The organism is Pseudoalteromonas sp. CO342X (genome assembly GCF_004208915.1).
GTDB lineage: Bacteria > Pseudomonadota > Gammaproteobacteria > Enterobacterales > Alteromonadaceae > Pseudoalteromonas > Pseudoalteromonas maricaloris.
In genome coordinates this window covers 230,687-288,357 of sequence record NZ_SGPH01000013.1, presented here as the reverse complement: position 1 = coordinate 288,357, position 57,671 = coordinate 230,687, and the positions used below count along the sequence as shown (strand labels likewise).

Genomic DNA, 57,671 nt, shown 5'->3' with positions numbered 1-57,671 from the left:
CCAAACCTAACACCATTGAAAAGTGGCGAAATGATGTGCCTGAGCACTTTCGTTTCACCTTTAAAATTCCTAAGCGCTTTTCCCATGAAATGGCGCTGCAAAACTGTCAGCAAGGCATAAGCCATTGGTTGCAGCTATTTGAACCTATTTTCGACAAACTGGGGATGGTGATGCTACAGCTGCCTAAAGCATGCGGTCCAGAACATTTGCCAAAAATAATCGACTTTTGTTCATTATTACCTAAAGAGCTGCAACTAGGCATCGAGGTACGTCATTTAGGGTTTTTCGACAAGTCGGATAACGAACGACGTTTTAACCAATTTTTAATGGCAAATAGTTACAACCGCATCATGATGGACACACGACCTTTATTCAGCGAACCTGCAAACACCCAAGCGATCATTGATGCTCAACAAAAAAAGCCGAGAGTGCCATTACATGTGATAGCAACTAGTAACTCACCAATGATACGTTATGTTGGTTGTTCAGACTTAGAAGCCAATCGCGCCTTTTACCGCCCTTGGCTCGCCAAGATAAATCACTGGTTGGATGAAGGGAAAACACCCTATGTGTTTTTCCATACCGCGGATAATTATGATGCCCCCATACTAGCCAAGCAATTTATAAATGACCTACAAAGGAAGGACATCACATTGGGTTTATTCCCCGCTGAACAACAACCTCAACAAAATAGTTTTTTGTGAACTTTCACAATAGCTTGCAACCAAGTGTAAAATATACTAGCTTGTTCAGTGAATAGAAACACATACAAGCAACCCTGCTTATTTACAAAAAGGAAATTATAAATGATAAAATTAAACAAAAAGAAATTAAAAGCGCTTTCAGAAAACAAGCAAACATTACCTAACAACGCTACTCGAAAAATTGCTGGTGGAATATCTGGTGATCATGTTTGTTGTTTTTCAGAAGGCTGTCAAGACCAAATTGCTGTTGTACCTGCTGGTAACTAACTCATTGCGTAATAATGCCTTCTAAAAGTGGTGCAAGCGTGTCTCTTGCGCCACTTTTAACACTCAATACGTACATTTTTCAGTTAGCTATTTAGCACGACTTGGCTCAAATTCTTCGTAGTGAGGTAAGCTCGCATCGAGACCTTCCAAATTCGCTTTTCTGGTAACAAAGTTGTGAGGCATAGGTCGAACGACGATATCCGAGTCTGATATACCTAATCGTAATCTGAATTTGTCTGGTAAGTCGTCATTGGAACTAAACAGAGGTGATGCACAGTGCGCACAAAAATCACGTTTACGTCCAATTTAAAATACTTCATGTTTTCAGCCTCTTTTACCAAGTTCAATTCATAGGTATTTACAAATCCATTAGTCGCATATGCAGTAACGATAGGCTTACGACACAATGAACAGTGACAGTGGATAATATCGTTAATTTTACCGATAATTTGCAGCTCAACTTGGCCACATAAACAACCTGCCTGATACATCAAGCTCTTCTTGAAACTATTCGTGTTTGTTTTTTAATACATTATACTGCTCGACATGATTTGTTCTAGAAGTAACCACATGGGATTTCACTCGCTATTTTGTTCATTACCCAGACACCATTCAATCGTAAGTTGAACAACTTATTACCTCGGGGCAAATTAAATCGTACTCGAACGTAAGTATCCTCTCGGCCATCAATTACAAAACAAAAAAGCCTTATATGAGTTTCACCAATCAGCTAAAGCAAGCGCTTTAAGCGCTACTGGAAGTACTGGTTGTACATGAGCTTGCACATTTCCAAGAAAAGGATGTGCGACATTCCTAACAACCGACTTTTCAGCTAAATGTTGTCAACTTATGTATAACGATTGTGGGTCAACATCACTAACTGTTTAGCTCATAAGAAATAAAATCATGAACTTTCGTTTGTGTCTGAAATAAAAATAAAGATTAAATTTTTTGACCTTATACTCAACAATAAGATAACGCTATCGAGAGCTCAGCGATTAGCTGTTGTCACTATCAGAATAAAAATAAGTAAGGTACAATTTTCTTTATTCATCTTTCTAAGCTTAAAAACACAAAGAATGCCATCTTCAAAAGTAAAATTAGCTCCGTTAAAGTATCTATCGTCATACTCACTTGAAGTGCAAGATCAAGTCAGAACGATGATTGAGCAAGATACACTAGGTCAATTTTTACTTAAGAAGCACCCCAAAGTGCATGATATTAAAAACGATAAATTGCTTCGTGAATATGTCATAAATTTAAAGAACACTCACTTACGGAAGTCCTCTCCATTAAGTAAAGTTATTTACGATAAAAAAATCCATGCTGTAAATAACGCTCTGGGCTTGCATACATTTATTTCAAGAGTTCAGGGAAATAAGTTAAAGAGTAAAAATGAAATACGAATTAGTGATATTTTCAAAACAGCACCTGAGGTGTTTTTAGAGATGATTGTTGTTCATGAGTTAGCCCACATCAGAATAAAGCAACACGATAAGGCATTTTATCAATTGTGCCAGCATATGCTCCCTAACTACCATCAGCTAGAGTTTGAAATGCGTGTATACCTAACTCAACTAGAATTAAAAGGTCAAATTTACAAATAAAAATCAAATTTTGATATTTATTTGAATGAGTGTGATTACCAAGAACTAGATAAGTTTGACTGTCGCAAACTGAGGGTTATAACTACATAACGCTTATTACCTGAGCCGAATTTACGCCCAATTTAGCTCAATTTATAAACGTGATGGCTCACTTTAAAACTCTCATCCTTCATAAAGAATGCGCTACCAAACTCGACTCATCGAAAAGTTAAATAGCGGAGTACTCGATAGCTATTACTGAATCTCACTCTAGTACAACTGTTTAGCAAGCAGCCTTGATTCAAGCATATGGAGCCCCACTATCATCAACTTGAGCTAGAGTTACGGCTATTTATGCTGATGTGTGAAACGGAAGGCAACACCAATTACACTTAACTGAAGGGTAATTGGTGTTTTGAGAAATTAGCGTTTACAGCTTGGTGCAAAACCACCCGTACGCGCTTTGTTAGCGGTTGCTTGGGCCGTTGTCATGTTTGCTTGTAATTGCTTAATTCGATTTTCAGGCGCAGGGTGCGTCGACATAAATTCTGGTGGACGCTGTTCGCTCATTTTCGCCATATTTTGCCAAAGCGCAACCGAGCCTTCTGGATTAAAGCCAGCCTTAGCCATTAGGTCTAAGCCGATAACATCCGCTTCGCTTTCATGAGAGCGGCTAAATGGCAATGCCACACCATACTGCGCACCAAGACCTAATCCCTGCATAATGGCATTGCGATATTCGATATTATTCATTTCAAGCACCGCCGCACCTGCTTGCAGGCCAAACTGCAACACACTGTTTTGCGATACGCGCTCATTAGCGTGTTCAGCAATAACGTGCCCTACTTCATGACCCATCACCGCAGCAAGTTGATCTTGGTTTTCTGCAACTTTGAGAATCCCCGTATGAACCCCGATTTTACCGCCGGGTAGCGCAAATGCATTGGCAGAGTCATCTTCAAAGACCACGACTTCCCATTGCTGGTTTGCGTAGTTTGTTGGGAGTTGTGCTATCAAGGCATTTGCAATACACTTAACATAGCGATTGGTTTTAGCATCAGTATCGACTTTTTGCTCTTGCTTCATTTGTTCAAAGCTTGCAACACCCATTTGGTCCATTTGCTGCTCGGAATAGAGTGCTAACTGAGTGCGTCCGGTAGGCGATGTTTTGCAGCCAGCAAGCGTTGCTGCCACAGCTATCGCGAGAACCAGTTTTTTCATAACTTGTTCCTTTTCTTATTTTATAACTTAAGTTTCTCTAAGTTTACCGCAATTTCGTCACTTAACGAGACTAACTTAGTACAATATAAAAAATTTTTCATGAACTTCTGCTGATCAAAGCGCCGTCTTTTCGTTGCTCTACTCTAGTGCACCGAGTTCCATCTCCATATAAAGCGTCTCTGATTGGTGTATTTATTCTGCTTAACATTAATAAGGTAACAATACCAACCTATGAAGTCATCAACACTCCCAGCAATACTCTTGCCATTACTGGCTAGTATTGTCGCGATAACGCCTTTGGCTATCGACTTGTATCTCCCCGCGATGCTTGCGATTGCAGACAGCTTGAATAGCCCACTTGAGCAAGTACAGGTTTCTCTTAGTAGCTATTTAGCAGGTTATGCTGTCGGCATGATGGTGTTTGGCCCCCTTGCAGATAGATTCTCAAGACAGACGTTAGCTATTTGGGGCTTGGTCGGCTTTACCGCATCGTCAATTGGGCTTGCGCTAACGAATGACATCGATATGTTTTGCTTCTTACGGGTCGTTCAAGCATTTTGTGGTGCCGCAGCAACAGTCGTTGTACCAGGCGTGATCCGCTATTATTACAAAGAGCATACAGCCAAAGGGATGTCTTATGTTTCAATGATCATGATGATCGCGCCACTAATTGCTCCCTCACTTGGTGCGCTGATCTTGTTGTACTTTGATTGGCACGCCATTTTTTGGTTTTTAGCGGTTTATGCTGTACTCGTTATCATCGCATTACAGTTTTTCTGTATTGCAATTCCGACCAAAGCCGATGTACCGCTTAGCTTATCGTTTTTCTTAAAAAGCTATCGTATTGTGTTAACACAAAAGAAGGCCCGCTACGATATTCTTTCTTCGATGCTGGCATCATTCGCATTCTTTTGTTTTTTAACCTCAGTTTCATTTATTTATCTTGAGTATTATGGCGTGTCGGAGCAGCTGTTTGGAGTGTTATTCGCCATGAATGTGATTGCATTGATGCTCGGTAACTTTGCCAACACGCGTTTAGTGCCAAGGCTTGGTTCTAGGAGAATGCTCAATATCGGTCTTGCGATTGGTGTCGTCTGCTCCACGATCTTAGTCATACTCAGTAGCCAATCAGTCTCGGTTTGGGTGCTAGCTTCTGCCATTGCACCTTTGATGATGAGTTTGGGGATCATTGCCAGCAACGCTGATGCACTGATATTACTGAGTTTTGAACATCAAACCGGTACCGCTACCGCGGTGATAGGCACGCTACGATTTGGTAGTGGCGCTTTGGTCGGCCCTTTACTTGCACTCGCGGTTCCTGAGTCACCTTTGCCATTCTCAAGCTTTATGTTCGCTGCCATTGTGCTGACTATCGTCTGCCAATTGTTAAACAGGCGTTTTGAGAAAAGTGTCAACGCTACAGAAATCAAAGAATAATACACAAAAAGCCCCGACTTGCGGGGCTTGTCTCTAAAATCGTTATTAGATCATCTTAATTTAGTTCTTTATCTTTCCAGAACTTAGTGCCTTTTACTGTTGCTTGCAGTGCCAAGCCACTTTCAGTAAAGGTGTACACTGTAACATCGCCATAATAGGCTTCGCCTTCTACCGATGCACCTTTTTTAGCCGCTTTCGCCGCAGCATCTGCATTTCCGCCAAACGTCCAGCCTGAGGTCACAAACTTATTCATTGCTTCAGGAGTATGGAATACCATCACAATACGATAATCTTTTACACCTATACCAAGGCCTACACCACCTTCAGCCATATTCATATAAGTGTTACTTCCTACCGTATTATCATGTACGACACCGTAACCTGTTCCAGCTGCAACAAATAGCAGATTAATATTGGCATTAGAAAAAACAGCATAGCCAGGCGCTGCCGCAATTTGCGAACGCGTATCTGGCTTTTTGCTGTAAAGCTGAGTAAGTACATCGTTTTTCATATCTAGGATGGCACGTTGCTTTTCAACCTTGTCACCATCGCCCATTGAAGCACATGCACTAAGCATGACGGCCAAAAAGCCAGCCATTAAATGTTTAACGTTTACCATAGGTTTTTCCTTTCCTGCATTAATTGAAAATAACACTACCTATCATAGACGCTTAGTTTGAATGCTGGATTAATTTAGAGGTATGTTTCGAGTCTTGCCAAACCAGCGGCAAAGTTGCGCTTACCCGTACCTAAACGGAAGTGGCACTCACTCTCCAATAGAAATAACTTTGCGGGTAACAATAGCGTGTTCGAGGTCTCTGCAAATTGACGTGACCACTTTTCAGGATCCTTTACTGAATTAATCTTCAGCAATGACAACACACCGCCATGCGGCTCAACCCAAGTTACTTTTTGCGAGTATAAACTGACAAATTCACGCATCAATTGGACGTTGTTTGCAATGATTTTCGCATTATACGCTAAGATAGTTTCACTATGCAGTAATGCGGTCGTCGCCAATAAATCATCCACTTTACTGCCACAAATGCTTAAGTAGCTTTTACCAGCCAACAGCGCATCCGCTAGTGCTTTCGAACCGCAAATTGCCCACCCTACTCGGACGCCAGGCAAGCCCATGCTTTTGGATAATACACCTAACGTAATCGACCGCGGATAAGCCGAAAAGCGCCCACTTACTGCGCAGTCATCGCCATGGCTCTGTGCTGATACTTCATCACTTAAAATGTAAGCACCACACTGCTCTGCCAGTTGTTGTATTTGTCCAACTTCTTTGTCAGTCAAGCCTGTGCCCGTTGGATTATGAGGGGCATTGACGATAATGAGTTTGGTTTTTGCCGTCACTGCGTTTTTGAGTCTTTCTATATCAAACTGCCAGTTGTCCTCTTCTCGCAATGGCACCGTGTTGACGATAGCGCCAAACTGTTTGGGGAGTTTTGCAAGCGATGGGTAACTTGGTGTGCAGACCACCACCTCATCTTGTGGGTCTAGTAATTGCGCCATCGTAGTGAAAATAGCTTCTTGAGCACCGCTAAACGTCACGATTTGATTAAGATCCACACATGCAGTCGTCGGCAGATGATAAGCTTTAATCGCCGCTTTTAGCCCTTCACTACCAGCAATCGGATTATAACCCAGTGCAATATCTGGCATTTTGCCGCCACCAAGCTCAATAAGTTCACCAAGCGTGATGCCTTGAGCACAGGAATCACTCAAGTTGATATCGATGGGAGCAGCCAAGCTTTGACTAAACTTAATGTGATCGGGTAATACTAATTCCATTCTTTAACCTAAAAAATCATGCCAGCACTTTGGCTGGCATGGGTATCAACGACTATTTAAGACGCCATAGCGTAAGTTGGCATCGCTCTAGTTCAACTTTACGTGCGTTTTTGCTTGTGGCGGACATTACTTCATCTTCAGCCAACAGTTCAAAATCTCGTCCCAGTAAAATTTCTAAACCATCACGGCCCGTGACATTCTCACCACTGACCTTATAACCGCCCAACCAGTTTTGTGCTTGGGTTAGCGCCTTGTCCCACTGATAGGCTGAGCTTATCGCAAGGATCCCACCTGCATTCAAGCGCGATTTAATTTGGTTTAAAAAGGTTTTTGGTGAATATAAGTATTCCACAACACGGTGACACAAGATTAAGTCATACTCGGCGAATTGTGGTTTAAGGTTATGCCCATCCCCTTGGCAAAAATGAATACGCTCACTGAGTTCATTAAATCCCAATTGCGAGGTAGACACTTCGTGGAAGTCCACAATTTCACCTTCAATCTCGGTAGCAAAGCGTACTGGCGTGCCTTCTTTTAAGGCCAACGCGTGTTGAATATTGCGCGCAGTAAAATCAATGCCATCTACTTGAGCAAAGTGTTTGGCTAATTCAAAACTTGCACGACCGACCGAGCAACCCAAGTCCAGCGCTTTATTTGTATTACCTTGATAATGCACCATTAGCTGTGAAACAACACTTTGTAATGGGTTGCCAAAATGCATAACAGGCTTGCCGTAGTGGCTATGTAGCGCATTGGCGACGTCCGCATCCATTTCACACAAGTTGACCTTTTGCACTGGCACTTGTGGGCTCTCACTTTCGATGTATCTGAATCCGGCATGTTGGAAGAAGTGGCGTCTAAAGGCATAACGAGAATCTCGCACGGCTTCGTTGCCTGTAGAAATCCAAGAACCACCTTTTATCAGATTGTGTTTACCGTCAAAAGTGGGGGTCGAGAAATCATCGTATAATGGATGCACTTTAAAGCCGCTATATGCGTCGATCGGACTTTCCGTCCATTGCCAAACATTGCCGATGATGTCGAATAAACCTTCAGTTTCAAAACGGTTAACCGGACAGCTTGAAGCACATACCTCAAGGTTAATGTTTCCCGGCGCTTCACTCCATGTTGGCAAGTCAACATCGAGCTTATCGCGTAGTACTTGCCACTCTGCTTCTGTTGGTAAGCGTACAAAGTGCTCACTTTGCTCAGACTTCCAATTACAAAAAGCCTTAGCTTCAAGGTAATTAACCTCAACTGGCCAATTGAGTGGTAACGGGATTTCTTCGGCTAAGTTTCGTTGCCAAAAGCCTGTGTCTTTTTTTACCCAAAAGCGCGGCATGGTTGATTTAGTTGAAGCCAGCCAAGCTTGACCTTCAGCCGTCCAAAACTCAGGCTGCTTGTAGCCACCAGCTTCGACAAAGGTTAAAAACTCTTGGTTTGAGACCACATATTTACTGGCCTTGAATGGCGCCACTTTGACGTCTTGTACACCATATTCGTTATCCCAACCGTAGGTTTGATTCGACTCAGGTTTGCCAAGCCGAACATCACAACCGCTTACTGGGATTAGGTTGTTGTCAGGTGCATCACCGTACTCATCACACGCTTCCCAACCAGGTTGTAAAGCCAAGTCAGCCAGCGGCAGCATCCGCATAATTACAGAAGAGGTTTCTAAATGGATACGTTCGTGTTCAATACCCATCAAGACAACCCATGCAAGGCTATCTTGAGTGATTGGTAGAGTAATATCCATCTCGTCGATTAACCCGTTAATAAGTGCATTCACTTGCTGGCGATAAGCACGCACTTCTGGCACTGTTGGCCAATCGTAATTATTGCTATCAAGGTCGTCCCAAGACATTTCATCTACGCCAACTGCACAGGTAGATTCAATATGTGGATTAACGCGTTGAGTGATGTATTTCCCTAACATCAACTTATTAACGTAAAAACAAGCGGTATGACCGAAATAGAAAATGAGAGGATGCCGTAACCGCTCAGCCTTCACAAAATAGGCGTCGTCATTGTTGATATTGCTAAATAATGATTCGTACTGCTGCCAGCTATTGTTGAAGTATGCTTTGATCTCAGCGCGCTTTTTCTCTACATCGCCACCCGAAAGCCAGATTGGCTTTAATGTATTTGGTCTTTCCATACAATTATCTTCTTTAAACTTGCTACTTCGATACATACACCATTTCAATGCATGCAGCTTTTAAACTTTGCTCACTTTGCCACTTAATACCAATGGCATCTTGCTGTATACGTTTGATAATCTAGCTTAGACCACTGATATCAACTTTTTATGACCTTAACTTATTCACATTTAATTTTCACTGCCGACAGGGCGATTTTCGGAAAAAACTTCACTTGGCACATCTGGCATATGTGATAAAAATAAAAAGAGCGCAACTTAGGTCACGCTCTTTTGGCAGCGGGGCTGCATCACAATGAAATTTACGCGACAGCTGGCTCTATAGACTCAGCCGAGCTGGACTCCAATGTCAAAAACACCAACACCATGATATTGGCGATAAACCACAAGTCTTTAATCACAAATTGTCCCAAACCACCAAGCAAACTCATGTCGCTAAACGCACCGGCTGCGGTAAACAAAAAGCTTTGTGTCATAACAAATACCGCAAAACACCCAAGGCTTGCAACACCAATCAAGACTCGCTGTTTGAACCAAATGCCAATGCCGAGCAAGCCTGCCATCAAAATGTCATAGACGCCTATCACGTTTGAGGCTTCTTGCACAGTAAACAACTCATACATCCAAGACATAAACGGTGAAGTTTCCACTAGCGGCACGATTGCCTTTGCCTCAAGTTCAAGAAATTTCATTCCACCAATCCAGACTAAAACCAATGCCACGGGGAAATAGTTCGCCCACACTAGCGCTCGCGTATTGATATGATGACGGCAGTAGAGAAATAGTGCGATGGGTACTAACGCAAAATACTTGATGACCCCTTGACCAGAACCAATAACGGGAAAGCCGCCATGGGCTGCTATCCAGCGATTTTCGGCAAACAACGTCAACAAAGTAAATAAACTAATGATGGCGATTAAGGCAAGCGGCCACGCCGCAGGAATAATCTTACATTGCTGTAAAATGACTAGACCCGCGGCAACCATTAACGCAAAGCCAAATACAATACCAAGTGTGGCAACAGGCACCCACTCTGTTAACCCGTAAAAGCTAAAGGTGCCTGAAATAGTACTTGGCCCAGCGCCAAACAAAAATGAAATGCCAAGCAGTAATAAGCTCACTGCTAACACGCCTGAAATAGAATAATCGATAGTTCTGAACGACATATCTAACCTCTTAATATGCTATTGTCTATAAGACCCGAGGTTTGAGAAAGTTCATTCAGTGTTTGTGAAGTTTATACCCATTGCAAGCTGTGTTGAGTCGTTAGGTCGACAGCACAGTTCAACGCCAGTGCGCCGCAAAGTCAATGAGTCGCGTTAATATTGGGCTTTGAAATTTATCTTTACGCGTCACCAGCCAAAACTGCCTCGGTGCGGCTTTTAAACCTGAAAGCGCCTGAATTCGTTGCTGTGCTATGGCATGTTCAGCGGAGTATTTTGAGATACACGCTACACCGAGCCCTGCCGCAACACCATTTATAATCGCCTCGGTGGAATTTAACTCAAACGCGGTTCGCCACGACGTAAGCTGCGCTGCAATATTCGCTAAGAAAAATTCTCGACTGCCGGAGCCTTGTTCCCGCAACAACCAACGAGATTGACTTTGTATCAGCGTTTGAAAGTCAGTTATCGCACAGTCCATTGCACTCACGATACACATTTCATCTTCAAACCAAGGCATGATGTCTAAATCTTCGCCTATCACTCGACCTTCAACAAAACCAATATCTAATTCGTAATCACGAAGCATGGCACACACCTTCGCCGTATTGGTGATAAACAACTGCTGCTGCGTATGCCCTGTTTGCTGCTGAAAAGCCGCTAACATGGGAGGCAACAAATGATTGCCTAAGGTATCGCTGGCACCAATTTTAATTTCGCCATATAGCCTCTCGCTTTCTTTAAATAAGGACTCTAAGAAGCGACATCTATCAAGCACTTGATGCGCATGCGGTAGTAATAACTCTCCGGCAGGATTTATCATTAATCGATTATTTACACGATCGAATAATGGTTGTTCGAGGTGACGCTCCAACTCCGCTAGTGCCATGCTAACAGCTGCCTTAGTTAAACATAGCTTATCCGCTGCGGCCGTGATCGAACGCTCTTGCACGATTACCGTAAATACATTGAGTTGCTTAAGGGTTATCATTGACGTTAAGAATTACTGAACACTAATTTAAATATATTCAGATATTCTTAATTAAAGCGCAAGCGTATTATCCCTTCACCGAACAATTATTGTGAAATTACGCATGGCTACTCTTCTTTCTTATGGTAAAAAACTCACCGCCAATATCCCCACTCCTATGTCTGGTCTTGCTCTTGGGCTAGCTAGTTTAGGCTGGTGTATCAGTAACCTCTTTCCCGCATTTTTTGTGTTAAAACCTTTAAGTGCACTGCTGGCTGGCTTTATTTTATTGCTGTTAGTGCTTAAGTTTATTCATCAACCAGCTCTATTAAGAGCAGATCTCGCGCATCCAGTGGTTGGGAGTGTATTACCAACCAGCGCCATGACAATCATGGTGATTTCTCATAGCATCGCGGCCTATTCTCACCTTATTGCAACTGTGGTTTGGCTACTCGCCATTGCAGTTCATCTGGGTTTGCTAGCCAGCTTTGTGTATTTTCGCAGCCGCAATTTTGAGCTTAACCAGCTAGTGCCGAGTTGGTTTATTCCCCCTGTGGGGTTTGTCGTTGCCGATGTCACCTTTAACGGCATGGCAGCGTTGCAGCCTTTGGCGATGGGGCTTTGGTACTTGGGAGTGATATTTTATCTGCTGCTGCTACCGTTCATGATTTACCGTTTGTGTAGAGGCAGTGCCATACCACAGCAAACCCAGCCCACAATTGCAGTCATGGCAGCGCCTGCGAGTCTATGTTTAGCAGGATATTTAAGTGTCCACCCAATGCCAGCGGCTGGCGTGGTGTTTGCCCTACTGAGCATTGCTATTATTATGACCCTAGCAATATACCTTGCTTTTATTCAGCTTCTACGGCTGCCATTTAGTCCCGCTTTTGCAGCATATACCTTTCCATTAGTCATCGGCGTCACCGCCATTAGTAAGGTCGTCACTTGGCCCGGCAGCGAACACTTAAGCTTAGGCTGGTTAAGTGTGTTGCAGTACCTAGTTTGGTTTGAACTTGTTGTTGCGATCGCTGTAATTAGCCATGTTTGTATTCACTATACGCGATTCTTACTAAAAATAAGCACCGCCAATTCAGAGAGTTAAAGCTAATATTGCAATAATCTAAACACACACTATTTACTTAGCATGCTAACTAATCTAGAATACTTAGCATGCTAAGTAAATATATCTTAAGTTATGTCGTCACTTCCATTTCATGAAACGCTCGATCTTAGTCTCTGTGGCAAGTTAGGCCGAGTCCATAGAATTTGCCGTCAAGCCGTAACCCAAGCTGTGGAGCCACTCGGTTTTACCCAGCCTCGCTGGACCGCCATGATGCATATTCATCATTTGGGTGAAGGTTGCACACAACACCAATTGGCGTGCAGTTTAGATATCGAAATGCCGAGCCTGACTCGCACGATGAAACAGTTAGAAGAAAATAACGTGATAGAGCGCCGCATTGATAAGCAAGACAAACGCTGTCGTAAAATCTACTTTACCGAACACGGGCAAGCCCAGTTAGCGCAGCTAAAGATGCGGATCAGTGAAGTGAAGGCACTTTTATATCATGGGCTTAGCGATGACGAGCTCAATGCTATTGCACATGCTTTGGTCAAACTTGAGCACAATGCTCAGCAATGTTGTGACAATATTTCTGAAAGTGGGGGTACCAGTGAGTAAACTTAGTCCAGATCAGCAATTTTCCCGCTACGTAAAGGTTTCAATCGCCCTTTTTGCACTCTGCTTTAGCTATTTTATCTTTGCTGATCTCTATATACCAATGACGCCTCAGGCACGTGTGTATCATCAAGTAACCAAAGTGACGCCTAAAGTCAGTGGTGAAGTGCTTGCAGTAAATGTCAGCAATAACCAAAGAGTTCAGCAAGGCCAACTAATACTTACTATCGATGAAGCGCCGTATCGTTTAGCATTAGCTAAGGCTGAGCTCGCTTTGGCAGAGGTTAATCAGCAGAACAAACAATTAGACGCACAGGTAGTTGCCCAGCAAGCACAAATAGAGGCTGCTGTAGCCAAGTATGATGAGCAACAGCGACTTTATAAACGCAGCCAATCTTTGCTGTCACAACACGCAATTTCAACGCAGGAATCAGATCAAATTCAAGCAAATTTTGCGACGGCTAAGTCACAGCTTAGTGCACTGAGAGCTAATCTACATGCGCTTGAAGTAAAACGTGGTGCAACCGACGAACAGAATATTGCACTAATGCAAGCACGAAATGCCGTAGAGCAGGCTAAATTGCAACTCAGCTATACCGAAGTCCGCGCGCCCCATGATGGCATCATTAGTAACTTACAGATCACCACGGGAACCTATGCTCGAACGGGTGTGAGTCTAACCAGTTTGGTTTCGGACAATGTTGACTTAGCTGCGGATTTCAGAGAAAAATCGCTTTACCACGTCAAACTCGGCGAACAAGCGCTAGTGAGCTTTGATGCGTTACCGGGCAAAGTCTATCCCGCCGTGATCCATGAATTTTCTGCTGGCGTCAGTGATGGACAGCTCAATGCCGACGGCCAATTGGCTGCCGTTGAGACCTCCAACCGCTGGGTGCGAGATGCGCAACGTCAACGCGTTCATTTAGCATTTGATGAGCCATTACCTTTACTAGCAAGTGGTGCCAGAGCGACTGTTCAAGTTCTGCCTGAAAGCTCTCTGCTTGCAACCCTTGCACAAGCGCAAATCAAATTCGTCAGTCTACTTCACTACGTTTATTGATATGAAAGTTGCACTAAACGCCAATGACCTAAGACAGATGCTGCGTATTGCAACTGGGAGTACGCTAGGCTTTGCACTAAGCAAACTGCTCAACTGGCCGTACGGTATCTTTTTTACCGTATATCCCATGCTGCTACTTGGGTTAGTACCAATGTTAAACGCACACATAGTGCGCCAGTTTATCTTAAGTGGGTTGGTCTGTGCCTTTTCGGTATTGGTGCTACAAGGGCTATTTGGCTTCCACCCTGCGTTAATGTCCTTACTCACCTTTGCCTTATTTGCCTTTTTGTTTTTGCAAATGAGCAAAGGCGTTAACTTCTTATTTGGTGCAATGAGTGTGGTGGGACTATCAATCCAACTTCATTTTGCCAGTTATGCTTCAACCAGTGGTGGCTTATATTCACTCATAGCCAGTAACTCTCTGGCTATTATCATTAGTATCGCAACCGCATATGTAATGCATTGGTTATTTCCGGATGTTACTGTGCGTCAATTACCGCCGCGGCCAGCGAAAGACGCGGCAAGTATTCGCCATGAAGTCTTACTGTGCGCCACCGTAGCCACACTCTCATTTATGATATTCCAAATCCTAGATTTACAAGATTCCGTTTCCGCCCAAGCGGCATCAATATTAATCCTCTTTCCACTGAGTTGGAAAGCGGCGGGCACAGCGGGCTGGCAACGTGCAGTTGGCACGCTGATAGGTTGTAACTTGGCGTTAGCAGCGCAAATCCTACTGCAAACCTATAGCCAAATTTTACTTTTTCCAATTTTGATTTTATGGATCTTAGTCTTCATTTTTAGTCGCTACCACTTGTTAAGTGGTGGTGCTCCTGGGATTGGCTTTGGTATTATTACCACTTTTGGGATCTTGTTTGGTCAATCTCTCGCACCAAATCAAGATTTAATCTACAGCGCACTGTATCGCTTCAGTTCAGTGAGCGTTGCAATTACGGTAAGTCTCTGTGCAATCTACCTTATTCATCGCCTACTTAACCACTTTAGTGCAACGCGCCACCATACCTACGCCTGAATAAAAGGAATCCACTTGAAGCTTGGAAAACGCTTACAGACTTTGCATGATGTTGTTACTGAAGACTATCAACATATTTGGGACTGCTGCTGCGATCATGGCCAGCTTGGTGCACAATTTTTAGATTCGAGCCAAGCGCACATACACTTTGTTGATGTAGTCCCAGCGCTTATCGCGAAAGTAAAATTGGATCTCGCGCGCTTCTTTCCAGAAGCTGAAACGCGCTATAGCCTTTACACCCAAGACGTTGCGAAGCTCCCTCTTGCACAATACTCAGGCAGGCAGTTAGTGATCATCGCAGGTGTTGGCGGCGACTTAACCGCAGAACTGATGACAAGTCTTTGCTGCAATTTGCGTGACGAGGTCGATTTCTTGCTTTGCCCAGTTCATCATCATTATACCTTGAGGCAAACCTTGCAATCTTTGCCACTTAAGCTGACCTATGAATCACTGGTTGAAGAAAATCGACGTATTTACGAAGTGCTCTATCTCACTTCAGGTAAGACTGGCACTGCCATAACCCCATTGGGCGAAGCGATTTGGCAACAAGGCACGCTGTCCAAACGCTATTTAGAGAAAACGCTGGATCATTATGCACGAGTTGCCAAAGGCAAACCCGAAGCGCAAGCCATTTTATCGGCTTATCAACACCTTACACTATAAAACACAGCGCACTCAGCCAAACTAGCTGAGTGCCATAACTTAATCGCTGATAGAGCCCACTATTACGTTTTTGCTTGTAAGCATTGGCAAGCTGATAGCTAAAACCGATACAAACAAGTACACAAACGGTAGAAAACCAAGCAAATAGCGAGTTTAACGGGCTTACAAACCAAACCAATAAAGGTGCAATGAGTAAGCTTAATAGCATTACCATGCCCGCGAAAGAATGAATGTTACACGCTCGACTTGGCGAAGTTGTGTATGGATCGGGATCCATAGGAAAGAAACCAGCAACAGCGGTTGCTAGACCATGACAAACAATCAAACCGCCAATAACACCTAACGCCCAGCTCCCTTCGGGTACCAAGATGATATAAAAACCAAAACAACAAAATAAAAAGGCTAAGGGGTAATTATTAACTGCAGGAGACAATCGCTCTGTTGGGCTGCCACTGGCGCCTAACTCACTACAAAATTGATTTTTGTGACTATAATTTGGGTAACGCTTGGCAACGCCATACACCCCTACCAGCATCCATATACTTGCTAGTATGCCAAAATAACTCACCAACTCTTGCAACATTACGCCTATCCTTAATGCGCTAAATTTATGTCTACACACTTTATACTAATTTAGGAACATACGAAACCAAGCAGCTGCATTCAATTTAGTGTATTTTCCAGCGCTCCAAAATAGCGTGTTGTTGACCACTTTGACTTAATTCCGCTAGTGCGTGCTGCAAGCGGTTCGCAAGCTCATTGGGAAACTCTGCATTCACCGCCAGAGCCAACTCACTTGGGAAATGCTTAAGAAGTAACTTATGCTCAATTGCTTTTGGGTCCAGCTTAAGGGCGTTTAGCTCTTTCTCGAGTGTTAGTGTGTTGGTTAGTACAAAATCAATCCGGCCCTTAAACAATAAATTCCAAAGACTTTGGTAGTTTGACACTAATACCAACTCATAGCCTTCAGAAAAGCCAGCTTGTTTGAGAAAAGTTTCACTATAATAACCGCGTATGGTTCCGGTACGATAGCGCTTTGCAGCGTCAAGATCGTTTATTGGCGTTTGAGATTGTTTCAGGCCAATAAGTGATGCGGACGTATGGCACATAGTACCCAAAAAGCGGAAATAGACTTCTCGAGTTGGTGTTTTTAGCCAAGATAACAGCACCACATTAGGTTTAGTTTCTAATTCGTGTAACACACGTGCCATCGGCATTATTTCAATTTTAGCAGTAACATTTGCTTTACCTGCTACCGCTTGAGCAAGCTCAACCAGGCCACCATCCACTTCTCCTTGGCCATTAATAAAATGATAGGGAGGCAAATCTTCCGCAACAAAATGCACCGTTTCTTGCGGCGAAGCAATTATTTTGGTTGATGCAAGTAGCGCTATAAGGAATAAAATTTTCCGGATCATTTTATCTCAATAAATTAAATAATCATTCGGTCAGTGTGCCCGTATTTGCATTGCAATTCAATCCGCAGCAATGGCTATATTACTTCGGAAAGTATTTCATTTGATAGTCCAGTACATCATGTAGTAATGGTTTTACCTCGCCATGGGCACAGTTAGCTACTTATGACCTGCGTTTACCGCTGCCAGACCTTGCCAATCTTCTAAATCTTGTTCTGGCTTTTCAGCACGAAATTGTTGATACAATACGATACCTTGCTCATCTTCTAAAATATCGACTTGTACACCCTTACTTTCAAGTAGCGGCTCATTACCTGAAGCATTCGTGATATCCCCCACCACGACTCGCTGAAAACCACGCATGTAGAGTAATGTTGCGCATACGTCACAAGGACTTAGGCTGGTATACAAAGTGGTTTTACTAAAATCAATCCGTCCCGCATCTCGAATTGCCGAGGTTTCACCATGGTTATATGGGTGACTCTCTTGTACTAACGTATTATGTCCTTTACCTACAATTTGATTGGTCTCGTTATCAACAATAACCGCACCAATTGGGCAACCGCCCTCTTCATAACCCTTTTTTGCCAGCAAAACAGCAATGCGCATAAAGTCTTTATCGCAAAGCTTACGCGTAAAGTTGCTATCGAGTAATACGCCAAGACTCTTGGTTGGCATATGTGCAATAGCATTGAGCGCTTCGCTATTTACTTGGGTTTCTGCGTTGAGTAATACAGTCATTTTTTTTATTCCTTGTTGCTTTTATCGGATCCGAGCCTAACGCTATAATTTGGCGCAATTATGAACTACCCAATCACATAACTTATCTAACCAAGGTTTTGCCGCATCTAGCGGCCAACCGCAATTGATCCGCAGATGATCTTGATACAACTCACGACTTGTAAATAAGCTGCCTTGGCGAATCTCAATCCCAAGTTCAGCGAGCCGTAAAGCGAGTGCATCACAGTCAATATTAGGCAGTTTCAGCCATAATGCCATTCCGCCCTGAGGGGAAGATATTTTACAGCCCTTTGGTAAACGCGATTTCAAATAGCTTTGGTAAGCGAAGCAGTGTGCCGCTAAGGTACGATTAAGCGTCCGTAAATGGCGCTGGTAATGTCCTGTCTCAATAAAGCGTGATACCGCCATTTGTAAACATTGGTTTGGCATGCCGTGAAATGCCTGCATGAGCGCGGCCACTTGGCTTTGATAACGCCCAGCTTCACACCATCCAACTTGCAAGCCCGGCGCTAGCGTCTTAGACACTGAGCTACACCAAATTACATATCCGGCTTTATCCCACGCTTTTATCGGTAAAGGCATTGTTTGATTATGGCTCAGCTCCCCAAAGACGTCGTCTTCGATAATCGCCACTTGATACCGCACAGCAAAATCCGCAAGCCACGCTTTTTGTTGCACAGATAGACTGTGTCCCGTTGGATTTTGATGGTTTGCCGTAAGCAAACACGCAGATACCCTTTGCGTTGTCACTACCTGTTCCAAGGCTTCTAGGTCGAGTCCTTCGGGCGTCGTTGGGATCTCAATCACCTTGAGCTGTAGCGTTGCAAGCAGTTGCAATAAACCTTGATAACAAGGTGATGGCACCACCACACAATCCCCCGCTTTTGTAACAGCCTGCAGTCCCGCCATCACGGCTTGTATACAACCGCCCGTCACCACGAGATTATCAGGATTCAGCGCCAACCCCTTTTGTTTAAAGTGCTTGGTTAGATTCTCTCTAAGCGACATCAGTCCCATCGCATTGGGATAATGAAAATGGTGATACTGAGGAGAGTCGAACGCTTGCTTTATAAACTTAGTCAGGCGATTTATGGGCATCAACTCGGGCGCTACTTGCACCGTCGATAACATCGTATTGAGCCCCATGACAGAGGGTCTTAGCGCACTTTTGGGAGATTTTACTTCACTCGTAAACGTGGCAAAGTCAATGTCACTATTTTTCGCTTTCGGTTTACAAATATAAAAACCAGACTTCTCTTGAGAAGCTAAAAAGCCATTATCCTGTAATTCCTCATAGGTTCTAATTGCAGTACTCATGCTCACGCCATGCTGCTTGGCAAAGATCCTAAGTGAAGTCATTTTTTCACCGCATTGACGCTCACCAGCATTTATCTCTGCAATCACCTGCTCACTTAATGTAATAAACTTCCTCGCCATCTGTATCCTTAATAACCAAGAATTCTGTATCTGTACTGCATTTTTATCGAAGTTACACTGTAATTCCAGTATTCGATCACAAATAGGATTGACACATGACGATGACACACAACCAATGGCAAGCATTACCCCAATTGCTCACTGAGTTTTCTAAACTTACCGAGGCATTTATACAGTCTAGCAATAGCCGTCCCGTCGCAGGTCGAGATATTGCTCCGCCCGACCTAACACTCACAGAATCAGGGATTGAATTTGAATCACTGATAGAGATTTTTAGTAAACAAGTAGTGCCAAACTTAAGTACCAGCATTGGGCCTAGGTATTGGGGATTTGTCACTGGCGGCGCAACACCTGTTGCCACCTTTGCCGATTGGCTAGTGTCAACCTATGACCAAAATGTCTCAAAGGGCGATGGCTCCATTGCGACCAGTATAGAGCGGCAGGCCATTCGCTGGCTAACCGAATTATTCGACCTACCTGCAAGCTTTGATGGTCTTTTTACTACAGGAGCGACAGCAGCAAATTACTTAGGTGCAGTCATAGCACGCCAGTTTGCAGGGCATCAACAAGGGATCAATGTGGCAGAAGATGGAGCCTTCGGTTTGGAAGTTGAGGTTTTTTGCGCGACGCCCCACGCGAGTATGATTAAGGCGCTTGGTCTTGCAGGCCTTGGTCGCAACCAAATCACGAGAGTCGCAACGCAAGTAGGCAATGAGGCTACGGATATTGCAGCGCTTGAGTCAGCGCTTGCAACAAGTAACGCCAAAGGAAAGGTTGTCATCGCCAGTGCCGCCACGGTTACCGGCACTAATTTTGACGATTTAATGCAGATCCGCCGTCTATGCGATAAACACCAAGCTTGGCTGCATGTTGATGCTGCATTTGGCATTTTCGACCGTTTGGTTTCTGGCTCAGAAGGTCGCACTAAGGGGCTAGAGTTCGCCGATAGTATTACCTTGGATGCACACAAGTGGCTCAATGTGCCATACGATTGTGGGATCTTTCTCACTCGTCATTTGCACTACTTGGTTGAAAGCTGCGACGTTCCAGCTCCTTACTTAGTCACATCAAAAGCCGACCCCGACTTTTTTTCGATGGGTGTAGAAAACTCTCGTCGATTTAGGGCACTGCCCGTTTGGATGTCATTACTTGCCTATGGTAAAGACGGGATCCGTCAATGGGTAGGCAAAAATATTGCTCAAACTAAACAACTTGCAGACTGGTTTGCTGATTCTCCAGACTATGAATTAGTCTACTACGGAGAGCTGAACGTGGTGCTTTTCAAGCCAAGTGGCAAAGACGACGCAGCCACAACCGCCCTTCTTCATGCCATTAATGCGGACGGCCGTATATTTGTCAGCCCAGGGAGTTGGCAAGGGCAGAAGGTGATCCGTGCTGCGCTCAGTAATTGGCAAACGGAGCAAGTCGATTTAGACATAGCAAAAAGCGCATTAACCGAATTAGCTAAGGCGCTTTAAGATTATAATATTTGAAGTTAGCTAACGCTGTGATTAGGAGTAATACTTTGCGCCAATTTGCGACTGTATTCCTCAAAATCGATATTGCTTTGCTCACCAAGTCCAGCCACCGCATGAGAAATAAACTGCGGTGGTACAAATAGATAAGTACGTTTTTTAAATTTCCAATGACGAACGATGTGCTTGGGCTGATGCTTGTCTTCATCTAACCCAGCCAACGAAAATAAGTCTTGCCAGTCACTCTCGGTATCGCCGGTCGACTGGGCAATACTTTGTGGTTCGATACTAAGCAAAATTGCCGACGTTTGTGGCACGCCCATCAACAGCTCACCAATAAAAAAGATGCTACCACTGCGGCAAAGCTGCTGCTGCGCTTCCGTCATCTCAGATTGCTCTGCCATCTTCGCCCTTTGATATTGCATACCATTAAACATGGACTTGGCAAAAGGCAGCTGCTTTTCAGAAAACTCTCGATTTAAGACATGCTGAAACAGCGCTTTGCCGAGCGCATTACCTACGCCATCGTGACTAAAAGTGCCTTCTTCCACATTGGTTTCAATGAAAAGCCCTGACTCTACCAAAATATTTTTCACAGCTTGGTAGTTAAATATTGAAAACGGCTTCCCCGTCACCGGATTTGTTGTCGACGTCACCGCTTTTGTCATTGCGGCAAAAAACACACTAATATCAACGAATGCACTTTTTAAGTCAGTGTCAAAGCTCTGAATGCTATCCGCCGTGGCACACAACATGATATTACCCGTTTCATTAAACACATAATGTTTAGTAATTGGGGTATACATTGGCTGTGACTGCGGTTTTGACGGTTTATCTTGCTTGCTAAACCAAGTTGAGAACATTGTTTACTCCCAACATTAACTGTCCTTTTTAGTCGTTTTACTGGCTGCAGTGGCTTGCGGCGGTACGGCTATGACACTTCGCATTGATTCAATTAGATTATTAAATTCAGGGTCTGACATCGCCTCATTGAGCGATGCCGCTTGCTTAACAAATGCAGGTGGTACAAATAAGTATACTGATTTGCACAGACTTAACTGCACATCTGTATGCCCGCCTTGTAAGCAAGGACCCGCTTGCCAAATGGCTTTTACATCATTGGCATCGGCTGAGATGATAATGGGCGCAATAGAAATTGCACCAAGTAAATATTCGCAGACAAAAATGATGGTGCCGACCTTTTTGTCTTGATTGTCAGAACTTGCACTGATACTTACCGAGGCTTGCCCCATACCAGCGATCATATCCATCAATGATTTACCTATGGAGGCTAAATTACCACTGAGCCCTAGTAAAGTCTGGATCAATTGGCTTGATAAAGTGATGCCACTTTGCTTACTTTCAAATTGAATATTGCTATCTGTCACTTTGACAAACAATCCTGAGCTTGACACTAATTTATTGAGTGCATCGTAGTCGTACAGACTTGTCCCAGCTTCTGCCATCGCTTTTGTGAGTGCGGCAAAAAATACGCTGACTTCACCAAACGCATTTTCAGCTTCTTGCGGCAATACGCTTCCACCTGCGGTACTGTTTAGTGTACTTGCGATAAATAAGTTGCCGGTGGCATTCACTACAAATTGTTTAGTCGCTGGCACTTCATTGCTGTTTGTCGTCGTTAAATTAGCGGCCCTGGTTTGTGCATTGCTCACTACAGTGCCTGGTTGAGGTGTTGGCATACTCGTTCCTTAGATCTTGATCTAGCAGATATTCTTCTTATGTCGATTTAGTGTAGTCGCATTTTAAATTACTTAAAATTTACTTTTATGATTTTTTATAACCCAACCCATGTCATAAAAACAGCACTAAAATAAACTGGTGGGCGTACCCTGATGATGTAACAACTGCCACTTACCATTTTGCTCAACCCATAAAGATGACCGATAGGCATGCTCTGAAAGCGTGCCATCAGTCTTCCTCCATGCAGAGCGATAAGTAAGAAGCAAAGCGTCACTATTCATATAAGCACAGTGAAACTGCTCTGCTACCACCTCCCCATCTGGCCATTCTTCTTCATTCATTAAGCATAGGATCTGGCTCAAGTTATATTGGCTTCCAGAGCGTCCAACCTCAATAAATTGAGGGTGAAGGAATTCCCGACACAACGCCATATTATGCCTATTTTCTTTGCGATGAAGCGCACACTCCTTCGCGATGACTTGCTCAATAATTGACGTTGAACACATCAGAGCAGGCTAAGGCTGTTTATCAAATACGATGACGCCCTCTGGGATAGTATACCAGTCTTGCTTTTCACTAACCCATGCATGGGCCGTCGGTTGAATAAGGCGAGTATCGTCCAAATTACTTGGTTTGAGTTTAATTGAATTCGGCTCTGCTGGATTAAAGTGGTAAATGCGATTGCCGCAAGTCGGGCAAAACTTAGCTCCGCTAACGTTACCGCTGTCAGCTGGGCGCCGCCATTCCTTCATCAGACCCGAAAATTCAATATCGTCTTTATCAACAATGGCAGTAATGCTAAATGCGCTGGTTGACAGTTTTTGGCAAGCCTTACAGTGACAGGCGACCACCATTTTAGGTGCTGCTTTTAACGTGTAGCTTACTTCACCACATTGGCACGAGCCATTAATTGGAAATGTCATAAAATATCCTTGCTTAAGTTCGATCTAACCTCATTGGAATAAATCTAATACCGTTTTTCTGTGCTTCTTGCCCTGTCGCCTGAAAACCTAGTGCAGTATAAAAAGATGCTGCATTGAGCGATGAACACAATGAGACTTGAGCTGCGGTTGTACTCGCTAGCACAGTATCTAATAGTCGCCGACCAATCCCTTTACCTTGGGCTGACTTGGCAACAAATAAATGGGTGAGATAGTTACCATCTCTTAATAAAGCAAATCCAATCAGCTCACCGTTTAACAACGCCTTGGCACCGACAAAATTGGCGTTGCGCATCACCTGAGTCACTTCAGGTAATATTTCGTTTAAATAAGTATCTTTTCCAAGCTGCGAAAAATGGGGTAAGACGTCAGCCTCTGAAACTTCGCGCATTAACCTTTCAATGGCATTTGCATCCTCGCCCTGAATAGCATTGATGGTAATCTTCACTTATGACCTTTTGATTTATTGCGTGCTTACATTTCTGGCAAACGTTATCCCAAAAAAGAAATGCATTGCAGCTAGGCTAAATATTAACTTACTTAAACTGGCATCGAAAAACCAAATACCAATAGCAAATACGGGATGCATAGCAACCATTACCCACCAGCACACTCGGCCAATTTTGTAGAGTGGGTAGCCATGCTTGTTTTGAAAATTTAATAATCCAAATGCCCAAGGCAACAAAGTCCAGACGAGTGACATACAAAGCAATAGCGTTACAACAACCTTGATTAATACTTCCCCGAGCATCTATAACCCCTCAAGTGAGGTACGCAAAACCTCTTGAGGTTTAATATTGAGTTCATCACGTCCAAACGCAAAACTATCTCGCTTATAGCGGGGGAAAATATGCAGGTGATAGTGGCTCAATTCGTTAAAGTGCCCGTTGTTTTGCACCAACGTAATCCCATCTGGGGAAAATTTACGCTCAATTCGCACATAAAGGTCACGCGCAACGCCGTGGATTTCAGCCAGTATGGATTCTGGGACCTGAAGAAGCGTTTCATAAGGGGATTTGGGGCAAATTAAGATATGGCCAAAATTTATGGGGTCATGATCGGCAAACGCAATCACCTGCTCTGATTCATATACGATAACCGCTTCTATATTCCGAGCAACTATCTGTTCTACAATCGTCATCAGCTACCTCTCCTTAACCTGATTACATAGAGTAATGTACCTGAGCAACCCTCTTCCTGCCAGTGATATATTCTATTTTTTCCTTTCTTAAGTGAATAATTTTCAAGCCTAAATTCACTCACAACCCATTTAAACCAGTTACATTATTCAATGAATAACCCTACAAGGAATACAACATGTTAAAAACGTTAGTTACGGTGGCTTTATTAGCTTCTGGAAGCGTAGCCAGTGCCGCAAATCACGCAGCGACCCATCATGCGATTCATTATGAAGGACACGTCAGTAAAAACTATGCCGATGGCAGTGTGAGTTTTAATTGGCCGGGTAGCCAGCTGCATACTAAGTTCACTGGCCGTGCCTTTCATATCGAGTTGATGGGCTACGGCGATCAATTCGATGTACTGATCGATGGCAAATTCACAAAAAAGCTAAAGACCAACGCCAATGGAGTCGCTGAGACCTTCACACTATTTGAGAGCGCAAAGGCAGAAACCGTCACAATTGAACTCGTTAAACGCTGGGAGCACTACGAACACAATACCCAGATCCTAAGTGTTGATGTGGACGGAAAATTAGACTCAATCCAGCAGCCACTGCCCCATATCTTATTTATTGGCGATTCAATTAGCGCAGGCTTTGGCAGTGAGTCCACCCAAAGACAGTGTGAATGGAGTGAAATTCTTGATTTAAGTAACGCCCGTAAAGCATTTCCATATATGAGCGCGCAGCAGTTGGGTGCCAGTTTCACCCAAGTTTCATACTCAGGTTTAGGCCTAATTCGAAATTGGGGCGGCAATCAGCCACATCATACGCTGCGTAGTTACTATGACAAAATGTCAGCAGTATTTACCGACAATACTGACTTTGAAGATAAGTTTCCACAGCTTATCGTCATTGAAGTAGGCACCAATGACTTTAGTACCGATCCAACCCCTGCCGAGCCTTGGCAAACTATTGATGAAGTCAAAACGCAGTGGGTAGAAACAATGGTCGTTTTCACCAAGCAGCTGCGTGCAAGATATCCTGCGGTTCCCATTATTTATATGCCGCGTCCGGCATATCCATATAACTTTATTATTCCAGCAACTCGAGATGCAATTGCAAGGCTTAATCAGCAAGATATCAGTAAGCTATACAGCCATACATTCGACTCACCATTAGAAGGCTGTGTGTGGCATCCAACCGCTTCGGAACATCAAGACATTGCTGAGAAACTCGTTACCTTTATCAAGCAGCAAACACTTCTCTAAGTAAATTTTCGGCGTTATTCAGTGAGATTAAGCTCGATGTACTGAATAACACGCAAACCATTTACAAACTTTCACATTGTTTTTTATACAAAAATTCACAACAAAAAAATCAATTCACCCACTTTAAAAACAAATTAATGAGAACGATTTTTATTTGTAAAAATAATATTCGTTGAGACTTATACTTTTATCAATATGCAAAGCCGTTACTTTGAACGACCTACATTAATTTTACTTTTCACAACAAAAATCACCAAGGATAACCTTTTGGCAATAACTCCCCTCTTTTCAAGCACACAAAAACATGATTAAGATCGTTACGTTATAACATTTTTAAAAATAATCATTTGTATCGAATAAATGATGGTTCTTTTCACATTCGTTTTTGCAGTTGGAATAACAAAATGACAAGGTCACTCCTGACAGTTAGCGTGCTTAGTAGCTTATATTCTTCACTTAGTGTTGCCGAACAATCCATTGAAACAATCGATGTGCATGGCACTCGCGCGCCTCTTTACAGCACGAGAGACGTGAACGCTTCGGCATTGGGGATGAAAGATCCGCAGCTTCTTCCTATTTCCATTCAATCATTTTCTGAAGAACTGATCAGCAATCAAAGAGTAAAAACGCTAGGCGAAGTCCTTGCCAACGATGCTTCTGTTCAAAATACCTCAATTGGTACGGTTTTCGACTTTGTGAGTCTGCGTGGCTTTCAACTCGATTGGACTAACGGTCTAAGACGCGACGGTTTAGCGCTTGCCCCCTACCAAGATGTACCGCTAGAGAATATTCAGCGCATTGATATCGTTAAAGGCCCGTCAAGTCTCGTATCAGGCTTTAACAACCCCGGCGGTACCATCAACTATGTGACAAAGCGCCCTACCATGGACGCCTTTTTGGATGTCACAACAGAAGTACGTAGCCGTGGAGGAAAGTATTTACACATCGACCTCGGTGGGCCAATTTCCGAAGAGCAAACGCTCGGCTATCGTATTAATGCCGCAGCAGAGAAAAACGGTGACTTTACCGGTGGTGATGACTTAGAGCGCTATTTCTTTAGTGCAGCACTGGATTGGCAAGTCTCAGACCGCCTATTTATCCGATTAGACGGCGATTACCAAGATAAAAGCACTGTATCACAGCCTTTGATAGGACTTGCCAGCGACCCCAATGACCCTGACCGTAAAATCTTACCGCCCTATGTCGACACCAGTGATGTATTGCTCGGACAACCTTGGGCAAAGTATGAAACTGAGTCATATAACCTTGCCGCACGTGCTGATTTTTGGTTGAACGACAACTGGCAATGGGTAAACCAAGCTGCACTTTCTGGTAATGATAGGTTTACCGTTTTTCCTGATATCTACTCAGTTGATACACAAGGTAATGTGCTGTCTTCCGCTATCCACATTACTCCAGACGAAACGTATGACACACTCTCCGCACATAGTTTTATCAGCGGTCAGCTTACCACCGCAGCAATTGAACATGAGCTAGTTATCGGCGTCAGTATTCGTGACTATGAGTCTAAGGATGGGCGTTGGTTTGAGTTAACCAACCCCGTTGCCAATATTTTCAATCCAATTCATAGCAGTAAACCGCAGTTCCCTGATTATCCAGAACCAACCAAAACTGAAGCCTCTGAAAGCGCATTATTTATCACAGATACCTTGCACTTTAACGATGTATTTTATGCCACCTTAGGGCTGCGTCATATTCAATACAAAAAAGAGCAAACTCTACCTGGCCAAACTAAAACCACGCTAGACGACCGAACTTTTAATACTCCCATCATAGGTCTTAACTACAACCCAAGCGATCAGCTCGCGTTTTATGCCAGTTACTCAGAAGGTGCGGGGGAAGGCGGCGTTGCAGTCATCGGCAGCGGTGCAATAAACGAGGGCGAATCACTCGGCCCACAAGAAAGCGAACAAATTGAAGCTGGCATAAAATACCAAACGGACACCATGAACTACTCGATAGCCGTCTTCGAAATAGAAAAGATGTTGGAGTACCACAATCACATTACTAACTATTTCGTGCAAGACGGTGTCCAGTCACATAAAGGTATTGAGCTCAATGCTAGTGGTTCCTTGGCTCACGGCCTTGCAACCGTAGCATCTATCACCTTGATGGACCCCAGCTTAGATAAGCTTGACGGCGAGCCCGCACTTAATGGCAACACGCCAGCCAATGTGCCTGAATTTCAAGCTAATCTCTATGTCGACTATCAGCTGCCATTTTGGGAGGCGTTAAGCATCAATGCGGGTATTTTCCATGTTGGTGAGCGCGAACAAAACGTCAATAACACGCTAAAGCTACCAGCCTACACGCGCTTCGACTTGGGCGCTAAATACCACTTTACTGACATTAACACCACGCTACGACTCAAGGCCGAAAACCTGTTCGACAAAGAATATTGGCTATCTGGCGGTGCCAAAGGCATAGATTGGGGAGTCGCTCCCGGTCGTGGCCGCACCTTTATCGCCTCATTAAGCGTGAGCTTTTAAGGATAATTTATGACTACACCTGTTATTCAAATCAATAACCTGCAAAAGCGCTTTGGTGAATACCAAGCGTTACAGGGATTAAACTTGAGCGTACATCAAGGTGAAATTCTAGCGCTGCTAGGCCCAAATGGTGCAGGTAAAACCACCACGATTAATTGCTTACTGGGCTTTTTACAACCGGATGCCGGAGAAATCACCATCGCAGGAATTAATCCACAGCATGACGTAGTAACGGCAAGGCAGCAACTGGCTTATATTCCTGAACAAGTCGCGCTCTATCCGCGACTTAGCGGACTTGAGAATCTCGCGTATTTCAGCAAAATGGCCAGCATAGAAAAGACCGACGAGGCCTTTCGCACACTGCTCAGTGAAGTAAAACTGCCAAGTCACGCTGTAGACAAACCCGTTGCAACCTATTCAAAAGGGATGCGACAAAAAGTGGGCATAGCTATTGCCCTTGCTAAGCAAGCCAAGGCATTGATCTTAGATGAGCCCACATCAGGTCTTGATCCTTCAGCCAGCCATGAATTTAGCCAGCTCATTCAGTCACTAGCAAAGCAAGGCGTCGCGATTTTAATGGCGACCCACGACTTATACCGTGCTCAAGAAGATGCCCATCGCGTGGCAATTATCAATCAAGGGCAATTAGTCGATACCTTAGTCTATGAACAACTGCAAGAAGTCCAACTTGAATCCGTTTACCTCAAACATATCAAGGTGGGTGTCTGATGTTTCAAACGACATTAAAAAAGGAATGGCTCGATACCAAGCGGCAGGGACAAGCGCTTTGGCTTGGAGGCATTGCAGTATTGCTGCTCTTGCTTGCCTGCTTGACCGGTTTTAAAAGCCACCAAAGCTATCAACAAGCCGTCACGGAAGTGTCTCAATCAGAGCAATTACGCTGGTTAAATCAAGGCGAAAAAGGCCCTCACTCCGCCGCCCACTACGGTATTTACGTGGTCAAACCCACTACCCCACTGGCCGCACTCGACGGGGGATTACAAGCATACCAAGGGAATGTGTTGAGGCTTGAGGCTCATATTCGCAACGATAGCATGTTTCGAAGTGCGCAAGATAACTTGCCGATGTCACGTTTTGGTAGCTTATCACCCGCCTTTGTGCTGCAAGTCTTGCTGCCGCTGTTGATTATATTAATTGGCTACCCACTACTTGCCAGAGAGCGTGAGCAAGGCACCTTAAAACAACTGCTCGCATCGGGCGCAAGCCCAGCTAAGTTGTTTATTGCCAAATGTGCGCTGCTTTTTGCTATTTCTTGCTTATTTTTGTTACCTGTTACGCTTTTTTTACTTTATAGCCAAGTAACAAGCACAGAACCTCATACACTCAGAAATGGGTTATTTTTACTATTTTATTTGGTTTACCTATTGCTTTGGTCGTTACTCACCACCACGCTTTCAAGTTTACTGCCAACGGCTAGGCGCGCATTGATCTCGCTATTAACCATTTGGGCCTTTACAACGCTTTTACTGCCAAAACTGGCGATGAATATCGCGACCACCATTCATCCTCAAGGTTCAGGTCAAGCGTTTCAAGCTAAGCTTGAAAGTGAGGTTTATACCGAAGCACGAGTTGAAGCAATCGCAAAGTTCAAACAGCAAACATTGACTCAATATGGTGTTAGCAATGTGGAAGACTTGCCCTTTGACTATGCTGGAGCACAACTCCAATTTGGTGAACAATACGCTGATAAAATCTTTGACCGCTTATTTTCAGCGCGTTTAGCTCAACTAGAAGCGCAATCACAAAGCTATCAACTTGCAGGGATGTTAACGCCGTTTATCGCGATACAAACGCTGTCAATGGCCACCGCCGCCAGTGACTTTGCCCACCAACAAACATTTGAGAATGCGGCAGAGCAGCACCGCCGTATGATGCAAGAAGTGCTTAACTTTAATCAAAGAGATCACGGTCACAAGGCGGGCGGCCATTACACTGCAGGCGAGGAATTATGGCAACAGATCCCAAAGTTCGCATTCCAATACCCCAATTTTATTCGTTACCTGCCTCACTACGTTATCAGCCTGTTTAGCCTGAGCTTTTGGCTAATGGCTCTGGTGTTATTGAGTTTCTTCGCGATTAAAAAGCTGCGCTTGGAGGAGCAAAGATGAAACGTTTAATGTTAGCTACTGAGTTTAAAAACCTCTGGCGAGAAAAACTCGTGCTCGCGCTGTTCTTGACCACCAGCGTGCTTGCACTAGTGGCATTTTTTAACGCCCATTACTTTGCTAAAAAACAGCATGACGTGGTGCTTGCCGCGCAGCAAATGCAGCAACAAGCCATCCAAGATGCCAAAGCTGGATTACCCGAAAGACTCGCCAGTACAGCAGACTATAAGTGGTGGGAAGACCCGTACGACCTGCGCGGACAGGCTTTTTACTTGATGCAAAATTACGCCACCAAAGCCCCGCTTGCAACGTCGCCAATAGCAACAGGGCAAGCCGACGTATTACCTTACTATTTTAAGATGCTAATCAAAGAGAAACAGCACATCGTTCATCAATATGACTATGTTCACCCGCTTTCTCTGCTGTTAGGCCAGTTCGATTTAAGTTTTGTGATTGTCTACTTATTGCCATTGCTCATTATAGGCATTTGCTTTAATGCGTTAGCGAGTGAACGCCAAGGTGGACAGCTAAGACTACTGATCCTTCAAGGAGGCAGTGCAACCCGCCTTCTGACCTATCAATTATTGCTGCGAAGCGCGTTAATTGTGCTGCCATTTTTAAGTATTAGTAGCCTGCTTTTAATAACAATACGAGAGCAGCTAGGGGTGATTGAACTGCTGAGTTATAACCTTATCGCACTATGTTATTCTGGATTTTGGATTGCCTTAACCGCTTGGGTAAATAGCAGAGCTAAAAGTGCGGCAAATAACGCAGCTACCTTGGTCACCTGTTGGCTTGCCTTGGTGATTGTGGTTCCAGCTTTGGTCAATACCAGCATCGCATTACTCGACCCAACCCCTTCACGAATTCACTATATAGATAGCCTGCGTGCCGCCAGCGACGATGCCCAAAAAGCGAGTGAAAAGACCTTAGCTCAGTATTTTCAAGATCATCCAGAGCTTGCAAAAAATGGCAGTGGTGCCAGCGATTACGCCACCAAAAAAATTGCTACGATTAATTCTGTAGAACGCGCAATGGCAGCCCAAGATGTACGATTTTTAACGGCGCAACAAGCACAGCAACATAACGCGCAAAAGCTACAATATCTCTCCCCCGCACTCATCGTACAAACACTGTTGGTTGATTTAGCGGGCAATGGTCTAGCACGTCATCACGCCTTTATGGAAGAAGTTGAAGCTCATCATCAAGCACTACAAGGTTTCTTTGCCAGCAAAATTGCCAAAGCCAATCAAAGAGGCGATTTTGCACCTTGTGAGGGTTGTAGCGCAAAGCCAACGCTCACGGATCTTGCGGATATTCCTCAATTTAGCAATGACTTTGCCACACCTGTGAACAACTACACGCCATTAATCTGGTTGCTGCTACTAGCCGTTGGCCTGCTCCTTATAGCAAAACGCCACGTCAACAAGTTAGACAGTGCAAATAACAAAGAGGTGTTAGTCGTATGAGTGACGCCTTCACTGCAAAATTGCATCCGCAAACACAAATCCTGCTAACGGAGCACCAAGCCAAGTTATTTGAATGGGCAGCGGCATTGGGAGCACCGCTACATTTAGTGTTTCCTCAGCGTTTTGCGGAAAATATCGAAACCCTGCAAGCCAGCTTTATAACGCTCGGGCTTGAGCATGAGATTTATTTTGCCAAAAAAGCCAACAAAGCCCAATGCTTTACTCAAGTCGCGTCTAATCACGATATAGGGATAGACGTGGCTAGTGTGCAAGAGTTTGAACTTGCCCTAAGCGGTGGTATTCAAGGTGTAAAAATTGGTGTATCTGGTCCGCATAAATCAGATGCCTTGCTTAGCTTAGCACTTGTACATCAAGCGCTTATCGCCATTGACTCAAGTGCTGAGTTAAGCTCGGTCATTACACTGGCCCGCCAGCGAAAGCGCCCTGCGCGGGTGCTACTGCGCTTACAAACACAACCAACTACAGCCTCACGCTTTGGCAGTCCACTGTGCCAGCTTACGCCATTGTTGGCCCAGTGCCGAGAATACGAGGAGTGGGTAAGCTTAGAAGGATTTAGCTGCCACTTAAGCGGGTACTGCCCACAAGCACGTGGCGAGAGCATCCATACTTTAATCGATGCGATAGATGAGGCTAGGCAAATAGGACTGTCGCCATCAAAAGTGAATATTGGCGGCGGCCTGCCTGTCTCCTATCTACAAAATGAGCAGTGGCAACAAGCCTTGGACTTTGAATGCTTTTTTGCAGGTAAAACCTTTGCAGGGTTTTATCCCTACCATAATGAGCAAAGCCCTGCGGACACCTTACACGCTATTTTGGCAGTGAAGAACGCACATGGGCAAACCGCATTAGCGGCATTACGCCAAAGGAGCCTAACACTGATGCTCGAGCCTGGCCGGGCACTGCTCGATGAGGCTGGCATTAGCTTGTTTAAAGTGCAAGGGACAAAGCCATACCTAGGCACATCTGACTGCCATATCGCTACACTTTCGGGCTCAAGCTTATCGCTGTCAGAACAGTGGTTTGAAAGCGAATACTTGCCGAGCCCGCTGTTACTCACTGCACATTCAAACCGCAAGCAAGGAGCGTATCGCGTGGCCTTTGGCGGAGCAACCTGCCTAGATAGCGACATGCTAAGCTGGCGGTTTATTCCCTTGTCGCAACTACCACAACGCGATGACCTAATGATTTACCTCAACACCGCAGGATATCAAATGGATTCAAATGAATCCGAGTTTCACTCTATGCCATTGCCACGAAAAATCGCCGTAACGTGGGAGAACAATACACTTTCTTGGCAGCTACTTAGCTAAAAGTTACCCAACAACACAACGTAAAGGAGCCTATTTATGAACATAAATGCGCAGCATTCGCTCGCCTCGACATTACACCTAACCCCTTATTTAAGGGTATCGCAAAGCATTGGTAATACCCCGCTAATGCAGTTTTTAAGTCTACCAAACGGTGGCAAACTGTATCTTAAGCTTGAGCAGTTTAACCCCACCGGTAGCGCTAAGATCCGAATGGCGAAGTCTATGTTAGATGAAGCAGAAGCCAGCGGACAACTGAAGCCGGGGGGCTGGGTCGTTGAGTCAACCTCCGGCAATACCGGCGTTGGTCTTGCGCTGCTTGCAGCTGAGCGTGGCTATCGCTTTACCGCTCTTGTGGATAACCATGCGGCAAAAGAGAAAATCAGCAATATGAAAGCTTTTGGCGCGGAAGTGATCTGTGTTAGCGAAGCCGGAGACGACAGCTTATCGACTGATATTCGCGATGCGATGGCCGCAAAGCTGGCACAAGAACAAGGCGCATTTTGGACCGCCCAGCACAATAATTTTGCCAATAGTCGCGGTTATACAGGACTTGCGCAAGAGGTCTTTTATGAACTTGGTGAACACATTACCCACCTTGTCGGTGCGGTTGGCACAGGTGGGTCGCTATGCGGCACAACAAGGGCTCTGCGGGATTTAGGTTGTCATCAACTTACAACGATTGGGGTTGAACCTGTGGGTTCTGTGATCTTCGGTGGACCTGGACTGAATTATCATCAGTCAGGAACGGGGACGCCGGAAGGCGCTGAGATAGGTCCCGTTATTGAGTATGAACTTATCGACAAAGGCGTGAAGGTAACTGACAAACAAGCGTTTAATACCGCCAGATACCTTGCCAAGCACTACGCCCTAATGGTCGGCGGCTCGGCAGGTGGGGTGATATACGAAGCGCTACAGGCGTTAAAAACCGCCCCCGCCGATAGCTTATTCGTGGTGCTCGTTTGTGACGGTGGCGAGAAATATCTCGATACCGTATTCAATGATGATTGGATGGCAAAACATGACCTTATCGACATTAACATCGAGCAGGAGCTCGAGGACCTATTAACGCAATATAAACCTGCCGCGAGAGCCTAATCATGACCCAACAAACTGTTCTGCCGATACTAAATGAAGCCCGATTGGCGCAACTTGATTTTCCCTATAGTAAAGTCATTGAGGTGGTGGAAAATGCCTTTCGCTCACTGCATCACCCCGACTCTGCCAACCCGCTAAAAGTGATTATGACACCACAAGATGGCCGCTCCATTGCCTATAGTATGGCAGGCCGAGATGCTGCAAGTAATACCGTAGGGTTTAAGGTGGTCTACGAATACGATCCTGACAGAAGCCGTAACCAATATCAGTTTTACTCTTTTATCTTCCTTTGCGATGATGCCACAGGCCACCCTGTGGCCCTCATGGATGTAAAAGAACTAGGCCCTATGCGCACATCAGCCACCTCCGCCTTGTTTGCAAAGTATGCCGTTCATTCAGATGCCAAAAATGCGTTGGTTGTAGGCACAGGTGTTCAAGGGCAAATCGCTTTACCTATGCTCGTCACGGCATTACCACAACTCACACATCTAACCGTCCACGGCAGCTATCAAACAGGTTTGGAAGCGGTTCAGCTAAAACTAAAGGAGCATCACCCACAGCGACAAGTTGCGGTATCACAAGACTTAGAAGCTTCAGTAAGACAAGCCGATGTGATCCTTGCCGTTACTGGGTTGTCCGCCAAAGAGAACATTAAATATGAATGGTTAAAACCCGGCGCTGTGGTGATTTTAGTTGGCTATGGAATCGAAAAACCAGTGCTACACCGAGCTGATAGATTGCTCACAACGGATGCAGAGCAAATGAAGGTTACCGGAGATGATTTATTAGACGAGGAAGGCAAACTACCCGCCGTTAACGCGACATTGACTGAAATACTAAACGGTGAGAAGCCAGCACGAACCCACCCTGATGAAATTATTTTTGTCTATAACAGCGGTATGATCATTACTGACGTGGCACTCGGGCGAGCGGTTGCAGACTTTGCCATCACACAAGAAAACGTGGAGGAAGTAACGCTATGGTAGCTTCAGCGCGCGCCGATATTTTTAAAGTAAGCCAACTCGCAGGGCCGCTTATTCTAACCAATCTGCTCTACGTGGCAATTGCAACAATAGATCTCATCATGCTCGGGATGTTGAGCCCGTTAGAACTGGCTGCAGGCGGCCTTGCCATTGGTATTTTTAATCAATTTAGAACCATGGGAACGGGCGTAGTCACGGCAACGGGTAATTTGGTGTCTGATGCAATCGGCAAGGCTAAACTCGCTCAAATCACTCCTCTTTTTAACGCCAGCATGCTTATCGGAACATTTTTGGGTCTGCTATTCGCCGCCGCGATGTTTGCCATAGAGCCATTTTTAAGATTTATCGGTACCTCCGAGGCGATTGCCAATTTGACGACACAATATTTAACCGTTGTCGCTTTGGGCCTATTACCTTGTTTTTGGTTTCAAAGCGTACGGCATTTTAGTGTTGGATTGAAAAGGCCAGGGCCATTGATGTTGATAACCGGCGTATCTGTTGTCCTCACTATCGTGCTCAACTATGGCCTAATTTTTGGTCAGTTTGGTCTACCACAACTCGGTTTTGTGGGGGTTGCGGCCGCCACGTGCATCGTGCTGTATTTATCGTTTTTGCTGTTTATACTATTTGCCAAGCGCGATGACGTACTCAGCCCCTACCTCACTATAAAGTTTTGGCAAACCGACCGTGAAGCACTTAGCAAAACATGGAAAATGGGCATGCCAATTGGCGCAACTTACGGCCTTGAAGCTGGGTTTTTCACCGTGCTGGCGCTATTTGTGGCAACACTCGGCGTTAATGCCTTAGCCGCCCACAACGTGGTAAGCCAAATGGTGTACATCGTATTTATGGTATCTGCCGGCATTTCATCTGCTTGTTCTATTTACATCAGTGAAGCCAACGCAGCGGGAGACTTTCATCATGCTAAACGCATCGGAAATTTGGGCATTATTTGCGGTGCCGTGGTCATGTCTGTTTTCGCCTTAATCTATTTATTCATACCCGAATTTGTACTGCTGCCATTTTTAAGTGCAGAAGAATTACAAAACTCCGACGTCGTTGTTATCGCCATAGAACTACTCTTTATTGCCGCCTTTTTGCAGTTTTTTGACGCGTGGCAAAATATTGGGCTCGGTATCTTGCGTGGACTTGGCGATGTGAAAAGCACGCTAATGCTGTCTTTAATTGGTTATTGGTGCATTGGTCTTCCCGGTGCGTGGTTATTTCAAGAGTTTTTCTCTTTGGGGATTTTGGGTGTGTGGTACGCCTTAATGTTAGGGCTTGCGGTCACAGCGCTATCTGAGATTTGGCTTTTTAATCATAGGGCTAACCGTTTGCTTGAGCCCACATTACTCAAGGAGCAAAACGCATGACAACGACAATGCCAAACCCAGCCCGCAAAGAAGTTATTGCACTGCCGCCCTATGGTGCAGGGCAAACCCTTGAGCAAGCAACAGCGCGCAATCTTCACCCCAATATGATAAACCTCTCGGTGAATGAGAACCCTTTAGGGCCGAGTCCGGCAGCGCTTAATGCTTTTAAAACACAGCTGCATACCGCTAGCTGCTATCCAGACAGCCAATGCACAGAGCTCAGTGAGTGCCTGTCCGCTAAACTTAACGTTGCCAAAGCGCAAATTGTATTCGGCAACGGCTCTGAGGATGTACTCTCAATGCTCTGCAAAGCCTTTCTCAGTCAAGGCGATAAAGTGTTAGTGGCCAAGCCTACTTTTGCGCTTCATGGTATTTACGCCAATATGATGGGGGCAAAGGTACTAGAGGTGCCGATGCAAAGCGATTTGTCCTATCGAATTGATGATTGGCTCGATGCTATCGCATGCCACCCAGACTTAAAAATGCTTATGCTTGCCAACCCATCCAACCCTGTAGGTTGTACGTTTGATGCTAATAATTTGCAGCGCCTCATTGATGCCTGTCCGCTCAATACGATTATCGTCATTGATGAAGCATACTGCGAATATGCACAAGGCCATAAACAGTTTACTGACGGCTTAGCGCTACTTCAAACACAGCCCCGCCCCTACGCGGTATTACGGACTTTTTCCAAAGCCTATGGTCTTGCAGGGCTTAGAGTGGGCTACGGCGTAATGGCAAATGCACAATTGGCGGATTATCTGCACCGCGTACGTACACCTTACAATGTAAATCGACTAGCACAACTTGCAGCGATCGCGGTACTACAAGACCCCTCATATTTGGCAGACACGGTCACGCAAACGAATCGCGAAAGGGAAAAACTCAGCGCCTCCCTCACCGAGCTGGGTTATTTTGTCGCGCCAAGTCTAGCCAACTTTTTATTTATTGATGTCAAGCAGCCGTCTGCGCATGTCGCATATTTGCTGCTGCAACAAGGAATAATGATAAAACCTTGGCTAGAATCAGGTTTTGATCATTTTGTGAGAGTAAGCATCGGGCTGCCAGAGCAAAACCTTAGGGTGCTTGAAGCTTTTAAACAGTTGTAAGTATCGCCCTCTACGAGGGCTTTTAAGCACAAGCTGCCTGCTGATTTAAATGGTAAAGTACTTGGCTGTCGGCCTTATGCGTAAATAAGGTCGACTTTTCTGGAAAGTACTTGCCTGCTTTAGCAGCAGCAAAGATGTCTTCAATTTGGGGAGCACGACAGATGGTAGTTACAACATGAGCGTCATCACTCAGCTCAACTTTATTTTTAGACCACAGCTCCTCAAACGCTGGCAGTGACTGCAGTGCTCTACGCAACTGGGTCTGAATAAGATAAGAATCGCTTGTCGCGCGTCGTAGGACAAAATATAGAGCAGCTTTCCCCAACCAAATAGTATAATCGGCCTCAGTCTCCGAGGATTCACAGATATCAAAATTGCTTAGGTGCTGTTTGAATTTGGTAACATCTACAGCTTGTGTGTAAGATGCCTGCACCGCGAAACTCGTTATCACCGCATCTTGCTGTGGAACTAACCATGCCATCATCCGAGATTGAGGCGCATGACGTTGGCTTGCTGCAAACATCCTGTGATGTCCATCTGCAATTAGCCATTGCTGATGCATTGTGATCTGCTGCCTGAATTCTTGTAGCACGTAAGGGCTTTCAACAGCATAGAGGCGATGAGTACACTCACCGCAATCACTGTACCACTGCGCAGTTTCAACACATTCCGCTTGCCATCGCACCTCATCCAAGTCAAGTTTTCCGACCAAAAGACAAGGGGGTAACAGCAACTTCTCGCTCTGAACACGCTTTTTCAGCGCCATAGCATGAGAAACCGAAACCGACTCGTGAGGCAGAATTGCTTGCTCAGGTAACGCTGAAACGTCGAGCTCGGCCAAAATGCCGGTAACCAAAATATCACCTTGCTCCACTTGGTAAAGATGAAGTGGTCCATCCGTTATTGTGATCATAAAATAAACCTTGCACCAATTTAGATACAATATAACATACCAATTACTGAGTAACATCAAGTTTACATGACAATTTATACTTAGCTGGCTATTGGAAGTAAATTCAAAGCAGTTAGCGCTAAAACTGGCTGCTAGAAAGGCATTAATAATCCGATTAGCTACAAACATCCACCGCCAGCGCTAATTTCTCAATACCATGTGCGGGCAGCCAGCGTTTGTACTCAACAAAGCCATGCTTATTATACAATTTTATCGCAGGTGCATTTGCGGTCGCAGTTTCAACAATCACTTTTGCAGCATCAAACTCCGTTAAAGCAAAATTCAGTAATTTACCCGCAATCCCTTTGCGAAAATAACTGGGATCGACAGTCAGGCTATCTATTTCTAGCGTTTTCTCAAAAATGACAATTTCAATGACTGCGGCAAGATTTTGATTTTCAAAATATCCATAAAAGTGACTCGTCGCACCGCATATATCTTCTATCGTTCGAGATAAAGGCGGAAAATAACTCACCCCAATTAACTCAGCTTCTATTTTATATGACCGTTGAAATACATTGAAAATCTCTCTCGCCACCGACGCATCGCGATTATTTAATTTTTGGATCATATATTCCGCTTCCCAAATATTCCCATAATTGTACCAATCGGTACTCAAAAAAGTACCAATCTATTGGTCAAAACACAACGCAACCAGTTGAAAAATTTCCAAGTTTCATGGAAATGCGATATAAATGGAGCAGGATCATTGCTTTTATTAACACCAAGGAGGTGCCCTTTGTCATTAGCCAAACACACTCTCGATTTATCACTCACGGATAAAGTGTGGTTCAAATATGTGACTCTAAAAAACAAAAATGAATTGAACGATAACTCTCAAGTATCACTCAAATCTATCGCTGCGCTGGGCATGCTTTCCGGTGGCACTGAATTTTTATTTGCATTATTAGTCTTCGCCTTGGCTGTCACAGCATCCTTTATTGATGGCGAGTACCCACGCTATATCGCTTTTCCTGCTTGTTTAATCGCATTTTTAATTATCTTTTTTACTAAAAGAGCCATGCTGTACAAAAAATTTGGTTTTGGCTCTCAATGGGTGATGGACGTGTCGAAAAACCAATTAACCATTTCGCCCAAAGCGATAAAAACAAAGGTAACTGGTACGCAAAAAATTGCTAGAGAAGACATTACTGAAATCACCTTTCATTACTTGCTATTGAAAGACCGCAAAGGCGGAAGAATAAAAACCACGGCCAATTTATGCTTTGCCGAAATCTTATTAAAAGATGGTACAAAAGTAGAACTCAATGGCACCCGGGTCGGCTTTTTTGACTTACTCTACTTGCTTATATTTTTTGACTATCCCTTAGTTTATCGAAATACGTCTGCTGGCGGCAGCTCTGATATTGCTATCATTTTACTGAGACTGCTCTCTCTTTCTGCCATTGCCGCCGGTCTTGCTAAGCTTGTGCTGAATTAAAAAGGTTCACGCTTATTCTCGTGTAAATTGTGTAATAAGCGCTTCTCCTTTGTCGCCATTGATTTTCTCAATGGCCTCAAGCATTTCAATGATCCGTTGACGATCAAACGGATTAGTGATGGTATTGCGCACATCGTCGATGATGGCCTCTAAGTAATTAAATAAGCTTTCCGTCGCGTGTTGATCCGCACTTGCGCGAAACAGTATATTTTTAAACGCTTCCAACACATTGACCATGACATAGCCATCGGTCTTTGCATAGTTTCTTATCGGAGTAAAATTATCATGCAGTAATTCATCAAAAGACGCTTCGTGAATATATAAAAGCGGCTCATTTTTAGCGTGTTTAAAGGAGTAGTTCACATCGCAAATATCCAAACGCTGGATAAGTAAAATACTCAGCATATCAATCGCCTTTACCGCTGTACCGGGGTCATTAATGCCTGGGCTCATGGCCTTCACTGCAATCTCCGAGATTTGTGTTAAGCCATAGCGATAATGGTCGCTGATGTACTCTTCGACATAAAAAATAAAACAGCTAAGTAACGCATCATGTAGCGCCTCATCTTCGCTAAGATCCTTGTTGCACTTAAGAAACGGGTAGCCTTTAACGGTAAAAAACCCTTGTTTAACTGCAATATATATTTTTAAGTCATGTTGCTCACACAACGCACACAGTTTGTCACTGTGTACTCCCTTAAAATACCCCTCTTCTGTGCTGGGTAGGTTATGCCAACTTGAGAAGTCAGGAAAGTTATTAAAAGGCTGCTCTTGCTGTTTGGTGATAATATTCTTCATCTCATTTTTGGTGTTGTTAAACAGATCATTTAGCACATTATCGACCTGTATGGCGCGGGAGATTGAATGGATAAAAAACACAAAAAAGCCTAAAGAGATCAATCCAAACACCAGTGAAAATAAAACCCCTAACGCCGGGATCCCTGTTTCACCATTGCCCACGCCACGAATGTTTATCAGCATAATGATGGCATAAATGATACTGCCGAGATAAAATCCCAATACCAGCTGGTGCGACTTTCTGGTGATAAGGCCCGGCAGTACTCTAGGTGATAACCCAGCGCTGGCATTATTCAGCACAATCATCACCATTGAAAAACTAAATACCGTCAATGAGATGATACTCCCCACAAGCGTGCTTAAAATGGTTCGTGCGTTCTCTTCACTGTCGACCAGTACAATCGCTATAAGCTCTTTAAAGCTACTGATAGGAGCTGCATATTCGAGTGCCGTGGTTATGAGCGCAAAAATAAAAAATGCAATAGCAAGTAAAGAGGGGTAAAAACCGATACTACTTATCAGTTCGCGATAATTTTCGGCCAACTTGCGAGGTGTGAACATGGCTATCCTTTACACTTTGAGGGTCTGGTTATATAGCCTAGCAAGGCTTGTGCAATAGAGTAAGTAAAACAGCAAGTATTTTGGGGAGTTAGCTTTGAAGGGTTAGCAGAACTAACCCTAAAACGTACTTGCGATTATGCAATAATCAAGAAACCAACAAAGGCAATTGCAGCCGCAATCAACGCATAAGGTAGTTGAGTGATGGCGTGACTGACTAAGTTACAATCTGAGCCTTGGGCTGCCAATACCGTAGAATCCGAGTAGAAACACGCCTGACTTCCAAATGATGATGCCGATAACAATGCGCCTATCACCAGAGGAATATTAGCATCTACAGCAACGGCCAATGGCATCACGATAGGAATAGTCACGGCGAAGATCCCCCAACTAGAGCCTGTTGCAAAAGCCAAAATAGCCATAGATAAAAACACCATCGCAGGCAGTAAACCAGCTGTCATATAAGGACTCAACGCATTTATCACATATTGTGGCAATAACAGTTGATCGCACACATCCTTAAAGATAAATGCGGCGATAACCGTTCCTATTGCAGGTAGCATGCATTTAAAACCATTGATCATTTGCTCAAGCATGTCTGCAAGCGGCATCAACCTTTGCACCATATAAAATGGGATAGTCACTGCCAAAGTCGCTAACAAGCCTTTCCATACATCAATGTCAAAATACACCGTAAACGCCACCAGCAAACCAATGGGCACCAAAAAGTTAACCAGTTTACCTTGAGTGTCGGCTTGTTCAAATTCCTGCTCAATGGCTTTTGCAGCATAGTGATCCGGTGTATGTACTTCTTCCAAATCAACCTGCTCAAGCGCAGGCTGCCCTTGTTTAGCTGCAAGCTCTGCTTTTTTCATTGGGCCGAATAGTGGCACAACACCAAATATCACCAGTGGCACCATAATTACAGCCACCCAAGCATACAGCATGTAAGGAATGGCCTGAATATACGTGCTGATCCCCTGTCCTTCTCCCGCGACACCGTTATCAACCAACAAACCGCCAAAGAACACCGCCCAAGTCGAAAGTGGTACTAAAACACAGATAGGCGCAGCGGTTGAATCCACAACATAGGCAAGCATTTCCCTAGAAATCTTAAACTTATCGGTAACGCGGCGCATCGTCTCACCAACCGTCAGCGCATTGAGATAATCATCAATAAAAATGATCACACCTAAAAAATAGGTCATAAGCAAAGACGACTTTGGCCCTTTTGCCATTTTCAGGGCATTACGTCCAAATGCTAAGGCACCGCCCGTGTGCACCAACAGCGCTATCAAAGCACCAAACGTACCACATACAAGAATAAGCCAGCCGATGGTTTCATCGCCCATCACTTTTAGCGAAGCATCAGCAAAATTTGCCAATACGGTGGCAGGGTCTAACAATGCGAGTCCTACAAGCGCCCCTAAAACAAGGGACAAGATAGGACGACGTAAGATAATTGCAAGCGTCAATACGACGACTGGGGGAATGATACTAATTGCACTTGGCTCAGCCATGCGAATTTCCCAAATCAAAGGAATTTGAGCAGCGGAAAAAAGGGACGCAACATCGGCTATAAACAGCGGTTGATGCAGTCTTATCCGTTTCCCAAATTCAGAACAAAAGGTTAAAATCACAGGCACTTAATGGCGTGTGAGGATCTGCCTAATATTGGGTTGACGAGTTGACTGTATGGCCCTCATTGAAACATCGCGGAGAAAATATACAGAATTTGACTTTGCGTCAATTTATTTTTTGTCTAATGCTAGTTTTGCCATGTGCTTATTTACTTGCTCTATCTCTTCAGCGGTCAATTCGGCGTAGCGTCTAGGGTAAGACCACCCGTACCCCCAACGAAATGGCGTCGGTAAATAAGGCAACCCACCAAGTCGCACACCCGCTAACATCAGGGTTGCCACTTCTTTTTGGCCTACCGCAGCAACACATTTTTGCAAGGCAATGTCGGCATTTTCGCGCTCTATAGCGGTACCACCTTTCCAGTAGGCAAGGTCGTGCGCCGTACAACAGCTCAACCACAGTTCATTTTGCGCCAAAGTACCATCAGGAAATGCACTACAGCCATCACTTGTAAATGGCTTTAACTCATCGGCACTGCCATGACTAGCTGCAAACAGCAGCGAGAATATAATTACTATTTTTTTTATCATCGTAAATTACCGTATGGCTACTTTCATAACTTCCAAGCTTAGCTGGCGCACCTTACACTTTCATTTCCATCAGCTGCGCATCTTCACCATAACTTTTGCATACCTTAATTGGCTTTGGGACAAAGCCTAGTTTCAACCAAAACCCCACGCTATTTTGTACAGCCACGAGCCGAATGCGACAGTACCCCATTTGGGTCGCCAACTCAACTAAACGTCTAATCATCAAGGCACCTATTCCCTGCCCAGATACGGCTTGTGAAACAACTAGGTCATGTAGAAACAACGACGAACTAGCCGGTTGTTCAGGAAGTAATGTAAACAGACTCGGCGGCTTTTCATCGTGCCAAGGGTGCGCCAGTAAATAGGCATCCACGGCTCGATGTTGTTTAAAAACAAAACAACTCTTTGGCGAGCGCATCCATTTACTTTTTAGGATATCCACAGTTTCCGGCGCAACATCATGATACGCCTGATTTTGTAACGTTAAGATCTCAGGCCACGACGCATCTTCGATAGCGTAATAAGTCATAATTTACTCACATACAGCACAGAGACTAATTGCATCCTATACACCACCATTTTGGCCTTCTTGAAATATAAGAATGGGATTTAGGTTCTAGGGTTTTACGACTATTGGCATCAAAAACGCCGAGCACTAATGCAATGACAGGCGCGTCATCTATTGCACCTAATGTGCTACCACACTCAGGGCAAAAAGCGCGCGATGAATAATCCGAAGAACGCCACACCTTAGGCGCACCGCCAGGTCCATCCCAGCTTACCTCTTCACTTGCGAACTCTACCCATGCAACGGTTAGTGCACCGCTATGTCTTTGGCACATTTTACATGAGCAGGTATGAGGGTTATGAGGGACGCCAATCGCGGTAAAACGGATCTGCCCACATAAACATCCTCCAACAAAATTGACAGCCATCCTTGTGCTTCCTTAGTATTTCGCCATTATCCTAAATTAAGTACGATAGTAAATTACCGTGCCTATTAAAGTTCCAAGTGAAACACAAAACTGAACACTAAGCCACTGAATTTGTGAAGAATTAGGTAATTTTCCTTAGCTATGCACTTTTACCATCGAAGCTATCGTGGGGCTCGCCGGTAAGTTCATACTTCAATACGCCAAGCTCCTGATAATAATGCAAGATATCGATAAAAGATTCGTATTCTCTTTGCGGTGAAACCGTCAACGCAAAGCGCCCATCATCCAATTGCTCGCTCTCCACACCAGATAGAATAAGCTCTTGAAGCAGCTCTATGTTTTTGGCATTTTCTAACTCGTTTGTAAAGCGGATCCGCAAAGAGTGGTACTCACTTCGAGCCACTATATCGATAACTTCTAAAGTACCTTTGGTATCTGGTGCAACCAAAACGTGGTCGTCATAGTTAACACCAAAAGCAAAAAGCGGGGCACCTTTTATCTGATAAATGTTATCGCCTACTGCCATAGCAACAATAAATTCTTCAGCACATCCTTGGGGATGGTTTTTAAAAGTAAACCGTACTTTGTCAGTAACTACATCATTCATATGGATACAAACCGCCTTTACATGGACTGATCTCGTTTTATCTAACCGACCGTAAGTCCAACAAATAAAAGTTACCCACAATTACAATTTATTACTTGTATATGGGCTTAGATTGCCAACATGATGCAGTAACGAAACTGAAGAGAAAATTAAGCAATGATCTTAAAGAAGAGTGATGGCTGTTCGAATTCATAGCGAAGCGAGAGCAATAACCCCCTAGCGTTTGCCCCAAAGCACATCAATTTCTTTACCGTCTTTAACAAACTCTAGCTTCACCGTCACTTTGGTGCCATTTTGTGCCTGAGGAAAAGTGCGCGTACATTGCAATACATAATGGGCGAAAAAGCGGTTATAGAATCCATGTTCGCCCATGTCATCAAAAAGATTAAATGCTTGTTCAAGCACAGAATAATCCCCTTCTTGGTGATAAGAGAGGTTAAGTTGTGCAAAACCATCGCATAGGTTTTTAATATCCTGCAAAATCCGCGGATGTAACTCGACTATTCCTGCAAGGGTTTGGAATTTGCTCGCACCTAGCCTGCGCCAATCCCGCTCTTTTCCTGCAAGTTTTCGACACCCTTTTGCTTTGAGATATTGATATGTCGCCAGAGCCACTTCGTTATGAGAGTTAATTTGCGAATTTAACAATGCCTCAAAAATCGCATCATATAATTTCACTCGATTTTCTATAGTTGCCCGCTCAGGTAGTATTTTATGATTAATGGGTAATGCAGCGGCAAGCGAGATGGCCAGTCTTCGACTATCAAACTGACCTAATAAAGGTAATAGCTGAATAAACGCGTCATGGTCTAGGTTTAAGGTTTTAACGATTCGCACATTATCGGCATCTTTGAGTATCTCGCTCAACCGATGTTTTGTATCCTCATATTCAAACTCTGGGATCATGCCCCATACCGATAAATCATCGACCAAGTGGTCCAGCTCGTTACTGGTCACACTCGCCTCTTGCTGTTCATGTACGAGCGTCAGACCCAGCGTAAACTCGCGTAGCTTAGGCGGCGTTGATGTTGAAAAGGCCACCATCTGAGCATCAAAGCTGAGATAGTAATGACATTTATCGCCATTAATATCATCTTGATAACCACGCATTCCAAGCGTAGCAAGTTGCACTCTATTTAGCTTGTCTCTTGTTTCAATGGTTTTAAATGAATAGCTGTTACGGCTCATGGCCGACCAAGCACCAAAGCCTAAATTGAATCCATAGGCTTGCTTGATTTCAGTACTGGTTTGAAAGAAGAAGCGCTCTATCTCGATTTCATCTTGGTAACTAGACTGAGTGATAGTACCAACCCGCCCAAATAGCGCATCAAGATGCACCTGCTCTAGGCCTTTGGTAGTTAATTTCGCTTCAAGCAGCGATTGATGACTGGATAAACGCGTGTATTCAAACTTAACACTTAACTCGGCTTTTAGCTTTGCAGCTGTTTCAATATTTGCTAACACCGCTTTTTTAATGGTCAGCAGCTCGCTTTGAAGTCGTTCTAAACTGTCCGTTAGTGGATCAAGCTGTAAGCGATCTTTTAATCTTAAGATCAGGTCGTTTTGCGCTTCATCGGGTGATTCTGTTGCGACGAGTGAGAGGATTTCTTCAACCTTATCCAGAGGTGCGTTGAATATCCCTGTCAAAATACTCGAATAAGCTTGCTTAAATCCGGTTTGGTCGGCAAATTTGGCGTTCACTCCCCCAGTGATTGTTAAAGCGGTATTCGACAATGTTGATTTTTTAATTGCGAGGAAAGTATGGTGTGGTTTATCTAAGCGTTTAGAAAAGACAACACGAAAGCCACCATGGATCTCGATATTAAGGTTCACATTCAAAGCCGAATCCAGGTTAATATCAAGTAATTCTCCTTGATCCAACCAACGGCTAAACATATCGAGATTTTGCGCGATTATATCTGACCACCTAAAATTGGCGCTCACCGTTAACGCCCCTGCCGTTTCCATCATCAATGCATTGTTAGGTGCAAGTGACTTAACATCCTCAACATCGAAAATAACCGGCATAGTTGCAAGGTCGCGGCCTAAGGCAAGACCCACAGCTTCATGTGATTGATGGCAAAGGTAGGCTGCTAGTTTACATTGCGCCTGCCCATCTGTATTGATACCAAGCAGCTCCGCTTTGGAGGCACCGGTGAGATCAAAGTCAATGTGTGTGCTGTATTTTATCCAGCACACCTCATCACTATAGGTAAGTGTTGTGGTAGGTTCGAGATCTGCATTAACCTCTTTTTGCTCACCAATAATACCGTCTTCATCGATAACAGTGCTTGCGTTGATAAGCTCTATCTTACTTTCACCGGTAACACTTGCGGTTATCCCCTCCAATGCGAAGCTACGGCTTTCTACTATTTCCCCGCGCCAAGGTAACAAATCACCATGATAGTCTTTAAGTGGTGTGAGGGTAGTCTCGACAAGCGTTTGTAAGCCCGCCATATTCAGTTCAATCGTCATCGAATTTCCTTTTCATCTGAAGTGGAATTATCTAACCTAAGCTCCGATTAACTATAGCTGTAATTTAACCCTGAGAGGATAATTTCAGACCAATAATTCCAATCACTATCAACAGCAAACTGAGTAGCTTAAGTGATGACAACGGCTCTTTAAAATAGACAAAGCCAACAATAATCGACCCTAGCATACCAATTCCAACCCAGACAGAATAAGCAACGCTAAGCGGTAAAGTTCGTAGTGCAACACTGAGAAAGTAGAAACTTGCGGCCATCGCCACTAAAGTAATAATTGAGGGAACAGGCTTCGTAAAGCCGTTGGTAAATTTCAAACCAATAGCCCAAACGACTTCCAATAAACCTGCAAAAACAAGTAGCAACCAGCTCATGACAACTCCAAAATGGGGTCGTCCCCGCCAGTAAAAGAAAGCTCTGGAGGTCGTCCACCAGAGCGAGAGCAAATTAGCACGCCGGTGAAGCTAATTCAAGCTTCACGGCAGACAAATTAAGACTCAATTAAAATTGTAAAAGAGCCAATATTGCCTAAAAAATCGCAGTTAGCTGTGACAGACAGCACCTTCCAACCATCTTGCTCTATCTGCTCCATCTCTTGGTTGAGTAACTCAACGTCTGGTCCTGGCCAAAAAAAATGCTTTTTCTTATTAAATATTACAACTCTTCTCACGCGTCTCTCCATGCGCAATTATCAAACCGGCTAAGTATACAGCACAACAAAAAAGGTACAAAGGCAAATAATGGTTACGATTATATGATGATTTATTACTGTTTTAGTGTGGGTAAGACCGCTACAAGTTTTATTATTCATCATGTCCAGCGCAAAAGACGTAACACCAAAGGCTGCAAATCAAATCAATACATTACTCACGTTTACCCTTAGGTGATATTACTTCGCATGTTGACGTATAAAGCTATCAAGCGCCGCAACCGACTTAATCACATAGAGTGTTTTGGTTTGCGTGCTTTGCTCTAACTGCGATAAAAATTCTTCATTCCAAAATTGCGGGCAGCGCCTTAACGTTTTAATACTGGCAATCGTCCCTTTAAACACTGAGCTACCATCTGGCCAGCCTTCAGGCTTAGTGATCATGCTTTTTAAAAGACGTTTTATCACAAACCAATAACTCACTCGATATGGTAAGTCGATGTAGACTAAGGTATCTGCTGCATCTAAGCGCTGTTTAAACGCATCTAACGGACCAAAGCCGTCAATGATCCACGCATCAGTATTTAATATGTTTTGATGTGCTTTATCAAAAGCGGCTCTGTCAACAAACTCGCCATTTGCTTGGTAGAGCATCGAGTCTAATTGATATAACGGGATGCGTATTGCCGCGGCCAGTCCTTTACTCACCGTAGACTTGCCGCTTCCCGGTTTACCAAAAACTGCTATTTTGTTCATGTAACCTCCTTGCTGTGGCCCCACAAGGCAGATACAAAAAAACCCACCTTACTTTGGTGGGTTCATTAAAAAGCACACAAAACCACCACTCCTAAGGAATGGTAATAATTCGTGTACTTGTGAGAAATAGTTTTATATCCATACCGATACTTTCACGCAATGATTAATTCTTGTCAAGCACACACAAGGCCAGATGAGTGAATTGAGAAACAGCATCACTTTGTTGGCAAGCGAGTCACTGACTTTAGCATCGCTACTGTCTACTGAACAGTAAGTTGCCGCCAGATAGCGCCAAAAATGAAGCACATGCACGATTAAAACGTTTAACCAGTTTAGGTTTACTAAACCACTGCCTTAGATACAGCCCAATAACAGCGTACATAGCAATAGCCACCACCTCCAGAACGAGAAAAGTAGCTCCCAATAGTGAAAATTGCTCTGTCACATTTTTTGCAACGTCGACAAACTGAGGGAGAAAAGCGGTAAATATCAAAATTGCTTTTGGATTACCCGCAGCAAGGGCGAACTCATGTTTCATCAGTCCGATAATGCTCAGATTGCGGACATCATCTGAAACTGGACTAACGTCTGAGCGCCATAAATTATAAGCAATCCATAATAAATAGAGCGCGCCACAAATCTTAATGGCTAGAAACAATATTTCCGACGTATATAGCACAACTGCAAGGCCTGACGCGGCAAGCGCTATCATCACACAAAATGCGGCGAGCCTTCCAAACCCTGCAAGTAGAGCTATACAAAAACCATAACGACGAGCATTATTTAGCGCTAAAAGATTATTTGGACCTGGTGCTATATTCAAGGCAAAGCACGCTGGGATAAATAAAAGTAGTGTCCAGATGTCCATAGTCTTTCCTTTTAAAAAATATTGGCTCAGCGATTAAATTCTGACTTTAATAGCCCAAAGCACGTTAGGTCGTGAAATTGTTCTTTCCAATATCCACTTTGTCGTCTAACCCCCTCAGCTTTAAAACCTAGCTTTTCTAGCACAGCCTCTGACGCATGATTTCCCGGCACTGTATCTCCTTGAATTCGATTCAGTGCGCCACATGTTAGTAAACCACCAAACGCGGCGGAGATAATTTGGTGCAATGCTTCCGTGGTATAACCCTTTCCCCAAAATTTCGGCATCAAATCATAACCGATAACTGCATTTTTCATCGCTGAGTTCCATGAGTTAAAACCACACGTACCTATAAGCTGCTCAGTGTCTTTTAATCGGATAGCCCAACGGATCCCAACACCGCTATCAAATCGAGAATGAAAGAAATCTATGAGCTTTTCAGCTTGTAATCGCTCACTAAACGCCTCTAAATCGTAGTATTTCACTACCTCTCGGTTTGAAAATAGTTCAAAAATAGCATTACTGTCGCATTCGGATAGCGCCGTAAGCTTCAAGCGTGGTGTTTCAAATTCTGGAAATTGCATATTGATCTCCTTAACATTCAAAGCGCAACACAGAGATAACTTCAAACCGCGATAAATAGCATAGTGAAAGTTATTTATACTGCGCGAAATAGCACTTTGACTGCATCTAAAAAGTGGCTGGATTGCGGCTGTTTAGTATTAAAACTTCTACCACCATCGTCTTCGACCACAATACTGTAATTACCTGACTCAAGTTCAGCGGTATACCACTGCATAAACTCAGAGAACGACATAGCAATCACAAACTTTTCGTCTTCATCACGACCAAAGTTTATCACTTGTCCAACTGTGCCATTTTCGGCCGGATCAAAATCTAAACCAAGGTAGTTGCCTGCCCAATCATGGGCAAACGGTACCCACTTTTTATTGGCATAAACTTCTTTGATAAACCCAGGAACGTGAGAGGTTGAAAACATGCTCAGCTCTTTCATTCCCTCTTCACCTTGTGAATCGATGATTTCAGCCCACGAACACCATTCTTCATAAACTCTGTTCAAAGGTAAAAAATTGAGTCCGTAAAATAAACCAGTATTGATCTCATCTTTCTGGCCGTTATGTTCGAGATACATCGCTTTCAATCGCTCATGCAGTTCAACACCGAGCTTATTCTCTAGACTTGCTATTTCACTCGCTGTCGCCGGCTGATTAAGATCACACAAAAGCTCAGGTAATGTCGCCTGTACCCATTCCATCAAGTTCATTTTTATTACTTCCTTATCACTCAAATCTAAGAGTTAGTTCCATTGATATCTAATATACGCGTGTTTGCTCATCCGCCTTCAACCAAACCGAGCATGCCAATCATTGAATCGGTTCAGCAACTCTGTGCTATTTAGCTTACGATTTGCTGTGCTTTCAAGTTCCAACATATGCTCGCTTGGATCTGTACTTAGCACTGACAGAAAAACATTTTTGGCAAAAACGCCTTCTTGCCTCAACTCTAAAAGCGCCAATACAAAAGCGTTGATAATGGGGTTAATAATTTCTTCAAGATAATTTTCATAGAGCTTTGCATCTTCCAGTTCAAGGCGAGCTGCGAGTAAAGTAGCAATACCTTTAAAATGCACATCCCTATCGCTTAAATCCCACTCAACGGGAGAGAACTCAAACTCAGTATTATCATCTAGTGAAAGCCATTGCTGTGTCATGGCAACGTGATAGAGCGTCATTACACTGTCATCAGTACATAAGGCATAACCGAGCAGCTCATCTGGCTGGTGTATACCTTGGAGGTTTGTAAAAGTAGTTTTTACGGCATCTTTGACGAGACTTTTCAACTTATCAAAGTCAATCAAATCTGACATGGCACAACCTCCATACACTACACTCTGGATAACACACCAAACAGATCCGCAGGCTTATTTATCTGCTAATGACATCGACCCAACTATTTTGCCATTTTCGATTAAAAAGAGCCTATTTGCGATAGGTGCGTTGCCGTAACTATCATCGTTCCAAGCTTCGCTATGTAAATAAATAAACTTATCCAATAAATCGTGCGATGCGTCTCTGGATACCACCATTAATCCGGTACGTCTCGCTATTGAGACAAGTAGCTGTTCGGCATCTAGCATTTCGTGCGCTTTCAGCATTTGCGTTTGAGATAAAATCGCTTCACTACTAAAAGACTCTCCGCTGGCAGTTAATACTTGGTTGTTTAGCACTGCGGACGGGACAAAGGTTACATCTAAAGCATCAATATTTTGAAAAGTCTGTGGAACTACCACATTTAAATCGATCTCTTGACCATCTTGGTGTGTTAAAAAAACGAAGTTATCTGGCGTATCATAACCAAAACCAATCACGACTTCTGGGTCATCTTCTGGGCCAATTAATACTGAATAAACCGCACCATATTGAATACCAGGCCAATCTCCAGCCTTAATAATGGGGTATATTGTTCTATCCTTTAAGTCCATTGCTATTTCCTTAGCTAAGTTGTTTGGTAAAGTAGTTTCTATTGGCATGTCTGCAACAACATTTCCCGAAAACGCAGCTACCAATAACAGTATTAAAAAGACCTTCATAAAAATTTAAGCCTCAGTCAAGTAAGACGTACTGCGCAATTGTCGGTTCGAATGTGTTCGTGCTTATGCTGACGGTTGTAAGGGAGATAAATAGACGCACTAGATTTTTGAATTTATTTTACGATAACCATATCACGCAATCTAAATACCATACTATTCTCAGCAATCCCTGCCAGTATCCATGCTTTTTTATTAAATCACCTTTGTTCCTTTTTTCAAGGTAATTTTATTAGACCATTAATAAAAAGTTCAGTGACGTGGAAAAAGGTATGCTTGCATGCCGTTTAGTCTAGGTTTTTAGTGGTCGTATAACCAAGAATAATTGAGTGCTACCGTGTTGGTCTCAGCGTTTCAATAACCTTCGCATCCATCCAGTATGGATTACCTTCCCAGTAACTGGAGCCGTCTTTTCTGACTTTTTTGTCACCTCGCCAAAAGAATAAATACTTTCCGTCTGGTGATACTTTAGGACGTTGCTCGTACGCAGCCGTATTAATCGCATCTCCCATGTTTATTGCGTTTGTCCATGTGCCATCTTGGTTACGAAAACTAATGTAGATATCAGGCGTGTTTTCACCTTCCTTTTCAGCATCCCACATAATATAAGACTCATCTGGTGCTATGTAGGGATGGGCAATGTACTTTCCTTGGTTAATTGCTTTACTCATTTTGTGCGGCTTTTCATATTTGCCATCAACAAGCCGTGAATAACTCAAATACCCACTGCCGTCTTTCAAATCTAAGACATAAAAGTAGTGTGTCCCTTTTGCTGAGGTAGTATAACCTCTGATTGGAATATCTTTAAAAGGCTCGATGTTTTGTATGTGTGAAACCGGTGGGCTAAATTGCTCCTGATATGCTTTTTTATCTGCTTCAGGTATTGATTTTTCAATCCATTGATTGTTTTTATATTGCATCACAATCCATGTTGGTTTTTGATATTCTCCACCAGAGCGAGTAAAAGAAAGCTCTGACATATCTGGCAAAAACAACACTTCAGTCTCACGGTGCTCATCCGTAGAAACGACACCTGGAGCAAATTATTAAACTACAAAACATAGCAATTAGAATGCTCATCTGCTTCATAAACTATCCTTTTATTAGAGCCTTTAGTTTCAAGTAATTATAATTGCACTAGGAAACAGACAAATCCAAGCACCTTTACAAAACCTGACAATTACACCGCAAAGCCGCGCCATTGTGGTATCAAAAGGCCTGCAATAAACCAAGGAACTTGTAGTACGAGAATACACAGTGCATACAAACGCAACTGCTCAGCAGTCCATAGCGCAGCAAACCATCCTATGATAAAGAACGACTTCCACCCTTCTATTTTTTCAGCCCCACCAAAATTTAAAATCCAAAGCCAAAATGCCGCAAGTGTGACATGAGAAAGTATCCATGCAAGTAAACTCATATCTTATCCAACTACTAACCCTAAGGCCAAAATCAGTAACTTAGCGCACAACCCACTGCGAAAGCTACCAATAGTAATTTTGGTTATTTGTTTTCTTTCTCACTCGGGATGAAAAACTCAACTTTACCACAAGCTTTACAGGCAAACATATCAAGTGCTTGTCTACTAACAAGTAATTCACCCAAGTTACCTAAAACCCCCCATCGTGAGCCTTCATGAAACTCTTTGGAGCCCAATTTCACCATAGACGAGTCACAACGAAGGCATTGTAATGACGGACTTTTTAATTCTGGTAAGCTCTCTTTTCCTTTCTCACAACCACAGTTCCAACAAACTTCAAAACTTGTTTCTTCAATCTCAGTACTACAATTTTTGCATTTCCAACTCATGATACCTCCTAGTATATGCTTAAATCTGCAAAGGCGACGCTCAAGATATTCAATAGGGTCTGCCATACTTTGAAACTACATTCGCTTGTCATTTTGACTGTCCAACTTGCTCATACTTTTCAACAATCGCATTGGCAATATCATTTAATTTCCCTTGCGTGTTGTTCGCTGAAACATTCGTGGCAATAAATATTCCTAACTTCTGCTTTGGATAAAGCGCAAGCCAAGTGGAAGTCCCCATAGAGCCTCCGCTGTGATAGAACATAGGATTAGCTGAGTGATACTCGTATGTATTCCAAAAAAATGCGTGGCCATGTTCACTGCTGGTTTCTGTTAATAAGGTGCGCGACAACAGTACTTCTTCTGCTTGGGTGCTGAGTAAATACTGCATATAATCGGCAATCGAAGCTGCATTGGATGTTAGTCCGCCTTCAGCAAACGAGTGTAGACTGAGTAACGGTGCAATTTTGCCGTTTCTATCTACCCCTCTCGTTATTTTACTTATCTCACTGGGCTCTAAACGAAACCTTGTATGTTCTTCACCCGATTGTTCCGTGATCAATTGCGCAACAAGTGTAGATAATGGTCGGTTATACACGTTTTCCAAAATATACCCAGTCAGGTTTGCGCCAACATTGGAGTATTGAAATGTCTGACCAGGCATTGAGGTAAGTTGGTACTGAGCTAAATCTTCAAAAAACTTCGCTTTTGAATAGTTAGAGAACAGCTCAAAAGCCTTGCCAGACTTTATATCTGCGCTTGTATATGCAAAATCTTGCGGTAAACCACTTCTGTGAGTCGCGAGATGACGCAAAGTGATAGGTTTGCCTAGATGTTGAAGGTTTTGATAATCACCACCCTGCAAGTACACCCTAATATCTTCATCTAATTGCACTTTTTTATCTACTACCGCCTTGGCAAGCAACAACCCGGTATAAGTTTTAGTGATGGATGCAATTTCATACACGGTGTCATGGTGTGGCTTTGTACCATCAGGAAACTCGCCAAATTGCTTTTGATAGTTAAGCTTATCATTCACAATAGCGATGGAAGCAATTTGTGCATTTTCCTCAATCAGAAAATCTGTTAGTTTTTTCTCAACAAACGCGTCAAAGTCTAGTTTGCTATCGTTGTTGCAGGCGGTTAACACCATCAAAAAGAGCATCAAACAAAGTAGGGTTAATGATTTCACTGAACGTAGCAGCATATTTACTCTGGCGCCTCGGTTAATTGATTGATGTATGCCAATAGAAGGCTTTTATTTACTTCATTATCAACCAGTCGCACGGCTACTTTGGCGTTTTTCAGCGCTTGTAAGTTATCTTCATTCGCCTCAAATGCCTTTGCTAATGACTCATAGGCTTGCCAAGACTTAGGTTGATATTCGGTGTAACGTTCTGCGACTTCTATCGCTTCTATGACTCGGCCTTGTCTAATCAAATACGTACTAATGAAGCCGAGCCTATTAACACTATTCCAACGCGTTGATCTTGGCAATATAGTAAAACCATAGCGCTCACTTAATTGGTCGTAGTTGTTATTAATATTTTGTAGAACATTACCAGATTTAGTCACGATATCGCGATACTTCTTTTCCTTTTTTAGGTCGTCTCCAACAACAGCAAAAGTAAATAACTTAAGCTGCGGTCAGCGCACAGGTCTACTGGCGCTCACTTGTTTTCTTTAACTTTTGTAGCGTCTCTTGGTCAAGACCTGGCACAACTGTCGCTTGCGAGCTGTTTTGAAGTATTTTTTTGATAGATGTGCCATCCACATTTATAGAAAAGACATCATAAAAGCCATATACATTCTCTGAAGCGAAATACACCTTTGTGCCATCTGGAGACCAAGATGGATCCCATTCTTGAATGTCATTACGAGTCAGCCGCTTGTTATTGGCTCCATCAATATCCATGACATATACCTCCTGATTGCCATCTCTATTAGATAGATAGGCTATTTTTTTTCCATCTGGGGAAATTTGAGGAGACATGTTATCAGTGTCGTCTTGAGTGAGTTGAATAACCTCACTACCATCCAAATTGGCAATGCTAATTTGGCTTGGGCTGGCTTTAGATTGATATAGTAATCGCCCATCTGGCATAAATTCTGGAGCACGACCTTCAAGATTTTTAATTTGGCGCTGTTCACTACCATCTGCATTCATTAACCAAATTTCTTCTTGCCAAACACCTTCCTTATTTTCATATTCTCTGCCAAACGCTATCGTCATTCCATCCAAAGACCAAGCAGGTGCACTATCCCACACATATTTTTTACTGGTTAATCTTTTCATATTGCGGCCAGTAATATCAACGGTATGAATTGACCATGTTTTGAAGTTATCGTATTTACCGTAAAAGGTTACTTTTTCTCCTGATGGTGAGACAGCAGGATAGCCGTCACTTGACGTAGCTTTCACGATCTTTACTGGCGATTTACCATCTTGGTCACTTAAGTAAATCGCTTTGCTATTACCGTCTTTAAAACCATATATAATACCATACGACTCTGTTGATGGTTCGCTATATGATTGAACTTCATGGATAAAAAACAACATAATGGTGGAAAAACAAGCCAGTTTTGAGATACCAATTTTTTTAACAAGCATTACTCAATCTCCCTTTTGTAGTTGTGTATCTAATTGGAAGACTACAGAAGTCTATCTACCAAAAACATGATGTTTTATTGATTTTTCGCTGAATTACACCGTTTCGTGCTATTTTGCTGTCACAAAACGTAGATATTGCTATAAACCCTTACATTTATTGCGTAAAATCAATCAATAACCTCTGAACGCAGCCTTCCCTAACTCATTGATATTTAGACTCAATGAACAGAAAATGAATAAATTTACCAAAAACCACGTTATTTTCTTGATATTTTTTCACTTTTGCCTGTATTTTAGCTTTGATAATCTCCATTTTTTAGCTAATTTAACCCTATTTAGCAACAACATTGAAACAAGGTAATTCATGAAAAGAACACTTGCTGCCACTCTTATCGCTAGCGTGACTACTATTCCAACAGTAAACGCTATCGAGATATTCAAAGATGAAAAGAATAGTGTCACGATTGGCGGCTTTATCGATGCTCGAGTTATTAACACTCAAGGCGAGACTGAGTTGGTAAACGGCGCATCGCGTATTAACTTTGACTTTAAACGCCAATTGAAAAACAACTGGCAGGCTTTCGCACT

Annotated in this window: 62 protein-coding genes and 1 pseudogene (2 of these 63 running past the window's edge); 22 read left to right on the top strand and 41 right to left on the bottom strand. The window is 43.6% G+C overall.

Annotated features, from left to right (window positions below; translation table 11 throughout):
- Both EXT47_RS06000 and EXT47_RS23825 read left to right on the top strand, forming a co-directional pair.
- Nucleotides 1-704, top strand: the 3' portion of a protein-coding gene (locus tag EXT47_RS06000; RefSeq protein WP_039497299.1) for a DUF72 domain-containing protein. The gene continues 145 nt to the left of window position 1, outside the view; 704 of the gene's 849 nt are visible here — the last part of the coding sequence; its start codon lies beyond the left edge, outside the window; its stop codon occupies nt 702-704.
- A 102-nt stretch (nt 705-806) separates the two neighbouring features.
- Entirely contained in the window at nt 807-971 is a 165-nt protein-coding gene (locus EXT47_RS23825; RefSeq protein WP_165383798.1) for a hypothetical protein, read from the top strand.
- A gap of 87 nt (nt 972-1,058) precedes the next feature.
- Here the strand turns inward: EXT47_RS23825 and EXT47_RS05995 are convergent.
- Nucleotides 1,059-1,462, bottom strand: a pseudogene (locus EXT47_RS05995) (GFA family protein).
- 588 nt (nt 1,463-2,050) lie between these two features.
- Here EXT47_RS05995 and EXT47_RS05990 point away from each other — a divergent pair.
- A complete protein-coding gene (locus EXT47_RS05990) occupies nt 2,051-2,578 on the top strand; it encodes a YgjP-like metallopeptidase domain-containing protein (protein ID WP_039497933.1) in 528 nt (175 codons plus the stop codon).
- A gap of 402 nt (nt 2,579-2,980) precedes the next feature.
- Here the strand turns inward: EXT47_RS05990 and EXT47_RS05980 are convergent, their stop codons facing one another.
- Nucleotides 2,981-3,778 carry a M48 family metallopeptidase gene (locus EXT47_RS05980; RefSeq protein ID WP_039497298.1) on the bottom strand — a complete coding sequence of 266 codons (798 nt, stop codon included), beginning with the start codon at nt 3,776-3,778 and terminating at the stop codon, nt 2,981-2,983.
- A gap of 231 nt (nt 3,779-4,009) precedes the next feature.
- Here EXT47_RS05980 and EXT47_RS05975 point away from each other — a divergent pair, with 231 nt between their 5' ends.
- A complete protein-coding gene (locus EXT47_RS05975; protein ID WP_045989771.1) occupies nt 4,010-5,215 on the top strand; it encodes a Bcr/CflA family multidrug efflux MFS transporter in 1,206 nt (401 codons plus the stop codon).
- 55 nt (nt 5,216-5,270) lie between these two features.
- On the opposite strand, the gene EXT47_RS05970 is transcribed toward EXT47_RS05975, so the two are convergent.
- The 5 genes from EXT47_RS05970 to EXT47_RS05950 form a co-directional block, all read right to left on the bottom strand.
- Entirely contained in the window at nt 5,271-5,834 is a 564-nt protein-coding gene (locus EXT47_RS05970; protein WP_039497296.1) for a YSC84-related protein, read from the bottom strand.
- Between the two features lie 74 nt (nt 5,835-5,908).
- Complete coding sequence (locus EXT47_RS05965) at nt 5,909-7,015, bottom strand: aminotransferase class I/II-fold pyridoxal phosphate-dependent enzyme (protein ID WP_130126106.1); 1,107 nt, start codon at nt 7,013-7,015, stop codon at nt 5,909-5,911.
- Between the two features lie 52 nt (nt 7,016-7,067).
- On the bottom strand, nt 7,068-9,173 hold the full coding sequence (ovoA, locus tag EXT47_RS05960; RefSeq protein ID WP_130126105.1) for a 5-histidylcysteine sulfoxide synthase: 2,106 nt from the start codon (nt 9,171-9,173) through the stop codon (nt 7,068-7,070).
- A 302-nt stretch (nt 9,174-9,475) separates the two neighbouring features.
- Nucleotides 9,476-10,339 (bottom strand): DUF417 family protein, encoded by an 864-nt coding sequence (locus tag EXT47_RS05955; RefSeq protein ID WP_130126104.1) that lies wholly within the window; start codon nt 10,337-10,339, stop codon nt 9,476-9,478.
- Nucleotides 10,340-10,457: 118 nt separating this feature from the next.
- Nucleotides 10,458-11,327: a LysR family transcriptional regulator gene (locus tag EXT47_RS05950; protein WP_039497288.1), complete on the bottom strand. Its 870-nt coding sequence runs from the start codon at nt 11,325-11,327 to the stop codon at nt 10,458-10,460.
- 103 nt (nt 11,328-11,430) lie between these two features.
- Here EXT47_RS05950 and EXT47_RS05945 point away from each other — a divergent pair, with 103 nt between their 5' ends.
- The 5 genes from EXT47_RS05945 to EXT47_RS05925 all read left to right on the top strand — a co-directional run bounded on the left by EXT47_RS05945 (nt 11,431) and on the right by EXT47_RS05925 (nt 15,740).
- On the top strand, nt 11,431-12,408 hold the full coding sequence (locus EXT47_RS05945) for a TDT family transporter (RefSeq protein ID WP_205991251.1): 978 nt from the start codon (nt 11,431-11,433) through the stop codon (nt 12,406-12,408).
- 93 nt (nt 12,409-12,501) lie between these two features.
- Nucleotides 12,502-12,987: a MarR family transcriptional regulator gene (locus EXT47_RS05940; RefSeq protein WP_130126103.1), complete on the top strand. Its 486-nt coding sequence runs from the start codon at nt 12,502-12,504 to the stop codon at nt 12,985-12,987.
- A complete protein-coding gene (locus EXT47_RS05935) occupies nt 12,980-14,044 on the top strand; it encodes an HlyD family secretion protein (RefSeq protein WP_130126102.1) in 1,065 nt (354 codons plus the stop codon). The genes EXT47_RS05940 and EXT47_RS05935 overlap by 8 nt, the downstream gene beginning before the upstream one ends.
- 1 nt (nt 14,045) lies before the next feature.
- Entirely contained in the window at nt 14,046-15,077 is a 1,032-nt protein-coding gene (locus EXT47_RS05930; RefSeq protein WP_039497279.1) for a DUF2955 domain-containing protein, read from the top strand.
- Nucleotides 15,078-15,092: 15 nt separating this feature from the next.
- On the top strand, nt 15,093-15,740 hold the full coding sequence (locus EXT47_RS05925; protein ID WP_130126101.1) for a tRNA (adenine(22)-N(1))-methyltransferase TrmK: 648 nt from the start codon (nt 15,093-15,095) through the stop codon (nt 15,738-15,740).
- Here EXT47_RS05925 and EXT47_RS05920 read toward each other — a convergent pair.
- The 4 genes from EXT47_RS05920 to EXT47_RS05905 all read right to left on the bottom strand — a co-directional run bounded on the left by EXT47_RS05920 (nt 15,730) and on the right by EXT47_RS05905 (nt 19,333).
- Nucleotides 15,730-16,323, bottom strand: a complete 594-nt coding sequence (locus EXT47_RS05920) for a DUF998 domain-containing protein (protein WP_130126100.1) — start codon at nt 16,321-16,323, stop codon at nt 15,730-15,732. The genes EXT47_RS05925 and EXT47_RS05920 overlap by 11 nt on opposite strands.
- A gap of 85 nt (nt 16,324-16,408) precedes the next feature.
- Nucleotides 16,409-17,158 (bottom strand): ABC transporter substrate-binding protein, encoded by a 750-nt coding sequence (locus EXT47_RS05915; RefSeq protein ID WP_240701594.1) that lies wholly within the window; start codon nt 17,156-17,158, stop codon nt 16,409-16,411.
- A 156-nt stretch (nt 17,159-17,314) separates the two neighbouring features.
- Complete coding sequence (locus EXT47_RS05910) at nt 17,315-17,896, bottom strand: nucleoside deaminase (protein WP_039497274.1); 582 nt, start codon at nt 17,894-17,896, stop codon at nt 17,315-17,317.
- A gap of 42 nt (nt 17,897-17,938) precedes the next feature.
- Nucleotides 17,939-19,333 (bottom strand): PLP-dependent aminotransferase family protein, encoded by a 1,395-nt coding sequence (locus EXT47_RS05905; RefSeq protein ID WP_130126099.1) that lies wholly within the window; start codon nt 19,331-19,333, stop codon nt 17,939-17,941.
- Nucleotides 19,334-19,428: 95 nt separating this feature from the next.
- Between EXT47_RS05905 and EXT47_RS05900 the strand changes: the two genes are divergently transcribed.
- Nucleotides 19,429-20,811 carry a pyridoxal-dependent decarboxylase gene (locus tag EXT47_RS05900; RefSeq protein ID WP_045989784.1) on the top strand — a complete coding sequence of 461 codons (1,383 nt, stop codon included), beginning with the start codon at nt 19,429-19,431 and terminating at the stop codon, nt 20,809-20,811.
- A 17-nt stretch (nt 20,812-20,828) separates the two neighbouring features.
- On the opposite strand, the gene EXT47_RS05895 is transcribed toward EXT47_RS05900, so the two are convergent.
- The 7 genes from EXT47_RS05895 to EXT47_RS05865 all read right to left on the bottom strand — a co-directional run bounded on the left by EXT47_RS05895 (nt 20,829) and on the right by EXT47_RS05865 (nt 24,591).
- Nucleotides 20,829-21,671, bottom strand: a complete 843-nt coding sequence (locus EXT47_RS05895; RefSeq protein WP_130126098.1) for a hypothetical protein — start codon at nt 21,669-21,671, stop codon at nt 20,829-20,831.
- A gap of 15 nt (nt 21,672-21,686) precedes the next feature.
- Nucleotides 21,687-22,508 (bottom strand): hypothetical protein, encoded by an 822-nt coding sequence (locus EXT47_RS05890; RefSeq protein WP_130126097.1) that lies wholly within the window; start codon nt 22,506-22,508, stop codon nt 21,687-21,689.
- Nucleotides 22,509-22,634: 126 nt separating this feature from the next.
- Entirely contained in the window at nt 22,635-23,015 is a 381-nt protein-coding gene (locus EXT47_RS05885; protein ID WP_039497264.1) for a DUF4440 domain-containing protein, read from the bottom strand.
- Nucleotides 23,016-23,024: 9 nt separating this feature from the next.
- Nucleotides 23,025-23,432: a GFA family protein gene (locus EXT47_RS05880; RefSeq protein WP_130126096.1), complete on the bottom strand. Its 408-nt coding sequence runs from the start codon at nt 23,430-23,432 to the stop codon at nt 23,025-23,027.
- Nucleotides 23,433-23,445: 13 nt separating this feature from the next.
- Complete coding sequence (locus EXT47_RS05875) at nt 23,446-23,898, bottom strand: GNAT family N-acetyltransferase (RefSeq protein WP_130126095.1); 453 nt, start codon at nt 23,896-23,898, stop codon at nt 23,446-23,448.
- Nucleotides 23,899-23,913: 15 nt separating this feature from the next.
- Complete coding sequence (locus EXT47_RS05870) at nt 23,914-24,201, bottom strand: hypothetical protein (RefSeq protein WP_130126094.1); 288 nt, start codon at nt 24,199-24,201, stop codon at nt 23,914-23,916.
- The gene (locus tag EXT47_RS05865; protein WP_130126093.1) at nt 24,202-24,591 is read right to left on the bottom strand and encodes an HIT family protein; all 390 of its coding nucleotides are present in this window, start codon (nt 24,589-24,591) and stop codon (nt 24,202-24,204) included.
- A gap of 176 nt (nt 24,592-24,767) precedes the next feature.
- Between EXT47_RS05865 and EXT47_RS05860 the strand changes: the two genes are divergently transcribed.
- From EXT47_RS05860 to hisC, 10 genes are all read left to right on the top strand, one after another.
- Nucleotides 24,768-25,841 (top strand): SGNH/GDSL hydrolase family protein, encoded by a 1,074-nt coding sequence (locus EXT47_RS05860; protein ID WP_130126092.1) that lies wholly within the window; start codon nt 24,768-24,770, stop codon nt 25,839-25,841.
- Nucleotides 25,842-26,245: 404 nt separating this feature from the next.
- A complete protein-coding gene (locus EXT47_RS05855; RefSeq protein WP_130126091.1) occupies nt 26,246-28,351 on the top strand; it encodes a TonB-dependent siderophore receptor in 2,106 nt (701 codons plus the stop codon).
- A 9-nt stretch (nt 28,352-28,360) separates the two neighbouring features.
- Nucleotides 28,361-29,080, top strand: a complete 720-nt coding sequence (locus tag EXT47_RS05850; RefSeq protein WP_039497249.1) for an ABC transporter ATP-binding protein — start codon at nt 28,361-28,363, stop codon at nt 29,078-29,080.
- Nucleotides 29,080-30,480, top strand: a complete 1,401-nt coding sequence (locus EXT47_RS05845) for a DUF3526 domain-containing protein (RefSeq protein ID WP_130126090.1) — start codon at nt 29,080-29,082, stop codon at nt 30,478-30,480. Before EXT47_RS05850 ends, EXT47_RS05845 begins: the two co-directional genes overlap by 1 nt.
- A complete protein-coding gene (locus tag EXT47_RS05840) occupies nt 30,477-31,946 on the top strand; it encodes a DUF3526 domain-containing protein (RefSeq protein ID WP_130126089.1) in 1,470 nt (489 codons plus the stop codon). Before EXT47_RS05845 ends, EXT47_RS05840 begins: the two co-directional genes overlap by 4 nt.
- Complete coding sequence (locus EXT47_RS05835) at nt 31,943-33,277, top strand: alanine racemase (protein WP_130126088.1); 1,335 nt, start codon at nt 31,943-31,945, stop codon at nt 33,275-33,277. The genes EXT47_RS05840 and EXT47_RS05835 overlap by 4 nt, the downstream gene beginning before the upstream one ends.
- 36 nt (nt 33,278-33,313) lie before the next feature.
- On the top strand, nt 33,314-34,372 hold the full coding sequence (locus EXT47_RS05830; protein ID WP_130126087.1) for a cysteine synthase family protein: 1,059 nt from the start codon (nt 33,314-33,316) through the stop codon (nt 34,370-34,372).
- Between the two features lie 2 nt (nt 34,373-34,374).
- Entirely contained in the window at nt 34,375-35,358 is a 984-nt protein-coding gene (locus EXT47_RS05825) for an ornithine cyclodeaminase (RefSeq protein WP_130126086.1), read from the top strand.
- Entirely contained in the window at nt 35,352-36,728 is a 1,377-nt protein-coding gene (locus EXT47_RS05820) for an MATE family efflux transporter (RefSeq protein ID WP_130126085.1), read from the top strand. Before EXT47_RS05825 ends, EXT47_RS05820 begins: the two co-directional genes overlap by 7 nt.
- Entirely contained in the window at nt 36,725-37,837 is a 1,113-nt protein-coding gene (gene hisC / locus EXT47_RS05815) for a histidinol-phosphate transaminase (protein WP_130126084.1), read from the top strand. The genes EXT47_RS05820 and hisC overlap by 4 nt, the downstream gene beginning before the upstream one ends.
- Before the next feature lie 22 nt (nt 37,838-37,859).
- On the opposite strand, the gene EXT47_RS05810 is transcribed toward hisC, so the two are convergent.
- Nucleotides 37,860-38,750, bottom strand: a complete 891-nt coding sequence (locus EXT47_RS05810) for a DUF1015 family protein (RefSeq protein WP_130126083.1) — start codon at nt 38,748-38,750, stop codon at nt 37,860-37,862.
- 154 nt (nt 38,751-38,904) lie between these two features.
- On the bottom strand, nt 38,905-39,360 hold the full coding sequence (locus EXT47_RS05805; RefSeq protein ID WP_130126082.1) for an N-acetyltransferase: 456 nt from the start codon (nt 39,358-39,360) through the stop codon (nt 38,905-38,907).
- Nucleotides 39,361-39,528: 168 nt separating this feature from the next.
- On the opposite strand from EXT47_RS05805, the gene EXT47_RS05800 reads away from it, so the two are divergent.
- Nucleotides 39,529-40,230 (top strand): hypothetical protein, encoded by a 702-nt coding sequence (locus EXT47_RS05800; RefSeq protein ID WP_130126081.1) that lies wholly within the window; start codon nt 39,529-39,531, stop codon nt 40,228-40,230.
- 12 nt (nt 40,231-40,242) lie between these two features.
- Here the strand turns inward: EXT47_RS05800 and EXT47_RS05795 are convergent, their stop codons facing one another.
- From EXT47_RS05795 to EXT47_RS05700, 21 genes are all read right to left on the bottom strand, one after another.
- A complete protein-coding gene (locus EXT47_RS05795; protein ID WP_130126080.1) occupies nt 40,243-41,589 on the bottom strand; it encodes a DUF2254 domain-containing protein in 1,347 nt (448 codons plus the stop codon).
- A 134-nt stretch (nt 41,590-41,723) separates the two neighbouring features.
- A complete protein-coding gene (locus EXT47_RS05790; RefSeq protein WP_039497221.1) occupies nt 41,724-43,106 on the bottom strand; it encodes a Na+/H+ antiporter NhaC family protein in 1,383 nt (460 codons plus the stop codon).
- Nucleotides 43,107-43,337: 231 nt separating this feature from the next.
- Nucleotides 43,338-43,757, bottom strand: a complete 420-nt coding sequence (locus EXT47_RS05785) for a hypothetical protein (RefSeq protein ID WP_039497219.1) — start codon at nt 43,755-43,757, stop codon at nt 43,338-43,340.
- A 52-nt stretch (nt 43,758-43,809) separates the two neighbouring features.
- Entirely contained in the window at nt 43,810-44,286 is a 477-nt protein-coding gene (locus EXT47_RS05780) for a GNAT family N-acetyltransferase (RefSeq protein WP_130126079.1), read from the bottom strand.
- Nucleotides 44,287-44,311: 25 nt separating this feature from the next.
- Complete coding sequence (locus EXT47_RS05775) at nt 44,312-44,692, bottom strand: GFA family protein (RefSeq protein WP_039497216.1); 381 nt, start codon at nt 44,690-44,692, stop codon at nt 44,312-44,314.
- 139 nt (nt 44,693-44,831) lie between these two features.
- Nucleotides 44,832-45,299, bottom strand: a complete 468-nt coding sequence (locus tag EXT47_RS05770) for a DUF4265 domain-containing protein (protein ID WP_039497213.1) — start codon at nt 45,297-45,299, stop codon at nt 44,832-44,834.
- 216 nt (nt 45,300-45,515) lie between these two features.
- Complete coding sequence (locus tag EXT47_RS05765) at nt 45,516-47,774, bottom strand: hypothetical protein (protein WP_130126078.1); 2,259 nt, start codon at nt 47,772-47,774, stop codon at nt 45,516-45,518.
- Nucleotides 47,775-47,838: 64 nt separating this feature from the next.
- Nucleotides 47,839-48,159, bottom strand: coding sequence for a multidrug efflux SMR transporter (locus EXT47_RS05760; RefSeq protein WP_017216036.1), 321 nt, complete (start codon nt 48,157-48,159; stop codon nt 47,839-47,841).
- 116 nt (nt 48,160-48,275) lie between these two features.
- Nucleotides 48,276-48,455, bottom strand: coding sequence for a hypothetical protein (locus tag EXT47_RS05755; protein ID WP_130126077.1), 180 nt, complete (start codon nt 48,453-48,455; stop codon nt 48,276-48,278).
- 219 nt (nt 48,456-48,674) lie between these two features.
- Nucleotides 48,675-49,190, bottom strand: coding sequence for an adenylate kinase (locus EXT47_RS05750; RefSeq protein WP_039497204.1), 516 nt, complete (start codon nt 49,188-49,190; stop codon nt 48,675-48,677).
- 253 nt (nt 49,191-49,443) lie between these two features.
- Entirely contained in the window at nt 49,444-50,058 is a 615-nt protein-coding gene (locus EXT47_RS05745; RefSeq protein WP_039497202.1) for a LysE family translocator, read from the bottom strand.
- Between the two features lie 26 nt (nt 50,059-50,084).
- Entirely contained in the window at nt 50,085-50,639 is a 555-nt protein-coding gene (locus EXT47_RS05740) for a GNAT family N-acetyltransferase (protein ID WP_039497200.1), read from the bottom strand.
- A 74-nt stretch (nt 50,640-50,713) separates the two neighbouring features.
- Nucleotides 50,714-51,340, bottom strand: a complete 627-nt coding sequence (locus EXT47_RS05735; protein WP_039497199.1) for an SMI1/KNR4 family protein — start codon at nt 51,338-51,340, stop codon at nt 50,714-50,716.
- A 78-nt stretch (nt 51,341-51,418) separates the two neighbouring features.
- Nucleotides 51,419-51,943 carry a DUF4303 domain-containing protein gene (locus tag EXT47_RS05730; RefSeq protein ID WP_039497197.1) on the bottom strand — a complete coding sequence of 175 codons (525 nt, stop codon included), beginning with the start codon at nt 51,941-51,943 and terminating at the stop codon, nt 51,419-51,421.
- 54 nt (nt 51,944-51,997) lie between these two features.
- On the bottom strand, nt 51,998-52,666 hold the full coding sequence (locus EXT47_RS05725; protein ID WP_223193566.1) for a hypothetical protein: 669 nt from the start codon (nt 52,664-52,666) through the stop codon (nt 51,998-52,000).
- Nucleotides 52,667-52,995: 329 nt separating this feature from the next.
- A complete protein-coding gene (locus EXT47_RS05720) occupies nt 52,996-53,652 on the bottom strand; it encodes a hypothetical protein (protein ID WP_223193565.1) in 657 nt (218 codons plus the stop codon).
- Nucleotides 53,653-53,843: 191 nt separating this feature from the next.
- Nucleotides 53,844-54,083, bottom strand: a complete 240-nt coding sequence (locus EXT47_RS05715) for a hypothetical protein (RefSeq protein WP_010377465.1) — start codon at nt 54,081-54,083, stop codon at nt 53,844-53,846.
- 83 nt (nt 54,084-54,166) lie between these two features.
- The gene (locus EXT47_RS05710) at nt 54,167-54,472 is read right to left on the bottom strand and encodes a hypothetical protein (RefSeq protein WP_039497194.1); all 306 of its coding nucleotides are present in this window, start codon (nt 54,470-54,472) and stop codon (nt 54,167-54,169) included.
- An 88-nt stretch (nt 54,473-54,560) separates the two neighbouring features.
- Nucleotides 54,561-55,679: a beta-lactamase family protein gene (locus EXT47_RS05705; RefSeq protein WP_226898906.1), complete on the bottom strand. Its 1,119-nt coding sequence runs from the start codon at nt 55,677-55,679 to the stop codon at nt 54,561-54,563.
- A gap of 2 nt (nt 55,680-55,681) precedes the next feature.
- Nucleotides 55,682-56,047, bottom strand: coding sequence for a hypothetical protein (locus EXT47_RS24045; protein ID WP_226898904.1), 366 nt, complete (start codon nt 56,045-56,047; stop codon nt 55,682-55,684).
- Nucleotides 56,048-56,132: 85 nt separating this feature from the next.
- Nucleotides 56,133-57,083 (bottom strand): DUF5050 domain-containing protein, encoded by a 951-nt coding sequence (locus tag EXT47_RS05700; RefSeq protein ID WP_130126076.1) that lies wholly within the window; start codon nt 57,081-57,083, stop codon nt 56,133-56,135.
- Between the two features lie 364 nt (nt 57,084-57,447).
- Here EXT47_RS05700 and EXT47_RS05695 point away from each other — a divergent pair, with 364 nt between their 5' ends.
- Nucleotides 57,448-57,671 carry the 5' end (the start) of a porin gene (locus EXT47_RS05695; RefSeq protein ID WP_130126075.1) on the top strand. 985 nt of this gene lie beyond the right edge of the window, so the window shows 224 of its 1,209 coding nt (coding positions 1-224); it begins with the start codon at nt 57,448-57,450; its stop codon lies off the right edge, out of view.

Coding starts and splice junctions, on each gene's coding strand:
- EXT47_RS23825 (WP_165383798.1), top strand. CDS start 807: ATGATAAAATTAAACAAAAAGAAATTAAAAGCGCTTTCAGAAAACAAG.
- EXT47_RS05990 (WP_039497933.1), top strand. CDS start 2,051: ATGCCATCTTCAAAAGTAAAATTAGCTCCGTTAAAGTATCTATCGTCA.
- EXT47_RS05980 (WP_039497298.1), bottom strand. CDS start 3,778: ATGAAAAAACTGGTTCTCGCGATAGCTGTGGCAGCAACGCTTGCTGGC.
- EXT47_RS05975 (WP_045989771.1), top strand. CDS start 4,010: ATGAAGTCATCAACACTCCCAGCAATACTCTTGCCATTACTGGCTAGT.
- EXT47_RS05970 (WP_039497296.1), bottom strand. CDS start 5,834: ATGGTAAACGTTAAACATTTAATGGCTGGCTTTTTGGCCGTCATGCTT.
- EXT47_RS05965 (WP_130126106.1), bottom strand. CDS start 7,015: ATGGAATTAGTATTACCCGATCACATTAAGTTTAGTCAAAGCTTGGCT.
- ovoA (WP_130126105.1), bottom strand. CDS start 9,173: ATGGAAAGACCAAATACATTAAAGCCAATCTGGCTTTCGGGTGGCGAT.
- EXT47_RS05955 (WP_130126104.1), bottom strand. CDS start 10,339: ATGTCGTTCAGAACTATCGATTATTCTATTTCAGGCGTGTTAGCAGTG.
- EXT47_RS05950 (WP_039497288.1), bottom strand. CDS start 11,327: ATGATAACCCTTAAGCAACTCAATGTATTTACGGTAATCGTGCAAGAG.
- EXT47_RS05945 (WP_205991251.1), top strand. CDS start 11,431: ATGGCTACTCTTCTTTCTTATGGTAAAAAACTCACCGCCAATATCCCC.
- EXT47_RS05940 (WP_130126103.1), top strand. CDS start 12,502: ATGTCGTCACTTCCATTTCATGAAACGCTCGATCTTAGTCTCTGTGGC.
- EXT47_RS05930 (WP_039497279.1), top strand. CDS start 14,046: ATGAAAGTTGCACTAAACGCCAATGACCTAAGACAGATGCTGCGTATT.
- EXT47_RS05920 (WP_130126100.1), bottom strand. CDS start 16,323: ATGTTGCAAGAGTTGGTGAGTTATTTTGGCATACTAGCAAGTATATGG.
- EXT47_RS05915 (WP_240701594.1), bottom strand. CDS start 17,158: ATGATCCGGAAAATTTTATTCCTTATAGCGCTACTTGCATCAACCAAA.
- EXT47_RS05910 (WP_039497274.1), bottom strand. CDS start 17,896: ATGACTGTATTACTCAACGCAGAAACCCAAGTAAATAGCGAAGCGCTC.
- EXT47_RS05905 (WP_130126099.1), bottom strand. CDS start 19,333: ATGGCGAGGAAGTTTATTACATTAAGTGAGCAGGTGATTGCAGAGATA.
- EXT47_RS05900 (WP_045989784.1), top strand. CDS start 19,429: ATGACGATGACACACAACCAATGGCAAGCATTACCCCAATTGCTCACT.
- EXT47_RS05895 (WP_130126098.1), bottom strand. CDS start 21,671: ATGTTCTCAACTTGGTTTAGCAAGCAAGATAAACCGTCAAAACCGCAG.
- EXT47_RS05890 (WP_130126097.1), bottom strand. CDS start 22,508: ATGCCAACACCTCAACCAGGCACTGTAGTGAGCAATGCACAAACCAGG.
- EXT47_RS05885 (WP_039497264.1), bottom strand. CDS start 23,015: ATGTGTTCAACGTCAATTATTGAGCAAGTCATCGCGAAGGAGTGTGCG.
- EXT47_RS05880 (WP_130126096.1), bottom strand. CDS start 23,432: ATGACATTTCCAATTAATGGCTCGTGCCAATGTGGTGAAGTAAGCTAC.
- EXT47_RS05870 (WP_130126094.1), bottom strand. CDS start 24,201: ATGCTCGGGGAAGTATTAATCAAGGTTGTTGTAACGCTATTGCTTTGT.
- EXT47_RS05865 (WP_130126093.1), bottom strand. CDS start 24,591: ATGACGATTGTAGAACAGATAGTTGCTCGGAATATAGAAGCGGTTATC.
- EXT47_RS05860 (WP_130126092.1), top strand. CDS start 24,768: ATGTTAAAAACGTTAGTTACGGTGGCTTTATTAGCTTCTGGAAGCGTA.
- EXT47_RS05855 (WP_130126091.1), top strand. CDS start 26,246: ATGACAAGGTCACTCCTGACAGTTAGCGTGCTTAGTAGCTTATATTCT.
- EXT47_RS05850 (WP_039497249.1), top strand. CDS start 28,361: ATGACTACACCTGTTATTCAAATCAATAACCTGCAAAAGCGCTTTGGT.
- EXT47_RS05845 (WP_130126090.1), top strand. CDS start 29,080: ATGTTTCAAACGACATTAAAAAAGGAATGGCTCGATACCAAGCGGCAG.
- EXT47_RS05840 (WP_130126089.1), top strand. CDS start 30,477: ATGAAACGTTTAATGTTAGCTACTGAGTTTAAAAACCTCTGGCGAGAA.
- EXT47_RS05835 (WP_130126088.1), top strand. CDS start 31,943: ATGAGTGACGCCTTCACTGCAAAATTGCATCCGCAAACACAAATCCTG.
- EXT47_RS05830 (WP_130126087.1), top strand. CDS start 33,314: ATGAACATAAATGCGCAGCATTCGCTCGCCTCGACATTACACCTAACC.
- EXT47_RS05825 (WP_130126086.1), top strand. CDS start 34,375: ATGACCCAACAAACTGTTCTGCCGATACTAAATGAAGCCCGATTGGCG.
- EXT47_RS05820 (WP_130126085.1), top strand. CDS start 35,352: ATGGTAGCTTCAGCGCGCGCCGATATTTTTAAAGTAAGCCAACTCGCA.
- hisC (WP_130126084.1), top strand. CDS start 36,725: ATGACAACGACAATGCCAAACCCAGCCCGCAAAGAAGTTATTGCACTG.
- EXT47_RS05810 (WP_130126083.1), bottom strand. CDS start 38,750: ATGATCACAATAACGGATGGACCACTTCATCTTTACCAAGTGGAGCAA.
- EXT47_RS05805 (WP_130126082.1), bottom strand. CDS start 39,360: ATGATCCAAAAATTAAATAATCGCGATGCGTCGGTGGCGAGAGAGATT.
- EXT47_RS05795 (WP_130126080.1), bottom strand. CDS start 41,589: ATGTTCACACCTCGCAAGTTGGCCGAAAATTATCGCGAACTGATAAGT.
- EXT47_RS05790 (WP_039497221.1), bottom strand. CDS start 43,106: ATGGCTGAGCCAAGTGCAATTAGTATCATTCCCCCAGTCGTCGTATTG.
- EXT47_RS05785 (WP_039497219.1), bottom strand. CDS start 43,757: ATGATAAAAAAAATAGTAATTATATTCTCGCTGCTGTTTGCAGCTAGT.
- EXT47_RS05780 (WP_130126079.1), bottom strand. CDS start 44,286: ATGACTTATTACGCTATCGAAGATGCGTCGTGGCCTGAGATCTTAACG.
- EXT47_RS05775 (WP_039497216.1), bottom strand. CDS start 44,692: ATGGCTGTCAATTTTGTTGGAGGATGTTTATGTGGGCAGATCCGTTTT.
- EXT47_RS05770 (WP_039497213.1), bottom strand. CDS start 45,299: ATGAATGATGTAGTTACTGACAAAGTACGGTTTACTTTTAAAAACCAT.
- EXT47_RS05765 (WP_130126078.1), bottom strand. CDS start 47,774: ATGACGATTGAACTGAATATGGCGGGCTTACAAACGCTTGTCGAGACT.
- EXT47_RS05760 (WP_017216036.1), bottom strand. CDS start 48,159: ATGAGCTGGTTGCTACTTGTTTTTGCAGGTTTATTGGAAGTCGTTTGG.
- EXT47_RS05750 (WP_039497204.1), bottom strand. CDS start 49,190: ATGAACAAAATAGCAGTTTTTGGTAAACCGGGAAGCGGCAAGTCTACG.
- EXT47_RS05745 (WP_039497202.1), bottom strand. CDS start 50,058: ATGGACATCTGGACACTACTTTTATTTATCCCAGCGTGCTTTGCCTTG.
- EXT47_RS05740 (WP_039497200.1), bottom strand. CDS start 50,639: ATGCAATTTCCAGAATTTGAAACACCACGCTTGAAGCTTACGGCGCTA.
- EXT47_RS05735 (WP_039497199.1), bottom strand. CDS start 51,340: ATGAACTTGATGGAATGGGTACAGGCGACATTACCTGAGCTTTTGTGT.
- EXT47_RS05730 (WP_039497197.1), bottom strand. CDS start 51,943: ATGTCAGATTTGATTGACTTTGATAAGTTGAAAAGTCTCGTCAAAGAT.
- EXT47_RS05725 (WP_223193566.1), bottom strand. CDS start 52,666: ATGAAGGTCTTTTTAATACTGTTATTGGTAGCTGCGTTTTCGGGAAAT.
- EXT47_RS05715 (WP_010377465.1), bottom strand. CDS start 54,083: ATGAGTTTACTTGCATGGATACTTTCTCATGTCACACTTGCGGCATTT.
- EXT47_RS05710 (WP_039497194.1), bottom strand. CDS start 54,472: ATGAGTTGGAAATGCAAAAATTGTAGTACTGAGATTGAAGAAACAAGT.
- EXT47_RS05705 (WP_226898906.1), bottom strand. CDS start 55,679: ATGCTGCTACGTTCAGTGAAATCATTAACCCTACTTTGTTTGATGCTC.
- EXT47_RS05700 (WP_130126076.1), bottom strand. CDS start 57,083: ATGCTTGTTAAAAAAATTGGTATCTCAAAACTGGCTTGTTTTTCCACC.